This is a genomic window from Deltaproteobacteria bacterium HGW-Deltaproteobacteria-4, assembly GCA_002841765.1.
Lineage (GTDB): Bacteria > Desulfobacterota > Desulfuromonadia > Desulfuromonadales > UBA2197 > UBA2197.
Window position 1 is genome coordinate 115,344 of sequence record PHAV01000009.1, and the last position, 57,671, is coordinate 173,014.

The following is a 57,671-nucleotide window of genomic DNA, read 5'->3' on the forward strand; positions in this document are numbered from 1 at the left end:
GACGCCGCCCCTTTCAAGGTCACGATGCCGTCTTTGACGTCAACCTCGGTCCTGGCGCTGACGCTGCGATGGAAAAGGAGCGTCGATTTCACTTTGGCGACGAGCCATGCATCGGAGCCTTTAGCGGGATCGCTTTTGATCTTCAGCTGATTATCCACACTCTTGACGTTGGGAATTCCCGCAACGGTCTCCTGGGCTAACATTTTGTGCGATTCATTGAGAACCACCCCGGTCACGGTGACGGCGCCGTCTTTGGACTTGATTTTAATATCATCCTCTTGCAGGTAGGTTTTAAAGGTGTACGACTGCTTGGCCGTTGCTTCAATGTTGCTGTCCATTTTCGACGCCTGCACCGGGACACTGAACGCGACAAGTGTCGCCGCAGCCAGCATCATGCTTTTAGAAAATTTTACTTTCATGCCATCTTCTCCATTTATGTATTAGTTGTTTATGGAACTTACATTCTCACTATTTTTCAAATACCTTCTTGATCTGGCCGATCTTTCCCTGAACTTTGCCAGCGATCTTTTCATCGCTCCCCTCAGCAGCCAACGCCGGATTATCGGATAATTTTCCGGCAAGCTCCTTTGCTGTCCCCTTCAGTTCGTGAATCGCGCCTTCGACCTGGTCCTTGCTGCTTGCTTTCATGATCTTTCTCCTGATGACAAGGTGAATGGCTCTTTTCCGCCGAATTTCCCGGTTTTTTGAAAATTATCCCTATCGGATCGGACCGTGTCGATCGTCGATAAAGCGTTGCGGGTTTGCCAGATGCCGTCCTTGACAGCGGCCTTGTAAAGGGATTCGAGTTCCCTCCGGGTGTGTTCAATGATCTTTCCCGGCATTCCCGGCAGATAGCTGCCGGCATAAAGTAAATTTGCCCGGCTGAATTTTTTGCGGGCACCGCCAAGATCGTCAAGAGACACCAGGTTGAGACCATCGACAACAGTGCGGTAAAACTCAAAGACATCCAGATGGATCCCTTGTGGATCGATCCTGATTCCTTCCGGTCCGATAATGAGCGGATTGAAGCCCACTTCTTTGATCAAAAAATGGTGGAGTGGCCGGATAAAAAGCTCTTCCAACTGCCGCCGGCTGCTGCGGGTCTCCGGCACCCCGAAGAGCGAGCGGCAGATCCGGTCCCAGGTGAAGTAGAGATCCAGCGGCGAAATGAGGGAACAAAAGAGGACTTTTAAGCGTTCATCCTGCCAGTTTGCCGCCACCGTCTTGCCTTCGACGGAAATACGGAAACGACCCAGAGTCTGGATGTCCAACGCGTAAACAGGTTTATTCATGGGCCTCCCTGAAAATTGAGATCAACTCGGGTACAGCAAAAAGAACGCCGCTATTCATCTCTTGCCAAAAAGACAAAGTGCGACGAACGTGCCAGAGAAGAACCGCGAATCAGGGAAGTGCAACAGTCTGATTTTACAGGAGAAAAAGAGAAGTGAACCGAAATGAGAGAGGGAAGCCGTTGAAGCGAATCCGTCAGGTCTAACGTAACTGCCATATATGAAGGATGAAAGTAGAGGAAACTAACTCCTCCAAGCCTCGGGGAAGTCTTGAAGCTCCCCCTCCTTATTCAAGGAGGGGGCTGGGGGGTGGTCGACGTTTACTGCCGCACAATCCCGTATTTTCGCATCCGGGCGCGTAGCGTGCTGGCATTGAGGCCAAGAATCAGCGCGGCCCCGTTCTTCCCTTCGATCCGCCAGCCGGTCTTCTGGAGGACCTGGAGGATGTGGTCATGTTCCAAATCGATGAGAGCCTTGATCTCCTGACCACCCGGTTCTTCGCTCTTACCGAAGGTGTCGAAGCGGTCGAGGACCTGGAGGGAGCTCCCCTGGCTGATGATCACCGCGCGTTCGATAACACTTTCCAGCTCGCGCACGTTGCCGGGCCAGTGGTATTCCTCCAGGGTCCTCAGGGTCTCCTTGGAGACGGTCTCGATCTTCTTACCGATTTTAGCGTTAAATTTACTGACAAAATGGTTGACGAGGAGCGGGATGTCGTCCTTGCGCTGCCGCAACGGCGGCATGGTGATGGGGAAGACATTGAGACGGTAATAGAGGTCTTCCCGGAACCTGCCGTTCTTGACTTCTTCGGCGAGATTGCGGTTGGTAGCAGCGATAATCCGCACATCGGTCTTCAGGGTGCGGGGGCTGCCAAGGCGCTCAAACTCGCCATCCTGAATCACCCGCAGCAGTTTGGATTGCAGCTCCAGAGGCATCTCGCCGATTTCATCGAGAAAGATGGTGCCGCCATCGGCCAGTTCAAAACGTCCGATCTGCCGGGCATCCGAGCCGGTAAACGCTCCTCGTTCCCGGCCGAAGAGCTCGCTTTCGACGAGCGCCGCCGGCAGGGTCGTGCAGTTGACCGTGATCAGGGGCCGGGATTTGCGCGTGCTTCTGCTGTGGATGGCGCGGGCGACCACGCCCTTGCCGGTGCCGGTCTCGCCGAGGAGAAGTACGGTCGCATTCATCGGTGCGACCTGCTCGACCTGGGTAAAGACCCGCGCCAGAATGTTACTTTGGCCGATGATCTCGCCAAAGTTGTATTGCCTGGCCACCTCCTGCTCCAGATAAATATTCTCCGCTTCAAGCTGGTCCTTCAAGCGCTTGATCTCCGCGTAGGTCTCCAGAAGTGATCCTTCGGCCTTCTTGCGCTCGGCGATTTCCTGTGAGAGCTGTGCATTCGTCTGGCGGAGATCGCCGGTCCGTTCCTGCACCGTCTCTTCGAGCATCTTGTTGTAATCATCAAGCTTTTTGTGCAGGAGCCGCACTTCCAGCATGTTGTGGATACGCATCCTGACCTCCACCAGATCAAAGGGCTTACTGATGAAATCACGGGCCCCGGCTTGCAGGGCCCGGGTCTTGTGGCCGGGTTGCGCCGTGATCACCAGCACCGGCAGGTAGCTGTCCGTTTCGATACTTTTCAGTTCTTCCATCACCGCAAAGCCATCCATAACCGGCATCTGCAGGTCGAGCAGGATCAGGTCGTAGTGATTTTCCCGGTGCAGCGCGCAGACCTCCCGGGGTTGCGTCGTTGCGGTCACAGCGGTGTAGCCGGCGTCACGCAGTAATTCCGCCAGCAGTGTGACATTGTCCTCGCGATCGTCAACGATGAGAATGTTGGCGCTGAGAATATTGGCGCTGAGAATATTGGCGCTGAGAATATTGGCGCTGAGAATATTGGCGCTGAGAATATTGGCGCTGAGAATATTGGATTCCGGAATCTTCATATTTCTTCCTTTTTCGCTGCCAGGGCCGCTTTTGTCTTCGCGTACTTCAGGACCATATCGAGCGTCTCCATAAACTGGTTGACCTTGATCGGCTTAGTAAGATAGCGAAAAAAACCGGCCTCCAGACCTTTCTCGATATCGCTGGGGATAGCATTGGCACTGAGGGCCACGACCGGGATGTGCGCGGTGGAGGGATTGTCCTTCAGGATTAGCAGCGCTTCAATGCCGCTGATGCCAGGGAGATTGATGTCCATGAGGACAACATCCGGCAGAGAAGAGAGCGCCATCGCAATGCCGGTAACGCCGTCCTTGGCACTGAGCAGACGGATATCGCTGCGGCGCGCCAGGATGTCCTCGACCAGCATCAGATTCGCCGGGTTATCCTCGACATAAAGCACCGTGTAAAACTGCGTGTTCCCTTGAATTTGCGCCTGGGCGACTTTCGCTAATTCTGCCGCGCGGGCGGCGACCTGCGGTTCCGTCGTCTGTTTCAATTCGAGCCAGAAGACACTCCCTTCGCCGACGCTACTCTCGACGCCGATGATGCCATCCATCAATTCGACCAGCCGTTTGCAGACCACCAGGCCGATGCCGGTCCCTTGCTCACCGTGCGCTTCCTGGCCAAGACGATTAAAGGGCTGGAAGAGCTGGGAAATCTGTTCCGGCGCCAGCCCGGCGCCGGTGTCGCGGACGCTGATCCGAATCGCGTCCGGGGGGCTCAGGGTACAGGTCACAGTCACCGTTCCCCCCTCGGTGTTGTACTTGATGGCATTGGAAAGGAGATTGATGAGCAACTGCTTCACCCGGGTGCGGTCGGCACTGACAAAGTAAGGGGTGGCGAGACGGCCAAAGGTCACTTTGATACCGCACTGTTGCGCCTGCGATTCGACCATGACGGCGCATTCCTGCATGACTTCCTGCAGTGCGACCGGTTCCAGCGACAGCGACAGCTTGCCGGATTCGATGAGGGCGAGGTCGAGGATTTCGTTAATCAGCTCTAGCAGGTACCAGCCGGCCTTGAGGATCTGATCGACGCTTCGCTTCTGACTGGTGGTCGGCGGCGGCGTGCCGGACTCGAGGAGTTGGGCAAAACCGAGAATCGCGCCGAGGGGGGTGCGCAGCTCATGGCTCATGCTCGACAGGAAATCCGATTTTGCCAGATTGGCTTTTTCCGCTACCGATCGGGCGTTCTCCAGCTCGATGTTCTTTTCCTGCAGCACCTGGTCGAGGCGTTTGCGCTCGGTCACATCGCGGGCGGCGGCGAATACGCCGAGTACGTTGCCTTGCACATCCTTGTAGACCGAGGCGTTGTAGAGAACGTCGGTGAGATGACCGTCCTTATGTCGGATGGTGAGCGGGTAGTCGGTAACCGCGCCTTTGGAGAAGGCCTCCCGGTATCCCTCGCGCGCCTTTTCGGGCTCGGTGAAGTAGTCGGAAAAGTCGGTGCCGACAAGCTTCTGCCGTGGCACACCCGTTACCTTGATGGAGCCTTCGTTGATATCTGTGATCTTGCCTTCGGCGCTGATCGTGACGAGCGGGTCGAGCGAAGCCTCGATGAGGCTGCGCGCGTACTGTGAGGCCTGCTTGCGCACGGTGTTGTCGGTACCGATGAGGAGATAACCGATGATGGCCCCATGATCATCACGCAGGGCGGTGACCGAGACGACGGCCGGGAAGCGGCTGCCGTCCTTGCGGATATAGGTCAGCTCATAGATATCTTCGATGCCGCGCCAGGCCTTGAAGATCAGCGCCTCGAACCCCGGGGTGATCTCGGTGTCGAGCTCAAGGCTCAAGGCGACAGCGCGGGCGATCAATTCCTCGGGATCGGAAATGTCGGCCGGCGTGATCTTGTTCATCACCTCTTCGGCGCTATAGCCGAGCATCCGTTCGGCGCCGACATTGAAGATCTGGATGACCCCCTTGGAGTCGGTGGCGATGCTCGAAAAGTTGGCGCTGTTAAAAATCGCCCGCTGCAGAGCTCCTGCCGTTTTCGCCTGCAATTGCTCCTGTGTATAGCTGCGTAATTCTGCGGCGGCTCTTAACTGCTTGGTCTCTTTATCGTTGGCCATCGTCCCTCTATTCGCCCCGTAGTTTCGCTCTTCCCGCAATGACGGCATCTCCTCGCACGGGGTGACTGCAGTTCCCGGCGCGCCGCCTTCTTTTTCCGGAACAACAAGGGAATGTTCATGATCGCCCTGCGCCGGATTCTGTCGTTTTTTCATAAAGATAGATATACCAGCTTTTACCCTTAATGTACTAAGGGTATTCTGGCATCCCTCCAAAATACCCCGCAACATGTTGAGGTTCCACCGCATATTGCGGCCACGCAAACCACTCCCACCCCTTTTCCTCTCCCTCCTGCCAAGCCAACCCATCGTTCTTAAAGACTTAATTTTGCCTCAAATCTTCTTCACCGTGTTGGCAGGCTCCTTGCCTTATAGCTAGTCGAGATCATGATCATCTCATCCAGCCGCGAACAGAAAAGAAGGATTGAAGACAACGAAGGAGCAGGAAGGTTTTCCATAGCAAGGTTATGACAAAGGAGAGGGCCACGCAGTGCCGGGTCAGGAACTAACTAAACGTAATTTCACTGAGTTTTGAAGGAGGTCGTATGAAAAGATTTAAGATGAAGGCTTATTTACTATTAACGTTGATTTTGGGTGTCTTTATTCTGCCCGGATGCGGCGACGGTGGCAACGGCCATTGGGATAAACCGGCAGATTCAATCGGATTAGTTTCTATCGTAGTCTCGCCGGCAACGGCCACAATTCCAATGGATTTTTCTCTACCATTCACGGCGACCGCAACCTATGAAGATGGGTCATCACTCGACGTGACAGCGGCCTCGGTCTGGACTTCAGGCAACCCCGCCGTTGCGACCATCTCGCCGACCACCGGCGTTGCCCAGAGTATTTCCGCCGGCGCCGGAGTCGTCATTACTGCCACATTCGGCGGAATGACCGCACCCACATCCCTGCTGACCGTGACCAACGCAACTTTGACGTCGATTACAGTGACGCCTGACTTGGCTACAATAGCGTTGTCTGGCTCTCGGCAATTGACAGCGACGGCAAATTACAATGACATGTCAACCTACAACGTGACTGCCGCTCCCGGCACTGTCTGGACGGCCGCGAATTCCCCCATCGGCGGCGCTGCTGTTGCCACCCTCTCGGAGAACGGCGTCCGTGGTGCCGGCCGCGCTACCGGCGTGCTCGCAGGCACAGCGGAGATCACAGCCATTTATCTCACCCAGACTGACACCGCCATCCTGGAAGTCTCCGACTTGGTGCTGATAATCACCCCCGGCGATGTCTGCTCATTTGACTCGGGACCCACCATCCCCACGGCGACATTGTCCAACCCCACCAGTGGCAACCAGTTTGTGACGACCAGCACAAGCGGTGTTGTTAACAACGGGAAATCGATCACTGCCACCTTCAACCTGGAGATGGACCCCACGACGATCAATTCATCCTTGCCCGGTGCCTTGACTACGTTCACGGTCATGGAGACGGCAACCGCAACCAACTTGCGCGGGACCGTCACCATGGATAACACCAACAAGATTGCGACGTTTACAAGCTCCGCCGCACTCTTACCTAATGCTAATTATACCGCGTCGATTACGACTGACGCCATGAGTGCAGGCAGCCCGGGCACCGCCATCGCCTGCCCCTATCAATGGAATTTCAAGACCGCCGCCTCTGCCGCAGCAGGTATTGCACCGGTCAACCTTGGCCGGGCCGCGACCTTCGTAATAGCTTCGACAGCCGGAGTCGATAACGTCGGTGCGACCACGGTGAACGGTGATGTCGTGTTGGATCCGAATGCTGTCTGTAATGGTGTGACGGTCGGGAGTGCCGGACTTATCGGCGACTGCAACGGTATTGTTCCCGTCATCAACGGGACCGTTATCAGCCCCTTATATCCGGATGCCGGCGTCACTTCCGGTCAGATCATTGCCGATATGCGGGCAGCGTATATCTCCCTTTCTCCTGCCCAGATGTCGATCGGCGTCACCACTATACCGGATGGCACTGTGATGGGGGCCGGGGAAGGGACCGCGCTGGTACTGAACGACAACCTGTTCTTCCCGGGTATCTATAAAACCACCGCTGGCGGGATGCTGATAACGGGTGATCTCACCCTCGACGCTCAGGGCAACCCGGACGCGGTCTTCGTCTTCCAGTCTGATAGCTCAATTACGACGGCAGCCACTGGTCCCGCCGATCCCCACACCCGTATCCTTCTGGTCAATGGCGCCAAGGCATCCAACGTCTTTTGGTGGGTCGGTACTAATCAGGCGACAATGGGAACCTATACGATATTCCGCGGCAATATCCTCTCCTACAGCAGTATCACCATGGAAACCGGCGCAAGCTCCTGCGGCAGATTGTTTGCCGGGGCGTCTACAGATGGCGCCTTTACCTTTGGTGAGAATATCGTTTCCGTACCGGGACATCCTTCTGCCCCCGCTGGTTGCGAATAAGACATGAAGCAATAAAAAAAAGGGGGGGCAGACAGCTTGCCATCTCAGTCTGCCTCCTCTTTTACCCCCGACCAAAAGAGATTTTACAGCGAACCAGGTCATTTTAACGATATCAGGAGGTTTAGATGAAAAAGAAATTTTCCATGGCACCGCTCACCAAAAAGATGCTGTCGGTGTTGTTATCCGCGGTTTTTCTCCTGCCCCTGGCGGCGCAAGCCGAGATCAAGGCCGGCAGTGTTGAACTGAGTCCCTTTGTCGGTTACAACTTCTACGACAACCAACACAACATCAAAGACCGCCAGGTCTTTGGCGGCCGGATTGGCTACAACTTTACCAACCATTTCGGCCTCGAAGGGACCGGGGAATTCGCCAAAACACGGGTTGATGACAAAAACAAGCCATGGACCGAGCAGGGGCAGTTCACTGGTTCCGATGATGTGAAGATTATCTCTTACCATCTCGACCTCCTTTACCACTTTATGCCGGAAGAGAAATTCAACCCCTTCGTCACCGCCGGTTACGGGGCCTCCCACTATAATCCCGAGATCAACAGCAAGAACATGCGCCTGATGAATGTCGGCGTCGGTGCCAAATACTGGGTGGCGGAGAATATCGCCCTGCGGGTCGATCTCAGCGACAAGATGACCTTCGACGAACAGCTGCACAACCTTTCCGCTGCCGCCGGGGTGGTCTTTGCCTTTGGCGGAGAATCAGCCGTTGCTCCGGTGGAACGGCCGGCGGACAGCGATAATGATGGCGTCGCCGATAGCCGTGACAAATGCCCCAATACCCCGACCGACGTGGCCGTTGACACGGATGGCTGTCCCCTTGATGCCGATAAAGACGGCGTCCCTGATTATCTCGATAAATGCCCCGGTACCCCGGCGGGCGTTGCCGTTGACCAGAATGGCTGCCCCCTCGATAGCGACAAGGACGGCGTCGCCAATTCCCTGGATAAATGCCCGGACACCCCGGCTGGCGTTGTCGTCGACAAAGACGGCTGCCCGAAGAAGGTCGTGATCCTGGCCTCGGAGCCGAAAGTCGAAGAGAAGGTCAAAGTCGCCGCCGCCGAACCGGCAGAAGTCGTTGTTCTGGCTTTTGAGGACATCCACTTTGACTACAACCAGTCGACCCTGACCCCGGAAGCGAAGGTCATCCTGAAAAGAAATATTCAGATTTTGAGCGAAAACCCCAAGGCTCACATCCGCATTGCCGGCTATACCTCGGCGTCCGGCACGGAAAAGTACAACCAGACACTGAGTGAAAAAAGAGCGAATTCGATCAAAGAGTACCTGGTCAGTGAAGGCGTCATCAAAAAAGCTCGGCTGACCACGGTCGGCTATGGCGAAACCCAGCCGGCCGTTTATGAAGCGGCCCCCAAAGATCTTTACTCGAACGCCGCCAAAGCCAACATGCGCGTCCTCTTTGAAGTTGTCATCGAGGAGTAACCGTTAAGCCGCAACGTTTTCTATCGAGTTGCGTGACCGTAGAAAAAAGAGGACGCCCACAGCCGGTTATGGTTGCGGGCGTCCTCTTTTTGTCCTCAACAAAACTACCACATGTGACAGACTCTTTGCCCCAGGTGCGGATCTGTGACGGATTTGATACGGTCCTCTTGCACCCACTTTGATTTTTCTATAAAAATATCAGTTACTTATCTTTGGTTAGTCAAAAAAATACCCTTTGGCACGATAGATGTATTAATACTTAAGTGACAAACTAACCGGTTTGCCACTTATTCGGAAAAAAGGAGACACCATGCTTAAAAAATTAATTCTTCCTGTCCTGCTCATGACCGCTTCCACACTCACCTTCAGCGCCAATGAGGCTAACGCCGGTATTTCCGCGCAGATCAGTACGCCGAATGTCAGTGTCAACATCAACGGCTATCTGCCGGCCCCACCGGGAGTGGTGGTTCTGCTCGATTCCGGTCGGCCTTACTATGTTGAAAGAGAGCAGCGCATCTACATTAAAGAAAGACCAAAACACAATCATGGCAAAAAGAAACACCACAAGAAACACGACCATGGGCACGATCACGATTAGTAAAAGAGTGACTGGCAAAATTCAAGCGCACAACCTTACTTTTGGAGGATTAAACATGCAAAAAATACGTTATGGACTGATCGGGCTGTTGCTGCTGTTGGGGCTGGCGACTTCCGCCGTCGCCAGTGTCAGCATCGGCATCAACCTCCCGAGTGTGCGCATCGGCGTCAACCTGCCGGTCTTCCCGCAACTTGTCCCGGTTCCGGGCTATCCGGTCTACTACGCTCCCGAAATGAATGCCAACTACTTCTTTTATGATGGCCTGTACTGGGTCTATCAAAACGATGACTGGTATGCGAGCTCCTGGTACAACGGCCCCTGGGATTACGTCGAGCCGGTGTATGTGCCGCTCTTCGTCCTGCGCATCCCCGTTGCCTACTACCGGGATCGCCCGGCCTCCTTTCGCGGCTGGCAGTCGAATGCACCGCCCCGCTGGAATCAGCGCTGGGGGCATGAATGGGAACAGAAACGCCACGGCTGGGATCGCTGGGAGCGCCGTTCTGTTCCGGCGCGCGCCCCGCGGCCTGAGTATCAGCGGAAGTATTCCGGAGATCACTATCCCCGGATAGAACAACAACAAAAGCTCCGCAGCCAGCATTATCGCTACCAGCCGCGTGACACGCACGTGCGCGAGCATTACAAGCAAAAGGGAGAGTATCGAGATCAAGGACGGCGGCAGGAAGACCAGAAACATAAATCCCGTGACGATAGAAAATCGCAGGGGAAAAAAGAAGACAAGCGGCAAGACCGCAGGGATGATGACCGCGGGCGGGGAGATCGAGATTAATCGATCAGCACGGTTTTGACGTTATCCTGCAACAGTTGGCAAAGTAGCCTGATAACCGACCAAAGACTAAAAAATGCCTGACAGGGAGCCACTCCTGCCAGGCATTTTTTCTGGAAATGACTATTAATCTTCAAAAAAGATTTGATTTATTTCAAATTTCCATAATGATGCATAATCTCTTACTACACCCCGGATAAACATGGAGTGGCAACATGACCCTTGAAATCGCCCTGGTACTGGGACTGGCCGTCTCTGCGATCATCCTCTTTGCCACCGAGCGTTTGCCGGTGGACCTGACGGCGATGATCCTGATGGGGGCGATGCTCCTCTCCGGGATCATCACCCCCGAGGATGCCATCAGCGGCTTCAGCAACCCGGCGACTGTTACCGTCGGCGCCATGTTCGTCCTGTCGGCGGGGCTCTTCAAGACCGGCGCCGTCAACCTGCTCGGGGGGACCCTGGGACGGGTGAGCAAAGTCAGCTCGTGGCTGATGCTGGCCGTCATGATGCTGATGGTCGGGACACTCTCGGCCGTGATCAACAACACCGCGGCCGTGGCGATCTTCCTCCCCATCGTCCTCGGCATCGCCAAGGAGATGGGAGTTTCGCCGGGTCGCCTGCTCATGCCCCTCTCCTTCGCCTCCATGTTCGGCGGTGTCTGCACCCTGCTTGGCTCCTCGACGAATATCCTCGTCTCCTCCATTGCCGAACGGCATGGTCTTCCAGCCTTTGGCATGTTTGAGATGACCGGCCTCGGCCTCATCTTCTTTGCGGGCGGAAGTCTGTACATGCTGCTGATCGGGGTGCGACTGATCCCCAACCGGGTCAATCCTGCCGACCGCGCGGCCATCTTCGGCAGCGGCGACTACCAGATTGAGATTGTCCTGGAGGACGAAGCCCTCGCGGTCGGCACGGTCTTAAGTGAATCTCCGTTGCTGGAAGATATTGACATCCGCAAGGTCGAGGTCTTTCGGAACGGTAAACTTTTGAAAGACGCAGAGGATCAACTCCTGCTCCAGGCCGGCGATCACCTGAAAGTTCGATGTGATCTCAAAAACTTCCTCAAACTGCGGGAGCGGCGCGGGATAGGCATGCGCCACCAGCACGAAAAGGGGGAGGCCTTGAGTGAAGAAGCGGTGCTGGTGGAGGCCGTCCTTGCCCCCGGCTCCACCCTGGACGGCCGAAGTCTGAAACAGGCACGCTTTCGTTCTCGCTACGGCCTGACAGCACTAGCGGTGCGCCACCGCGGAGTGGTAATGCGGGAAAACCTTGAGACCTTGCGGCTGCGAGCCGGCGATGTCCTGTTGTTCGAAGTGGAAACAACGCATCTGGAGCAGTTGCGGGAGAATCGCACCTTTGTGCTCGTCTCACAGGTGGAGATGCCCTTCTTCCGCAAAAGCCGGATGCTGAGCGCCATCGCCATTGTCACCGGGGTGGTGATAGCGGCCGCGACCGGCACGGTGCCGATTGTTGCCGGCGCTATTGTCGGCTGCATTCTCATGGTCCTGACCCGCTGTATCAATCTTGAAGAGGCTTACCACTCGATCAACTGGCAGGTCATCTTCCTCCTCGCCGGGGTCCTGACCCTGGGGACCGCTCTGGAAAAGACCGGGGCGGCGCGCCTGCTCGGCAATTTTCTGGTGGAAAATGTCGGGGCCTGGGGACCAATCGCCCTGGTTTCGGCCTTTTATCTCGCCACCTCCCTCCTCACCGAGATGATGTCGAATAATGCCACCGCCGCGCTGCTGGCACCGATTGCCATTGCTGCTGCCGAGGGGCTGGGGATCGATTCCCGGCCGCTGCTGATGGCGATCACCTTTGCGGCTTCTGCCAGCTTTATGACCCCGGTCGGCTACCAGACCAACACCCTGATCTACGGGCCGGGGCAGTTTCGTTATGCCGATTTTCTGCGGGTAGGTACCCCCCTCAATATCTTGTTCTGGATCCTGGCCACCATCTTTATCCCGCAATTCTGGCCCTTCTGACCGGAGAATATATGGAAACATTCCGTGACATCCTCGCCGCCATCCGCGACGCCCTGGAAACTCCCCTTCTCACCCTGGGGAACTCGCCGGTGACGGTCTGGGCCATCTTTCAGCTGCTGGTGCTGATCATCCTCCTTTTCTACCTCTCCGCCAAACTACGGACCTGGTTGGTTGAGAATTTCCTCCCCCGCACAAATATGGAGATCGGAGCGCGCCAGGCCACCGGCTCGATCATCCGCTATGCGATCATTGCCATCGGCCTGGCGGTTATCTTCCAGACCGCCGGCATCGATCTCACCGCTCTCAACGTGTTAGCCGGCGCCATCGGCCTGGGACTCGGCTTCGGCCTGCAGAACATTGTCAACAATTTCATCTGCGGCATCGTCATCCTCTTCGAACGCCCGATCAAGGTCGGTGACCGGATCGTCGTCGGCGAGGTGGAAGGGGATGTGGTGCACATCGGCACTCGCAGCACCACGGTGGTGAGTAACGACAACATCAGTATCATCGTCCCCAACTCCAGCTTCATCACCGAAAACGTGGTGAACTGGAGCCACAACGACCGCAAGGTCCGTTTTCGCATTCCGGTCAGCGTCGCCTACGGCACCGACGTGGCTCTGGTCGAACGGGTCCTGCTGGAGGTGGCGGCCGCCAACCCCGATGTGCTGGAAAACCCGCCCCCGGTCGTACGGCTGATGGAGTTTGGCGACAGCGGTCTCGGCTTCGAACTGCGCGTCTGGAGCACCACCCTCATCCACAAGCGCGGTCTTTTGACCAGTTCCCTCAACATCGCCATCTATCGTATCTTTAAAGAACACAATATCGAGATCCCGTACCCGCGGCGCAATGTGCAGATTTTGTCGGATCCCCCCGCAAAGAGCCGGGAAGAGGGTGAGGGGAGCCAACATGACTAACAACGAGATGGTTCTCGGCATCGACATCGGCGGCACAACCACCGCTTTTGGCTTTGTCGATCGCAGCGGCAAGCGTCTCGCCGGCGGCGTCATCCTCACCGAAGCACAGCAGCCGGCAGAAATTCTTGTCGCGCGTTTGCAGGCGGAGATCTCCGCCCTGCAGGCAACGCTCCCCCCCCGCCTCCAGCTCAAGGGGATCGGCATCGGTGCCCCCAACGCCAACTATCGTCAGGGGACGGTCGAGAACCCGCCGAACCTGAACTGGGGACCATCGGTCAATCTTGTCGAACTTTTCCTCCGCCATTATGATCTGCCGGTAGCCATCACCAACGACGCCAATGCCGCCGCCCTCGGCGAGCTGTACTTTGGCGGCGCCCGCTACATGAAGGACTTCATCGTTATCACCCTTGGGACCGGTCTCGGCAGCGGCATCGTCGTGAATGGCGAACTTCTTTACGGCGCAGGCGGCTTTGCCGGCGAACTCGGTCACACCATCGTTGACCCGCAGGGCCGCCAGTGCGCCTGTGGCAAAACCGGTTGTTTGGAGACCTATGTCTCGGCGACCGGCCTTTGCCGCACCACCCTTGCTTTGCTGGCGGAGCGGCTTGATCCGAGTCCTCTGCGCGACTTGAGCTCCCGGCAAATATCGGCAAAAGATGTCTTTCTCGCTGCTCGTGCCGGCGACGCCATTGGCTTGGTTGCCTTTGAGACAACGGCGCGGATCCTTGGGATGAAACTCGCCGATGCCGTCGCCCATACCGGTCCGGAAGCAATTTTCCTGTCCGGCGGCCTGGCGAACGCCGGGGAGTTGCTGCTGACGCCTACCCGGCGCTATCTGGAGGAATATCTTTTTATTGCCTACCAGGGAAGAGTCCGCTTGCTCCTTTCAGAGATAACGGAAGGAGGCAGTGCGGTCATCGGCGCCGCAGCGCTGATCTGGAATGAACTCGAAAGGGTCGAATGAGCAGACAAAGAGCATGACACCCCCTTCCCTCTCAGTCATCATCCCCACTCTCAATGAAGCGGAGCATCTCCCGGCGCTGTTAGCCGATCTCCGCCAGCAGCAGGGGGTCTCTCTGGAGATCATCGTCGCTGATGGCGGCTCAAGCGATGCCACCCGCAGCGTCGCTGAAGGATGCGGCGTCAGCTTTATCGCCGCCAAACGAGGGCGCGGCGCGCAGATGAATGCTGCCGCCCAAAGAGCGACAAGCGACACCCTCCTCTTCCTCCACGCCGACTGCCGCCTCGAACCTCCCGATCTGCTCCACCGGGCACTGCAGGCCCTGGCTTCAGCTCGCCAAGAGGGAGAGCGGATTGCCGGTCACTTCTCGCTGCGCTTCCTGCGCACCACCTCGCGCAACAATCTGGTTTATCGCTATCTGGAAGAAAAGAGCTCCCTCAATCGCATCAACACCACCAATGGCGATCAGGGTTTTTTGCTGAGCAGGGATTTTTTTCACCAGCTCGGCGGCTTTGATGAAGATCTCCCCTTTTTAGAGGATCAAGGTTTGGCGGAAAAGATCCGGGCGCAGGGGCGCTGGATCACCCTGCCGGGAGAACTGAAAACATCGGCGCGGCGCTTTGAGAGCGAAGGCTTCCATCGCCGCTATATATTGATGGGTATGATGATGGGATTGTACAGTATCGGCGAGAAGGACTTTTTTCTGCGGGCGCCGGGGGTTTACAAGCTGCAAAAGGAGACCGGAACACTCTTCCTCTCTCCCTTTTTCCGGCTTGGCCGCACCCTGATTTCCGAATGGGGGGTCGCGGGAACCATTCGGATCTTTTATCGGCTCGGGCGCTATATCCGGCCGAATTCCTGGCAACTCTTCTTCTTTATCGATGTCTGCTTAAGGCCGCTGCAGGGCAGGGGACGCACCCCTTTTTTGAACTTTCATGACCGGATCTTCGCACCCCTGACCAGCTTCAAACTCCTTGATGCCGTGACCGGCCTCCTCTGTTTTGTCTGGTTTATCGGCATCCTCCCTCCTTTTTTCTGGTTGATCGAACAATTCCCGCGCCGCCCTGATCACGCTACATAGGTCAACACCGCCGCAAGCTTCTTCTCACAGCTGGTTAACTGCTCCCGCAACTCCTTCTCCTTCTGCCAGTGCTCCGTCACATCCCGCAGGATCGAAGCACACCCCTGCATCGCCCCAGCGTCATTGTGCAGCAGCACCATGCTGAACTCCAGCGACATCCGGCTGCCATCTTTGCGCAGCCCCGGCGAAGCGAGGAGACCGGTTTTGTACTTAGTCTCGCCCGAGGCCATGACCTGGCGATAGCCTTCCCAATGTCGCGCCCGCAGATTCTCCGGAATGATCAGATCGAGGGATTGCCCGACAGCTTCGCTGGCGGTATGGCCAAAGAGCAGTTCGGCGCCGCGATTCCAGAAACGGATCATCCCTTCCTTGTCCGAAATCAGAATGGCGTCCGGGGCATTGTCGAGCAGCTGTTGCAAAAGTTTGTCCATAGTTCCTCCGATGGTGAAAGCTTTTAGCTCCCCTCCTTCCTTAAGGAGGACCCCAAAATCGGGCCTAAAGGGCTGGGGGTGGTAAGGTTTTTTTAGGTCACCACCCCCCGACCCCCTCCTTGACAAAGGAGGGGGAGAAAATCTCAGCTTACAGCATGGCATTCATGCTGCCGCTGCGAAAACCCTGTAAATCCAGCGTGACATAAGTAAAGCCGGCTTGCAGAAAAAACTCAATCAAGGGGCGCCGCACCTCGGGATCCAGCATCCGCGCCAGATCATCCTCCGCCACCTCGATCCGCGCCACCTCGTGATGATAACGGACGCGGAAGGTGGTGAAGCCAAGATCGCGCAGATAGGTTTCGCACGCCTCGACCTGCTGCAACCGCGCGCGTGTGATTTCGACGCCGTACGGGAAACGGCTGGCGAGACAGGCGAGCGCCTGTTTATTCCAGGTCGGCAAGCCGAGCGCACGACTCGCGGCGCGAATCTCCTCCTTCCCCAGCCCGGCTTCACAGAGCGGGCTGCGGATCCCCAGCTCGCTCAACGCCTGGCGCCCCGGCCGATAATCGTGAAGATCGTCAGCGGTGCTGCCATCCACGACCTGGCGCAACCCGAGCTCCACAGCGCGGGTTTGGCAGTCCCCATACAGAACCCGCTTACAAAGGTAGCAGCGATTCGGGGGGTTGGCAACAAACTCGGCCATCGCCAGTTCATCGGCGGTGACGATGATATGCCGGACATCAAGCTGTGCAGCCAGGCTCTTCGCTTCGACCATCTCCCAGGCCTGATGCAGCGGCGAGTCTTCGGTAAAGGCTACGACCTTCTTTTTTCCGAGGGTGTCAACGGCCACCTTGAGGAGCAGGGTGGAATCGACCCCGCCGGAGAAGGCGACCAGCACTGAACCCATCTCTGTCAGGATGGCTGTCAGGCGGGCGAGTTTTTTATCCAGTGTCGTTGCCATAATCCTGTCTCCTCATAACAAAAAGGACGGGCTTCCTTGTTAAAAAGGGGCCGGTCCTTTTGTGATTGTTTTGCTTATCTTTAAAGGTTTTCTATTTCAGCGCGACGATAATCTCGCTTCTGGAGTTGACCGCCATCTTCTGCATGATCTTCTTTATATGACCTTTAACCGTATCCTCACAGACGAACAGGTTTGTTGCAATTTCCCTGTTTGTATTCCCTTGACAGATCAATCTCAAAACATCTGTCTCCCGCCTCGATAGATAAAAGTCCTTTTCCGCTTTGTTGAAATCCACCTCATGCTTTTCGATGATCCTTTCCAGGAGGACCATGACATGGGTCGGGATTCGTCCTTTGTCATGATTTCCCATCACAAGTGCCCTGAGAGAGAAAGCCGGCCCCGCTTCACTGACCAGAACTGCATGCGGCAATTGGCCGCTGTTGTTGCACTCCGGCGTTGTGATTTCTCGGATTGCCTCTTGGCACAGGATGGTTATTTCGGCAGGCAAAACGAACTCGCTGCCGGCTTCCGCCAGATCGTTTTCTCTAAAAGCCGCGATCATCTCCAAGGCATCCTGGTTCGAGTAGAGGAGGCGCCCCCCCATGTCGAAAACCAGAACCCCCGGAGAGGTGCGGCGTTTGACGATTTCGGCCAAAGTGTTCATGAGTAAAAATATATATTACAAACCATGAAAAAGTAACATTTTTTTCAAAACACCACTTTTGGGTAATTGGCAACTACAGAATAGTTTCTATAATGAATAACAAATGAACAAACTTTAAGGTATTTTTTTTCAGGTAATAGATTTCACGTTCAGTTCAAACCTATCGCTACAGAGTCGGCAACAAAAGGAGAAGAACCGTGATGGATAATCTGGCCGCGACGACCCCGACCCGGTGCAACCTGCGCAACGCCATAAATCAGCCGGTTTGCCTGGAGTTGGTTGGGCCAAAGCAGGGGCAGATCCGCTCAGTCAATATCTACGGCACATGCGTGGATATCAGCTCCGGGGGAATGGGCATAACCACAGATAGCACGGCCCTGTGCGAAGGTGATGTGCTGAAACTGCATCTTTCCGTCAACGACATGAAAGTGACTCTTCCTATCCTCAGCGAGGTGAAGTGGATACGACAGGTTGCTGATCAATTCAAGGTAGGGTTGCAATTTCTGGCGTAGACAAAATTGTCAAACTTAACTTAAATTTTTCAAACATTTTCCATATAAATTCAAACTAAAGTTTCATTGTCGTTTGAAATTTTCTGTATAGAATTTTTGTTACCTTAGAGACATTTTTGAGTCACTCCCAAGTAACCCTGATTTTTCTATGAGTGTTTAGATTATGTGCAACCTCGTTTCAGGCGAAAATCGCAGAAGGACAAAGCTCGCATCCTTCTCTTCCGTGAAGAATCAACAGGGCTCTGCGGCGGTTGACTACGCCGTGATATTGGTCTTCGTGGTTCTGGGAGTGATTGCGGTGATCGTTGCCTTGCAGGGTCACAGTGATCTGATTTTTGGGGCGACTGCAGACGTCATCGGAAATTTTGGCAGCATCAAGGAATAATGAAACCCTAAACTTTACTTCTACTCACTACGGGAATTCAATGTGTTTTCCCGAATATCGATGGAGGGACTCCATCCAACAACCCAGAAGGAGGCAGATCATGAAAACCACAGCATGGAAACAAATCAAGAATTTCCTCAAGGATGAGGAAGGGGCAACCGCGGTTGAGTATGGGTTAATGGTTGCGGCGATCGCCGCGGTCATTATTCTCGCTGTATTCACCCTGGGGGACAAGGTCAAGACAACGTTTGAGGGTGTGAATACGAAAATTGACAGTAAAGGACAATAAGAGTTCCAACATCCTGTTTAACAGGAAAACTAAATATTTGATGGAGGCGAAGAAAGGCATGTCGGGATATGGTGGAATGACAACAACCGCGTACAAGCGTGCGATCGATGTCCGGTATCTGACCGGATTGACCGCTATGGCGCTAGCGCTTGGTCAACTCCGCCCCGGGGCAACCCTCCCGCTCCTCTTCGCCTCCGCTTTTTTATTCCTGTGCTGTGCCACCGATACCTTTCTCGGTGAAATTCCCAATCCCCTCAATCTCTCCCTGATCTTGAGCGCGCTCCTTTACCACGGTTTGAACGGCGGCGCGGGCGCAATCGGTATGTCTCTGTTCGGCCTCCTCCTCGGCGGTGCCCTGCTGCTGATCCCCTACCTCCTCGGCGGAATGGGAGGGGGAGACGTCAAAGCGCTGGCGGCCCTCGGAGCCCTGCTCGGTCCATCGGCAATCTTCCAGATGTTCCTTTACACCGGCCTGATAGGCGGCGGACTGGCGCTGCTGCATTATTTCACTTCTCAGGCTGCGATGGCATCGCACTCCAACCCCCTGCGCACTTTTCTCGGGACCGGCAACTGGAGTGCACTCAGACCACAAGGCGCCGCTGCGAAAGAACGCTTCCCCTATGCCGCGGCATTATGCTTCGGCTTTTTTGTCTACCACTTCTGGGGAGGGGTGTTATGAAATCGCTGCGACACAATGAGAAGGGTGCGGCTGTCATCGAATTTGCCATTCTCCTCTTTCTGCTGATGCCCCTCCTTTTCGGTATCATCGACTTTGGCTTTATCTGGGCACAATCGCACTACCTCAGCCAGGCGACCCGCGAAGGGGCAAGGGCCGGGGCGCGCATTGCCACCTATGACAGCGGCGCTATTACCAACCCGGTCGAAGTGAAGGCCGCCGTCGATGCCTCGATCAATTCTTCTCTGACCCAGTTTTACCCCAAGCCCGACCAAGTCGCTGAAATTATCAACAAGATTGACACCCCGCAACTGGTCACTGTCGGGACGCAACAGGCGCTCAAGGTCAGCGTGACCATCAATTCCGACAAGATCTGGACCCCGGTGTTGTGGCAATTTTTGTCCCTGCTCCCCACATCTGACAAAGAATACAGCAAATTCGAGCAGTTGACCGATAGCGCGGTCTTCCCCATTTCCAATAACTAGCAGCAACCTCGCGGTGAGAGCTCTTATGTCCAGACGGCTGCTTCACCATAACCTTCACTTGAACCAGCGCGGCGCCGTGGTGATTGAATTCGCCGTGGTCGTCCTTTTGCTGCTGCTCATCCTCTTTGGCATTATGGAATTCAGCTTCACCTTTTTACAAAATCACTTTGTTGCCAATGCCGCCCGCGAAGGGGTGCGCATCGGTGTGCGAGCGCAAAATTACAACTGTTTTGCTAAATACGGGACCACATCATGCCCCACCTCTAATCGGGTTGACCGAGGGGTTACAGTGTTCAATCAACTGACCGAATGTGACAACGGGGGTTACCTCTGCACTCTCTACAAAAATGACATTGCTACAGAGACTGTCACTGTCACCCCTGAACGCATCATTAATTCTGACGGCACCAAGACCCTGACTGTGACAGTGATGGTTCCTAACTTCTTTCCGCCCCTTTTATCCGGCCTGGTACCTGGCTATCAGTACCCTACTACTATTACTTATTCGGCTTCCGGCAATTACGAGAATGCGGACGAGCCTTGATCCGGCTGCAGCGCATTCCCTTCCCATATTCATGCATCAGCAGACATAAAGCAGCAAAGGAGGTTGGCAATGAAAAAATACAGCACTTTTATCGCCCTCGGACTGGCGGTGGTGTGCGGCGCCCTGGCGGTCTGGCTCACCAGCCAATGGTTACAGGCCCAGGCAGCGGATGGTCAAGCAGTCAAGGATACTGTTCCGATGACCCGGATTGTTATCGCCGCCCAGGACCTTGAAATCGGTACCCTTTTGGGCGCGGACAATCTCACCCTGGCCGACTGGCCGCAGAGCAATGTCCCCAAGGGCGCCTTCGACAACATCGAAGCCGTGGCCGGCCGAATCGCCGTGACCAGACTGCCGGCCGGGGGACCGCTGCAAGCGGCAGAACTGGCCGAGCCGGGCTCCGGAGCCGGTCTGGTGGCGTTGATCCCGCCGGGACGACGGGCCATGTCAATCAAAGTCGACGAGGTCAGCGGTGTGGCCGGCTTTATCCTCCCCAACACCTATGTCGACGTCATCTCGGTCAACAACAAGTCGAACCGGGAGACGCGTGAAGCCAAGACCATCCTCAAAAAGATCAAGGTGCTGGCCATCGCGCAAGAGACGACCACGGATAAGGGCAAGGCCAAGATCGTCAAGTCGGTTACCCTTGAACTGTTGCCCAAAGAGGCTGAAACTCTGGCACTCCATTCCATTCTCGGCAGTATCCACCTGATCTTGCGTAATCCGCTGGAAAAATTAGGTGATGAGCCGCCTGAAGCCGCTCCCGTGGTCGCCAACCGCCCGAGAGTTGCGAAAGCAAAACCGCAGCCCAAAGTCGTTGAGTCAGCCCCGGTCGCCCCGAAACCATCAGGGCCGGCGAGCTATTCCGTTGAGGTGATCAAGGGATCGAAAGATCCTGAAAAAATCAAGTTCAAGAGTGTCAATTCGGATGAACGACTTTAGTTGAGGGAGGCTCCAATGAAATTGAATGGTTGGTTCATAGTGCTGATCATGGTTGTGGCGCTGGTCGATTTCACCAGCGACAACGCCGCTGCCGCTGCCGCTAATCGCCAAATCGTCCTTAAGGCCGGGGGGTCGGAGCTCAAGGATACCTCCGACTACTGGCCGGAGATCAGGGAGCCCCGGCTAAAACGGATCTCCGCCATCGACGACAAGATTGTCGACGTGCAAATCGTCTCGCCGAAGACCTTTTATGTTCTCGGCAAGGACTTTGGCTCGACCAGTCTGATGATCTGGGAAAAGGATCTGGAAGATCCGATCAAGATCGATGTCGTCGTTCTCCTCGATCTGACGACGCTGAAGCAAAAACTTTACGAGCTTTATCCGAATCAGCAGGTCGACGTTTATGCCTCTGAAACCGGAGTTGTTCTTTCCGGCACGGTCTCGGGACCGGAAGTCGTCGAAGAGATCATCCGCCTGACGCAAAACTTTCTGCCCAAAAAAGCCGAAGGCGGCGAAAAGGGCGTAAAAGGCGGAGCTGCACTCTCCGGCGCGGGAATTACCAATCTCCTCAGAGTCGGCGCTGTGCAGCAGGTCATGCTCGAGGTCAAGTTTGCCGAAGTTGACCGCACCTCCAGCCGGGACTGGCAGGCAGCCCTCGGTCTGATTAATCAGAGTAAAAACCTGAATATCAGCGCCGGGGTCAATCCCATGAGCGGAAAATTCATTAAAGGGTTCAATACGGATGGCTCGCCGCAATACGATATCGGCAACCTCGGACAGAACGGCGGCGGCATCCCGAATCCGGTTGGTAATCTGACCGGCAGCGTGTTGCTCAACTTTGCCGGTAATGCCGCCAATATTTTTCTCAACATCAAGAACCTGACGGCATCCCTGAACCTGCTTGAGGGAGAAGGTCTGGCCAGGGTTCTCGCTGAGCCCCGCCTTATTACCCTCAGTGGCCAGGAAGCAAGCTTTTTGGCCGGCGGTGAATTTCCGATTCCGGTGCCCCAGGGCAATGGCGAAACCACCATTGAGTTCAAAGAGTTCGGCGTCGGCTTGCGTTTTACCCCGATCGTCCTCAGCAATGGCAAGATAACCCTGCATGTTGCGCCCAGTGTTAGCGAGATCACCTCCAACAACTTCATCACTACCGGCATCGCTGGGGGCTTTATTGTTCCCAACCTCTCCACCCGCAAGCTTGAAACCACCGTGCAGTTACAGGATGGCCAAACTCTCGCACTGGCGGGGCTGTTGCAAGATTCGCTGCGCGAGAATGTTAGTAAAATTCCAGGATTGGGGGATATTCCCATTCTTGGGGCTCTCTTCCGAAGCAGCGGTTTTCAGCACCACAAAACCGATCTGCTGATCGCGGTGACCCCGCACCTGGTCAAACCGGTTCAGGAGGGCGAGCTGTCGTTCCCCGGTGAGTATCTCCGTCCACCCAATGCCCTCGAATTCTATCTGATGGGCAAACTGGAAAACAACTGGTCGCACGACGATCCTTCTCTGCTCAGTCGTCATGCGTTCACCCCGAGTGCGGCGACACCGCAACCCGGGGGGATGGAAGGGTCCTTCGGTCAGGAAGCGCCGGCGGTACAGTAACAACCTCTATGCTCGGGAGAATCTCATGAAATCATCTATCGTTATCATCGCTGCGGCCATGCTCCTCTCCGGTTGCGCTCTCTTTTACGATGCACCCCGTATCGACGCTGATTTCGGCCAGGCGCAGGCAAAGACCTGGGAAAGCCAGATCGCCTTTCCGGATTATCGTTATGCCGGAACAACTCCGGCAGGTCTTGGCGGGATTCCCGCCGAACAGATAATGAAAGTCTATAACCAGTCCTTCGGTGAAAAATCAGAAAAACAAGAGGTCTTCAATCTCGATCTCACCGGCATGTAACGCGATGGTAGGGGCGACCCTTGTGGTCGCCCGCTTTTGAATTTTGCGACCAAATCGGGCGGGCACAAGACCCGCCCCTACCAACTTTTATTTAAGTACGTCTGACGAGGTACGGCTATGAGTCTATCCAATGAGCGCGGGTCCGTCGTAGTTCTGGTCGCGGTCATGCTCTTTTTGATCTTCTTCTGTGTGGCGCTGGTGGTCGATATCGGTCATATCCACAACGTCAAGATCGAATTGCAGCGCGCCGTTGACGCCGCCGCCCTGGCTGGAGCTCAGGAACTCCCTGGCGGGACCGTCGAAGCAACTGCTTTGGCTATGGTACTTGCCAATGGGATCGACAAACAGGTCAACAATGCCGATGTAAAGACTGAAGTGGTGACCGGCTGGTGGAATCCTGAGATTATCCAAGGACAACGCTGGTTCCCCGGGGGGACGCCGGTCAACGCCGTCTATGTCAAAGCTACCCTCAACGTGCCTCATTTCTTTTTCTTTCCGATAGACGACTCAGTCGTCATCGCCGATGCTATCGCCGTCGCTCAAACGATTAATCCGGCAATTCCATTGGCAGTGGTCAGTTGCATCCCGACCGACCCAACCGAAGTACCGCCAGGGACCCTGCGCGATATGACGATTTGTGGTATCCGCAATTTCGATTTCAATAGCGACGGGAATGATGACGGCGCCTGGACTTCGTTGACTTTCAATGCCAGTGCCACCGAAATCAATTCTTATATGAATTCGACTGAAGGGCGCGACAAATTTAACCGCGTCATTTACGGCCGGGATCTTGATAATTCGGGCATAGAAAATACCGATGTCGCCACCCCCGGCAGCGGCTGCAATCCAGTGGGTTATTCTATTGGCTGCGGTCTGGGGCGCATTGCCGGCAAGGATATCGCCCGTCCCGACGAATTCCCGAAGCCGCTAGATTGGGAGAGTCCGCTATCGATAGGCTCAACCCCTGCCGTTATTCCGGCTTTCGATCCTTTGACCGCTTATGCCGCGAACGGTGCTCTGCCGCGTTGGTATAATCTGAATAATGACGGTGATTTTAAAACAGACGATCATTTTGTTCGCATCTGGAGTCAGGATGGAATCCTATTGCAGGGGATCGCGGAGAGTCCCGCGGACTATAAAGATCGGTTGATAAAATTATATGACGGTATTGACCGACCCTTTGGCGACGACCGCTTCGCCAATGCGGGCGGAAAGATGGTCGTCAAACAAGGAAATACCTACAAACCGGATTATATGAAAATTCTCAAGCAGGCCGGCTATCCGCAAGTCCAGGTCAATAATGGCGTTATCGGAAATGTCATCCCTACTTTTATCGACAATGAAAGTGTATCGGATGGCACCGATCTAAATTGTCACGAAGATGACGCCCTTCCTGCTGGTCAGCAAGCCGTGATTTTGAAGACGCCAGTGATCTTTATTGGTGCATGTGATGACTGGAAAGCGATCGGAACGGCCTCGTATGTTGGTATGGCAAAATTCCTGTTAACGCGGGCGTGGGCAACTTCAAACAAATACGACTGTGGGAGCAAATTTGTTAATGTCGGCGCCGAAGGTTGTAATCTGTCGAATTTCGACCCTGCTGCTCCCGGCGGGCTGCTGGAAGCGCTCACAGCCAACCCGCCGGCAAGTATCGAAGGTCTAGCTCTGCTTCCCACTGCTGATGGTGAAGAGACCAATGCCAGCCTGATCCGTATCTACCTGGTCGAATAACTCGTCTCAAAGAGGTATTTTTTTCTTATGACAAACAAGATCATTGTTGCTATCGAAATCGCTGATGCCGGGTGCGTCAAGACTCTGGTTGAAGCGCTTAAAAATTTATCCGGCGTCGAAACCGTCCAGTGGTTTGCCGGCACTGGAGAAAAAGGGTCCCTGGCGGTCAAAGGAACACCAGCCGTCATCATCATCGATGACCAAAGGGAGACGACCGAACGGATCAGCAAATTGCACCAGGCCTTTCCTTTGGCGGCAATCTTTGTCGTCTCAACAGATACCAGGCCGGAACATATCGTCGCGATGATGCGAGCCGGGGCTTCCCAGTTTTTGGTTAGTCCGGTCAATTCTCAAACCCTGACCAATGCCATCGAAGAGGTTCGAGTCCGTCTTGCCATTTCCGAAAATGCCGCCAAGGGCACAGTTTACAGTTTTATCAGCAGCAAAGGGGGATTGGGGACGACGGTTATTACCGTTAATACAGCCGTCACTCTCGCACGCAACCGCGCAGCGAAGGTGGCGCTGTGCGACATGAGCCTGCAATCGGGGGATGCATCGGTACTTCTCGACCTTATTCCTGCAACGACGATTACCGATTTGAGCCGCAATTTTCACCGGCTCGATGCTTCTTTTTTGCGGGGCGCAATGAGCCAGCACCGTAGCGGTCTTGCTTTTCTTCCTGCCCCCGGCGACCCGGAAGACAGCGCTGAAGTGAGCCCCGAACAGATTGCCCGCATCCTCGAACTTTCCCGGCAGTTATTCGATGTGGTCCTGGTCGACTGCGCCTCAATGTGGGTCGCTGACCGGACCATGGAGGTCTTCCATCTCTCGGACAAGATCTTTGTCGTGACCGACCTCTCCGTCCCCGCTGTGCGCAACGCTGCCCGTCTCTGTAAACTGATCGCCAAGCTGGGGATTGAACAGAAAAGGATCGAAGTGGTGGTGAACCGTTACCACAAAAGCGGCGCTCTTTCGATCGAAGAAGTGGAAAAGACTTTGAGAAAAACCATTTACTGGCTCTTCCCTAATGATTTCGTAGACATTGTTTCATCTATTAATCAGGGCGAACCGATCGTTGAAAAACAACCGGGGGCGCCATTTGCAAAAAACATCATCGAATTCGCCGAAAAACTCGGCAACCCCCGAGCCGATGCCAGCTATCGCGGTATTCGGGGGGCCTTCGGCAAAGCGATTTAGGAGGCTACCGTGTCACTGAAAGATCTGCTAAAAAATGCCAGTTTTCTCGATAGCAGCAGAGGTCTCTCCGAGGTCGCATCTCTTCCTCCTGCCGACCCCTCCACCGCCGGAGGATTGCGGGATGATTCGTTTTATCAAATTAAACAAAAGATTCACAACCGGTTGATCGAGGAAGCCAACCTCGCCGCTCTCGACACGATGTCAACGGCCGAGATACAGGCATCCGTCGCCAGCGTCGTCAATGCTTACCTTTACGAAGAAAAAATCCTCTTCAACGCCGACGAAACCCGGGCTCTGGTTGAAGAAATTCGCGACGAACTGATCGGCCTCGGCCCGCTGGAGCCCTTCTTCAAAGATCCGACGGTCTCCGACGTGCTGGTCAATACCTACAAAAATATCTATGTCGAGCGGCGCGGCCTGCTCTACAAGACCAAAGGGCGCTTTGCCGACAATGCCCATCTCCGCAACATTATCGATCGCATCATCTCGCGGGTCGGCCGCCGTATCGATGAGTCGATGCCGATGGTCGACGCCCGACTGCCGGACGGCTCTCGCGTCAACGCCATTATTCCGCCGCTGGCGCTGGACGGTCCGATCCTCTCCATTCGCCGCTTTGCGGTTATCCCCCTCAAAATCGAGGATCTGGTCAGCGGCAAAACGATCACCCCGGAGATTGCCACCTTCCTGGCCGGATGCGTCAAGGCCAAACTCAACATCATGATCTCCGGCGGTACCGGATCGGGCAAGACGACGCTGCTCAATGTTTTGTCGGCCTTTATCCCCAACAACGAACGAATCATCACCATTGAGGATTCGGCTGAGCTGCAACTCCAGCAGGAGCATGTCGTCCGCCTGGAAACCCGAACGGCCAGTATCGAAGGGACCGGAACCGTCACCCAACGCGACCTGGTGCGCAACAGTCTGCGCATGCGGCCCGATCGCATTATCATCGGCGAAGTTCGCGGCCCGGAAGCATTCGACATGCTCCAGGCGATGAACACCGGCCACGAAGGGTCTCTCACCACCATCCACGCCAATGCCCCGCGTGATTCGCTGACCCGCCTGGAGTCGATGATCTTGATGACCGGCGCCAACCTGCCGGAGAAGGCGATGCGCTTCATGATCTCTTCGGCCCTCGACCTGATTATTCAGGTCTCCCGCTTCACTGACGGCAGCCGCAAAGTGGTCTCACTCTGCGAAGTGGTCGGCACCGAGGGGGACGTCGTCACTCTCCAGGATATCTTTGTCTACGAAAAACGCGGCATCAACAAGGAGGGCAAAGTCCTCGGTGGTTTTCGGGCCACAGGGATCAGGCCAAAATTTGCCGATAAACTTGAAATGGCCGGCATTGAAGTCCCCGAGGACCTCTTTATCAACACCAAGTCCTCCGAATAGCGAAGGTGACTCCCATGAACTCTCTGACTATTCTCATTCTGTGTTCGGTTTTCCTCTTTGTCTTCTTACTGGTTGTCGTTGTTTACGGCATCTTGAATGAAAGCAGATTCGCCGAAAAACGGACGGTCAAGAAGCGTCTCCTCTTCATGTCTGCCGGCGGCAAGCACGGCCAGGAGAAACTGGCGCAGTATCGCAATGCAGCGTTAAAGGATGTCGGCGCTTTTGAACAGATGTTGCTCAAGCTGCCGCGGATTTCGGCACTGGACCGCATGCTGGTTAAAGCGAAAGTGTCGGTCAATGCCAGCGTCTTTATTCTCGCCAGCCTCTCTCTAACTCTCCTTGGTTTTCTCCTCGGCTATACTTTACTGCACCGGATCTCCAGCGGCATTCTGTTCGGATTGCTCCTGGGCCTGGCGCCGCTCTTCATGTTGCGGATGGCGGTACGCTCCTATTACGACAAATTTCAGGAACAACTCCCCGAAGCCCTTGATTTACTCGGACGGGCGCTGCGTTCAGGACATGCACTCACTTCGGGTCTCAACATGGTCGCCGAAGAGAGTGTCGATCCGATCAAGGGGGAATTCGCCATTACCGTCGATGAACTCAAACTCGGGCTGACCGTGAAGGAGGCCTTTGACAACCTCTGTCAGCGTGTTCCCAGCCCCGATCTGCGTTTCTTTGTTGTCGCCGTCACTATTCAGCGGGAGACCGGGGGAAATCTTGCAGAGATCCTCGACAGCATCAGCCGCCTGATTCGCGAACGGGTCCAGTTCGGCCGTCATGTCCAGACCCTGACCGCCGAGGGCCGGTTGTCGGCGTGGGTTCTCATCTCCCTGCCGTTTGTCATGTTTCTCTACATCTATTTCGCCAACTACGACTACATTTCGATGCTGTGGACAGAACGGGTCGGCCTGATCCTCCTTATCGGCGGGATTGTCAGTCAAATCATCGGCGCATATGTCATGAAGCGGATCGTCGCCATCGAAATCTAGGCAGGAGGCCGGTATGGATATCATTTTACGCAATTACTACAAACTACTGGGCAATATCGACGTTGTCCTTATCCTCGCCCTGATTTTTATCACAACGGCCGCCATCGTTCTGGGCGTGGCGGTTTTCTTCACCCGTCAGGGTCGTATTCAGAAGAGACTGGAACGACTTCTACCGGATCAGCCGCTACCGCCGCAACCCAGCACCAATGCGGAGGGGTTGCTGAGGACAGAAAAAACGGGTTCTATTGCCAAGTTGACCCGACCGCTGCACAACATTATTGCCCCGAAAGAGGGGAGCACCCGTAAAAAAATGCGGCTCAAATTGATTCGGGCGGGGTTTCGCTCGGAGCTGGCGTTCTACAATTTTGTTGCCGCGAAGATTATTCTTGTTTTGGCATTGCCGACGTTCTACGTCGTGACGCGTTTTTTTTACAAACTGACCCCGGACGTCATATTGTCATGCGTTTTGTTGGCAGTGTTGGGATATTTCATTCCGGATTTTATCGTTTGGGCCAATATTCGGGCCCGGCAGGAACGCATCACCAAGGCTCTCCCGGATGCTCTCGACCTGATGGTTGTTTGTGTCGAATCGGGCTACGGCCTTGACATGACCTTCAAACGGGTCGGAGAAGAGATGCGCGCCATCAGTCCCGACGTCAGCGACGAGTTTGCCTTGACCAATATGGAGATCCGGGCAGGGCGATCCCGGGACGAAAGCTTCAAAGAGATGGCGCTACGCACCGACGTTGCCGAAGTTCACAGCTTGATGACCATGCTGACCCAGACAAGTCGCTTCGGGACCAGCCTGGCCAAGGCGTTGCGGATTCACGCTGATGCAATGCGGATCAAACGTCGTCAACTGGCGGAAGAACAGGCGGCGAAAACAGCCGTCAAACTGGTCTTCCCCCTGATCCTCTTCATCTTTCCATCCCTTTTGATCGTTCTGGCCGGACCGGCCTTCATCCGGATCTACCAGGCGTTGTTACCGGCGCTGGCAAAATAAGCGCAAGGAGAACCGGACATGTCGATATTCTGCAGCAACCGTTTCCTTACCATCGCCGCCCTGTCGATCATTGCGGTCTGCACATTCGGCCTCAGCGGCTGTGCGAAGAATCAGTTGACGCCGATTCGAGCCAATATTCCCTTGTCGAGCGGAGCGCAACTTTCTCCTGATGAAAGCCGGCGTATGGAAAATCTGCCGGTAGAAGAACTTCTGCAGCGGGGCAAGCTGGCTCTCGCCAATGGCGACTTCCAACTGGCAGCGGTCTATTTCAGCACGGCGCTTACTAAAGAACCTCAGTCCATACCGGCACGTCTTGGACTTGGCCAGGCCGCCCTGGCAGCCGGGAATTATAGCAGTGCGCGAACGCTAATCGAGGAAGTCCTCAGTGTCGAGCCCGACTCAGTGCCAGCCCTTACGGCGCGTGGACGCATCCTGAGCGCTTCTGGCCAACTCGAAGGCGCCATTGCCGACTTTACACAGGCTCTGCAAAAAGCACCGAATAACACCACGACGCTGACCGAGCTGGCGATGACCTACGATCGCATGCCGGAAAGGGTGGTTGAAGCCGAACCGCTTTATCGTAAGGTTCTCGAACTCAGCCCCGACTTGGCGGCGGCCCGTAATAATCTGGGATTTAATTATCTTCTGCAGGGACGAGCAGAAGAGGCGGTGACGATCTTGTCGGGGGCATTGGCTCTTGACACGAAAAATTCACGGATACTCGCCAACCTCGCTACGGCCTATCTCCTCAAGGGGGATAAGGACAAGGCGCTGAAGATATTCCGGCAAACAGTGGGGGAAGCCGAAGCGCATAACAACATCGGTTATCTCTACATGACGCAAAGCCGCTGGGACGAGGCGGAAAAAGCTTTTCGCAAGGCGCTGGAACTGAGCCCCCGCTACTACGTCCGTGCCGGCGCCAATCTGGAGCGCCTGCAAGAACTGCGGGTTGCTGCCACCGAAAAACGTTCGGCGCCGGGGTTAGAACCCCTACGGTGACGATGAAATTTGGTCCATATCGAATATTAATCTAACTCACGGAGGCTGTAATGAAAAAATTTCTATGGGGTTTTTGGAGTTTGTTAGTTTTAGTGATTTTGGTCGTCGGAGGGTGCGGGAAAAGTGAGTCGGTGGATGATGACTTCGTGACGAATCCTGCTCTGACCAACAGCAGCAACACCCCGTCACAAATCGAGGCCTTTACACTCTCCTCCACAGCAAACACAGTTGTTGCTGCTCCCGGTGATGTCAACAAGATCTATTTAATTGCAACCTTGAAGGATGAGCAAGGCAATGGGGTCCAGAACCGGACGGTAAACTTTACGGCTTCGCAAGGGAAGTTAGGCTCTACCTCGGTCAAAACAGATGCAAGTGGCGTAGCCAAGGTCTTTCTTTTCTCCACAGAGCGTCCGGCGGTCTCTTATGTCACTGCCACCGATGCAACATCTCTCGCTTTCTCTGAAAAGTTTATCAGTTTTACCCCCGGACCCGCAGCTGTAGCGAAGAGCAGTATTGTCGCGGCGCCGTCAACCATCCCCGCTGACGGTACAACGACCAGCACAATTACCGTCACACTACTCGATGCGAACAGCACACCGGTGGCAGACGGAACCCCGGTCACCTTGATTGCACCAGCCGGAACACTGACAAAACCCACCGCAACGACGACCTCGGGTCGAGCTGTCTTTACCATTACCTCGGCGACCACACCGCAGACTGTCACCCTCTCGACTAATAATCTAAGCGGTTTGACCGGATCTCTGGTCATGGGCTCGGGCACCGTTGGCGAGCCTGCCAATATCACCCTCTCGGCCAGCGCTACCCATATTTTTGTTGCCGGGGTTGGAAAGACTGAAAATACCAATATCTCTGTGAGTGTCCTCGACGCTGCAGGCAACTCGATTAATGATTACAATCTGACCGCGAACAATCTGAAAATCACCTGGATATCTCATCCCTGGGGTGGGGAGTATCTCACCGGCATCGACCTGGACGGCACGACAATTAACAGGATCGACGACGCTTCAACAACGATGTTCGTAAAAACCGTTGGCGGCGAAGCCATCCTGAATCTGCAGTCAGGCCACTTGCCCGGTAGCATCGAGGTCGAAGTCGAAGCCCTTGATGCCGGCGGCGCATCTTTTGATCCTCCAGTCAAGGCCCGGCTTCCCCAAATCGTTATTGCATCCGGCCCGCCCCACACCATCGTCATCACTCATCCGATCACCAATGCCATTGTAAATAGTGGGAGTGGCGTTTATCAAATGAAAGGCTCGGCCATCGTCACCGATCGCTTCGGCAATGCTGTGCCGGATGGGACCGCAATTCACTTTGGGTTGATTGATAGTGTCATAGCCCACGGGTTTGATGGTGCCACGACCGCAGCCAACTCCGGCCTGACCTCGGCAACAAACTTCTCAACGGCCAGCATCGTGCGCAACGCCCTTGCCCGCAATATTCAGACAAACGATCGAGTATTGATAAGTAATACCGGCATCAGTGATCGGAGTCACTATGTGGAATCGGCAAGAAACGGCACACTCACTACGACAAAACTTTACCAGGAAACCCGGACATCTCTCGAATATTGGGTCGGGGCATCCTTACTCGGCGCACATATTAACGGTTGTCGAGTTTGGAGTGATGGCCCGGTTTCTAATCTTCATGATGACTGCGAAGAGTACGGCACTGGTGTGGGATTCACTAAGCTGGGATTAGTTCCCTTCTGGATGGTTTATCCGGCCAACCTCCAAACGATTATGACAGGTAGTAAGCCTGCTTTTGATGATCCTGCTCTTGATACCAGAATTACGCCGTTGGGATCAGCCAAAGTCATTCTCGTAACGAGTTCGTCAGATAACAGTACAACGTCACTGGATATGCGGTACTATTTTGCCCCGGTCTCCCCCTTTACCATCGAGGCCGTTCCTGATCAGATCAGTTCTAGCCAGGATATCGTTTTGACCGTTCGCGACGGAGGGGATACCATCCCCGTCCCGTTCATTCCGGTCACCTGGACTTTCGTGCCGCCAACCGGGGCTGCTGCTGGCGAGATCGATGTCGATGTCACTCTCCCTTCCCCACTAACAAATCTAAATGGGCAAATTGTCGCAACGGTCGTTATCAGCGGGACCGGATTTTCTGAACCCGGTACACTGACTTTCTATGCTGAAAAAGGGAAAGTGGAAGTAAAGGTTTACCACCCCTGACAACGAGTGCCCTGACCGCATCAGGAAGCAAGTTGATTATCAAATGTGCAGGCGCCCCGGACCAAAATCCGGGGCGCCACCAAAGAGACGCCATCAACAACTTAACCAGTCGGCATTTTCAAAAATTCGTCATGAAAGGGGACCTTTATGAATCTGAAATCGTCATCCATACTCTGTTTTTTCCGTGATGAATCGGGGGCCACGTCAGTAGAATACGCCATCCTCGCATCGTTAATTGCCGCTGTCTGTGTAGCTGCCATCTTCGGCCTTGGCGAAACGACGAAAGGGCTGTTCACCAGTTTTTCTGATTCCTATCCCGATGGTAAGCCTTGATTGCGTTGCCCGCAACTGACCAGAAATTCCCGGCCAGCCTCTCGCTCAACGCTTAATCCGCTTTCGCGCCCTTCTGCGCACCACGTCAGAATTATTGACTTCTGTTGTTAGCCAGTACAAAATCCACAAAATTCACGTTGTCGCTGCGGCGATATTATCTGTCCAGGAGGTTCCAATGATCCGATTCGTCCGTTCTCTCCTTCCCGCTCTGGCCGGCCTCGCTCTCTGCGCCGTCCCCGTCGCCGCCTACGATCTGCCGGCGGTCAACCTCGGCTTCACCAGTTTTCTTGATGGCGGCCCGCCCGCCGGTCCCGGCCATTACCTGAGCGAGTATGTGCAGTATTATACTTCCGACGACTTCAAGGGCAACGCTCCCCCCGGATCTGAAGTCAACGTTACCGTCGCCATGACCCAGTACATCTACCAATCCAATCAACCGCTCCTGCTGGGTGGCAAGTGGGGGGTCAATGTCATGCTGCCGCTGGTTGCCTTTGATTCTGATGATACTTTTGGTTTCCTCAGTGACAATGGCGCCGGTCTCGGCGACCTGCTCATCGGCCCCTACCTGCAGTGGGATCCGATCATGGGTGCCAACGGGCCGCGCTTCATGCACCGCATCGAACTGCAGACGGTTTTACCGACCGGCAAATACGACCGCAACAAGGCCCTCAACCAGGGAAGCAATCATTGGTCCTTCAATCCTTACTGGTCGGCCACCGCCTTTTTCGGTCCGAAAGTCACCGCCTCCTGGCGTCTGCACTACCTGTTGAACGGAAAGAATGACGATCTCGCAAGTGGCGCCACCGATTCGTTAAAGCCGGGACAAGCTTTCCACGCAAACTTTGCTGCTGCTTACGAAGTGCTGCCGAAACAACTCCGTCTCGGCGTCAACGGTTACTATCTCGACCAGTTCACCAGCAGTGAAGTTAACGGCCTGAAAGATTCTACGCGCGATGAGCGCGTCCTCGCTATCGGTCCAGGCCTGGTCTGGCACTTTTCACAGGATGCCCATCTCTTCGCCAACGGCTACATTGAAACCGAGGCGCGCAATCGCCCGCAGGGCGAGCGTTACAACCTGCGCTTCGTTTATCACTTCTAGTCCATCTTCCCGCCTGCAAAAAAAGAAGGGCAGGCAACCGCGTGGTTGCCTGCCCTTCTTTTTCAAAACCTTCTCAAAAATTCTCTTTATTTCGTTCAATACTCAAAATCGACGGCAACAACACTGCTGCAGATCTGTTTGACGTGCGCCACCACCAGCTGATGATCGGGGTGGATTGCATAAGCATCAAGTCCGGCGCGGTCATCGAAGGATGAAACCAGTCCGAAGTCGTAGGAACGCTCCGAACGGACAACGTCCCGACCGAAGACAAATTCGCGAATCTCGCTGATGGTTTCAGGGAGGGCGCCAAGGCCGGTCGCGAGTTTTTCGATATCGGCTTCGCTTGTTTCGGGTTTGAACTTAAAGAAAATGACATGTTTAAGCATTGATTGTCTCCTTGGTAACGAAAGTAGAAATAGCGGGGAAACCCTAGCACAGTGTTCTTTGGCTGTAAACGACCTGACACCTTACCACCCCCTAACCCCCTCCTTAACAAAGGAGGGGGGATTAAAAGCTTTAAGGTCCCGGGACTTTTAGCTCCCCTCCTTATTCAAGGAGGGGCTGGGGGTGGTCGCTTTACTGGCCCCGCCCCCTAAAACCTTATAAAGAGTAACAAGATTGGATAGCCGCGCTAAACGGGCAGTGATGAGATTCTGCTCGGCGACAAAGAGGGCGCGCTGGGCATCCTGGACGCTTAGAAAGCTGTCAGCCCCTTTCTCGTAGCGCACCGTCGAAAGGCGGGCACTCTCCGCCGTCGCCGCGGTCAGGGACTGGAGCGCCGCCAACTGTTCGTCGATGGTGCCGCGTTCAGCCAGGGCATCGGCGACCTCGCGAAAAGCGGTGAGGATCGCTTTTTCATATTGCGCAACAGCAATCTCCTGTTCCACCTTGCTCACCTTGAGATTGGCGCGATTACGGCCGGCATCGAAGATCGGCAGGATGATTTGCGGAGCGAAACTCCAGGATTCGGATCCTGACTTAAAGAGCCCGGAAAGCTCGGCGCTGCTGAAGCCGGCCGCACCGGTCAGGGTGATGCGCGGAAAGAATGCCGCTCGCGCCGCCCCGATGTTGGCGTTGGTCCCTTTAAGTTTATGCTCCGCTTGGATGATATCGGGACGCAGCAGCAGGCTCTCGGAAGGGACACCGGGCGCGATATCCTGCAGCAGGACGGCTTCGCCCAACTCCGCGGGGAGAAGTTCTGCCGGCAGCGGGGCGCCGACCAGCAGGTTCAGAAAATTCGCTTCCTGAGCAACCAGCCGGGTCGCCTGAATGTTTTGTACCCGCGCGCCGTCGACCAGGGTCTGTGCCTGATGGAGGTCGAGGGCCGAGATCACACCGGCGTTGAAACGCTTTTGTATCAACCCAAAAGATGTTTGCCGACTTTCCAACGTCTGACGGGAAAGGGCCAGCACTTCCTGATCCGCCGCCAAAGTCAGGTAGCTCTGGGCGACGGCGGCAATCAGGCTGATCTGCGCAGCGCGCTGTGCTTCTTCGGTGGCGAAATACTCTTCCAACGCTTGGTCCTTGAGGTTTCTTACCCGGCCAAAGAGGTCAAGCTCGTAAACACTGACGCCGACGCCGGCGCTGTACTGGCGGCGGATTTCCGACGAACCGGTCCCGGAAAGATCGGCCGGCTGCCGCTGCACGCTGCCGCTGGCACTGGCATTGAGCTGCGGCAGGAGGGCGGCGCGCTCAATCTGGTAAAAAGCTCGGTATCTATCGACATTCAGGGTGGCGATCCTGAGATCGCGATTATTGGCCAGAGCGAGTTCGATCGTCTGTTGCAGACGGGGATCAAGAAAGAATTCCCGCCAGGGGATCTCGGCCACAACTTGTCCGGCCGGCGCAGCGCTCGTTGCCTGATAAGCCGGTCCCGTCGGCCATTCGGCCGGAGTCGGTGCCTCTGGACGAGTGTAGTCCGGTGCCAGTGAGCAGCCGGAGCCAGCCAGTAAAACCAGGATTACCGCAAAAAAAGTTGCTCTTTTCATCTCACAATCCCTCCCCGTTTTTGCCAAGAGCAAGTCCATCTGCTTGCAGTTTATACTTTGCTCGGCCAAAGAGCCGCGACACCATGACAAAATAGAAAGGAATAAAGATCAGATCAATAAAGGTGGCCGTGAGCAAACCACCGGTGACCGCCGTGCCGATGGCATTTTGGGCGGCGGCACCGGCGCCGGTGGTCAATGCCAGGGGCAGAGTACCGAAGAAGAAAGCGAGGGAGGTCATGATCACCGGTCGCAGCCGGATTCTCACCGCCGCCAGGGTGGCATCGACGAGTTCGTGCCCCTGATGCATCTGTTCCTTGATGAACTGAATGATCAGGATGGCGTTTTTGGTCGACAGACCGACGGTGGTGAGGAGGCCGATCTGTAGATAGATATCGTTGGGCAGGCCCCGCAGCGTCACCGCGGCAACCGCCCCGACCAGACCAAGGGGGAGCATCAGCAGATTGACAAAGGGGATCGTCCAGCTCTCATACAGGGCCGCCACGGCGAGAAAGACTACAAGCAGTGAGATGGCATATAGGGCCGGGGCCTGGGCACCCGCTTTTTTCTCTTCATAGGAGAGGCCGGTCCACTCGTAACCGATGCCGGGGGGCAATTGTGCCACCATCTTCTCCATCTCATCCATCGCTTCGCCGGTACTGATCCCCGGTGCCGCCTGGCCCATGATCTCCACCGAGGGGATGCCGTTATAGCGCTCCAGGCGTGGGGAGCCGTACTGCCAGCGGGCGGTCGAAAAGGCCGAGAAGGGGACCATCTCGCCCTCCTTGTTACGGACATGCCATTTGTCGATATCTTCCGGCAGCATCCGGTACTCGGCAGCGGACTGGAGATAGACCCTCTTTACCCGGCCGTTCTGAATAAAGTCATTAACATACGAGCCGCCCCAAGCAGTGGCGAGGACGCTGTTGATATCGGCTAGCGGTAAACCCAGAGCACCGGCGCGGACATCGTCGATATCGAGTTTGAATTGGGGGGAATCTTCCTGGCCGTTGGGGCGCACCGCCACCAGTTTCGGATTTTGCATCGCCATGCCGAGGAGCTGGTTGCGCGCTTCCATCAGCTTGCCGTGGCCGAGTCCACCCCGATCCTGGAGCTGCAGATCGAAACCGTTGGCCTGCCCGAGCTCCACCACCGCCGGCGGTGAGAAGGCAAAGGCCATCCCGTCACGAATTTGTGAAAAGGCGCGCATGGCGCGACCGGCCACGGCCGGAGCCTTCAAATCCGGGGTCGAGCGCTCTTTCCAGTCCTTGAGCCTGACAAAGGCCAGGCCCATATTCTGGCCGCGACCGGCAAAGCTGAAACCGGCGACAGTAATAAGGGAGTCGATGGTTTTACTTTCATTTTCGAGAAAATGCTTCTCCACCTGCTCAATAACCTTGAGGGTTCTTTCCTGGCTGGCACCAGCTGGCAACTGCACCTGACAGACGATGAAGCCTTGATCCTCATCCGGCAAAAAGGCAGTAGGGAGGCGCAAAAAGAAGAAGACCATCGCCGCGACGATGACGCCGTAGACCACCAGGTAGCGGACCGGTTGGCTGAAAGAGCGGCCAACGATCCTTTCGTACAGCCCGCGGCTGCGCTCGAAGAGACGATTAAACCGGCGAAAGAAACCCTTGAACCAGCCGTGCTCACCGGGGTGATGCCCCTTTTCCACCGGTTTCAGCAGGGTGGCGCAAAGGGCCGGAGTCAGGATCATCGCCACCAGCACCGAAAGGATCATGGCGGCGATAATTGTGATGGAGAACTGACGATAGATAACGCCGGTGGAACCGCCGAAGAAGGCCATCGGCAAAAAGACCGCCACCAGGACCGTGGCGATCCCCCAGAGGGCGCTGGTAATCTGCCCCATCGACTTGATCGTCGCCTCTTTCGGGGGTAATCCCTCTTCGGTCATGATCCGCTCGACGTTTTCGACGACGACGATGGCGTCGTCGACGAGGAGGCCGATGACGATGACCAAAGCGAACATGGTCAGAGTGTTGATCGAAAAGCCGCTGACTGCCAGCACTCCGAGGGTGCCGAGGAGGACAACCGGCACGGCGATCGTCGGGATCAGGGTGGCGCGGATATTCTGTAAAAAGAGGAACATGACGAGAAAGACGAGGAGGACCGCTTCAAAGAGGGTGCGCACGACTTCCTGGATGGAGATCTTGACGAAGGGGGTGGTGTCGTAAGGGTAGACCGGCTTTACGCCGGGGGGGAGATAGTTCGACAATTCCACCATCTTCGCCTTGATACGGTTGCCGGTGTCGAGGGCGTTGGCCCCGGCAGCGAGACGAATCGCCATGCCGGCCACCGGTTTCCCTTTGTAACGGGCGATGACGTCATAGTTCTCCGTGCCGATCTTGCATTCGGCCACATCCCGCAAGCGGACGGTCGAGCCGTCACTGTTGGTACGCAACAGGATGGCACCGAACTGCTCCGGCGTTTCCAGCAGGGTACGGGCATTAATTGTAGCGTTAAGCTGCTGCCCCTGAACGGCCGGGGTTCCGCCGAACTGCCCGGCCGAAACCTGGGCGTTCTGGGCTTGCAGCGCGGCAATAATATCGTTGCTGGTCAGGCGATAGTCGCGCAGCTTGGCTGGATTCAGCCAGATGCGCATGGCGTTCTGCGAGCCGAAGATCGTCACCTCACCGACCCCTTCGACCCGGCTGACGATATCCTGGATATTGGCCACCAGATAGTCAGTCAGACTGAAACGGTCGATGCTGCCGTCTTCCGACACCAGTCCGACGATCATCAGGAAGTTGCGGGTCGATTTGACCACCGAAATTCCCTGGCGCTGCACCACCTGCGGCAGCAGCGGCGTCGCCAGCTGGAGTTTGTTCTGGACCTGCACCTGGGCGATATTGGGGTCGGTGCCGGCCTTGAAGGTCAAATTGATCGCCACCGCTCCGGCCGAGTCGCTGGTCGAGGACATGTAGATCAGGTTGTCGATACCGTTGAGCTTTTGCTCAATGACCTGGGTGACGGTATCCTGCACAGTCTGAGCGGAGGCACCGGGATAGACAGCGTTGATGGTGATCTGCGGCGGTGCAATCGGCGGATACTGGGAGACCGGCAGGTTCTTGATCGCCAACAGACCGGCGAGCATCACCAGAATAGCGATGACCCAGGCAAAGATCGGACGATTGATAAAAAAACGGGGCATGGAGTGAACTCCTTAAAGTCATTTTACAAGTCCCCTCTCCTTTAGGCCCTGTGGGTCCTGAGGGAGAAGGGCAGCCTATTTCTTTTCCTCTGCTGCCGCCGGCGCACCAAAAGGCACTGTCTTGACCACCGTGCCGGGCCGCGCCCGCTGGATACCTTCGAGGATCACCCGGTCACCGGGGTTGAGCCCCTCTTCGACCAGCCAGTTATCATCGACCGTGCGCAGGACCTTGATGGTGCGCGCCTCGACCTTCTCCTCGGCCCCGACAACAAAGACCATCGGCTTACCAACCGGGCTGCGGGTGACTGCGCGTTGCGGCACCAACAGGGCCTGGGCGTTGTTCCCTTCTTCGAGAACAGCGCGCACGAACATCCCCGGCAGCAGGAGTTGCTCGGGATTCGGGAAGAGGGTGCGCAGGGTTACGGAACCGGTCCCCGGATCGACACTGACCTCGGAGAATTTCAATGTCCCGGCTAAAGGATAAGGAGTGCCGTCTTCCAGAACCAGCTTGACCCGGGCGGCACCGGCCGCATCGGTCTGCAAGGTTTTGGCGGCGAGTTGACGCTTGAGTTGCAGGATCTCGCTGCTGGAGCGGCTAACATCGACAAAGATCGGATCGAGTTGCTGAATCGTCGCCAGCGCCGCGTCCTGATTGGCGGTGACCAAAGCGCCGGCGGTCACACTGGAGCGGCCGATGCGGCCGGAAATCGGTGCGGCGATGCTGGTGTATTGCATATTGATCCGAGCATTCTCCACCGCAGCCCGGGCCGCGGCGACTTCGGCCTCCGCCTGCTTGACTGCAGCCTGGGCATCGTCATGGTCCTGCTGACTGATCGCCCTGCTCTCCAGCAGTTCCTGATAGCGTCCGGCCCGAAGTTGCGCCGGCAGCAGATTTGCTTCGGCCCGCGCCAACATCGCCCGGGCGCTGGCCAGTGCCGCCTGGTAACTCGCCGGATCGATCTGGAAAAGGACTTGACCGGCCTTGACCTCAGCGCCTTCGGTAAAGAGTCGTTTCTGAATAATCCCGGCAACCTGCGGCCGCACTTCGGCCACCTGCCATGGGGAGGTCCGACCGGAAAGTTCGGTTGTCAACGTTACCGACTGGGGTTGCACGGTCAGCACCGCCACTTCCGGCGGCCCGGCCGGCGGAGTCGGCGCTTTTTTCTTGTCGCAGCCACCCAGCAGCAAGCTGAGGGCGAGAATTCCAACCGAGACAAAGATTGTAGCTCTGGACATGCTTTGCATAGTCACCTCTATTTTTTGAGTAGAATGAATGTTCATTCTTTAGTAATTGAATCCAGAAAGGACCCTTTAACGCTTTACGCCATCCCAGCAAGCCTCAATCGTCCGCAGGATGAGGTCATCATCGAGGACGATAAAATTCAGAATGTGGTCGCGGGCGACAGCGAGGAGGGGACCGAAGGTCAAGGCAAAGAGAATAGCGAGGGGGAAGTCCTTGACCACTTGTTGCGCCACTCCTTCCTCGAAAAGTTCGCGGTACATATCCCGGTCTTCCTTTTTACCCAGCATCCGGTCGCGACGGTAGATCACTCCGTAGGGGGAATTATGGAACTGTTCGAGATAACGGAAATCGAGGGGATTGGCGATGCAGTAACCAAGAACGGCGGCGCCGAGATAAAGAAAGCGCTCACGGATCGGTTTCTCCGGATCATAGCCCACCAGCAGCGCCGCGTAGATCCTTTCTTCCAGTTCTCGGTAGAGTTCGGCAATGAGCACATCTTTGTTCTCGAAATAGCGGTAGATTGTCCCCGCCCCGACCCCGGCTTTTTCGGCAATCATCGCCATCGGCGCATCGTGAAAACCTTGTTCGGCGATAATCTCCAAGGCAGCACGAACGATCTCGTCACGCTTCTCCGCTTTTGACATCTTGCTCCTCTTTTTCGCCAACAGAATGAATGTTCATTCCGCTATATACTCCCCAGTAAAATTCTTGTCCAGAGTTTTTTTCAAGCCCCCTTTCGGGTGAGGGGGAATTTTACTCCTGCCGCAACGCCTCGACAATCGTCATCCGCGCCGCCCGTACCGCCGGCAGGATACCGCCGAGCAGGCCCATGACCAGGGCAAAGAGCAATGATTGCAAGGCGATCGCCGGGGTGAGGATAAAGCCGAAGGAGAATTCGGAGAAGGTCTGCCAGTTGAGGGTGTTGATGGTGAGAAACTGCAGCAGGCTGGCGCCGCCGACCCCGCCCAGGCCGCCGACGCCACCGAGGAGGAGGGCTTCGGCCATAAAGGCGATGAGGATCTCCGGACGGGTGAAGCCGAGGGCGCGCAGGGTGCCGATCTCGCTGGTGCGGTTGGCCACCGCCGCGTACATGGTGATCATTGCGCCGATGATCGCCCCGAGGGAAAAGACCACCGTCAGGGTCAGGCCGAGGATGCGGAGAAATTTGGCCATCGCCTCGGATTGATCGGCGTAGTAGCGGGTTTCGCGCCGCGCTTCCAGGGTCAAGCGCGGATCGCTCTCCAGTTCCGTCTTCAAATTGGGAAAGTGTCCGGCCTCGCGCAGGCGGAAGGTCAGCGACGAATAGACCGGCCGGCGGAAGGCGGCCATCAACTGATCGGCATCACCCCAGAGCTCGGAGTTGAAGGCGGTGGTGCCGGCATCGAAGACCCCCACCACCTGCCAGTCACGCAGCGCGAAGCGCACGGTTTCACCGAGGCCGCCGCCCTGAAAGCGTCGGGCGATACTGGCCCCGGCCACAACCTCGCTCGAGCCGGGCTGCGGCAGGCGACCGGCGATCAACCGGACCTGCGGTCGCAACTGGAGAGCAACGTCATTGGTGCCGCGCACCACGATGTTGGCCGGCTGACCGCTGTCACGACGCAGCAGGTTGATGATCACCACCAGCTCCTTGACCAACAACGGCGCGCCATCCGCCCCGATCGCCACCTCCGGCCGGCTTTCGACAATCGCCGCCTGCCCCCGTTCCACCGCGCTCTGCACCTCGGAATTGGCACTGGTACGGGTGATGATGACATTGTCATAAGAACCGGTTGCAACCAGGGTGCGGTTCAACCCTTCGCCGAGCATCAGAGTGGCAGCAAAGACAAAGACGACCAGCGCCATCCCGGCGGCAGTGAGGATCGTGGTCAGGCGCCGCGTCCAGAGATTGCGCAACGAATAGGCAAAGGGTACAGGCATCAGCCGACCCTCCGCAAGCCCTCGGCGATGCGGACCGTCGCCCCGCGCCAGGTCGGGAGGATCGCCGCGGCCACGCCAATACCGAGGCTGGCAAGGGCTTCATAGATCAGGGTTTTCGGGGTGACCGAGAAGAAGGGGAAGTAATCACTGAGCGCGGTCTCGATCATCTGTGCCGCCGGAAAAGTCAGGACGATGCCGATGGCGCCGCCCAAAAGGGAGATGGCGACCGATTCGCCGCAGATGATCCCGGCAATGTGACCGGGGCCGAAACCGATGGTCTTGAGGGTGGCATACTCGGCAGTCCGCTCGCGAGCGGTCATCGCCATGGTATTGGCGGCGACGACCATGATAATGGCGATCACCACATAAGAGACGATCTCGATAACGATGAGGATCGCTTCGGTCATGGCGAGGAAGTTGAGATGAAAAGCTTCTTCGGTTTCGGTGATGGTCTCGGCCAGAGAGTTTTTGAAGCTACGGTCAATGGTCTCGGCGACCGTCGCCGCCACCTCGGGACGGCTCACCCCGACCATGAAGAAGCCGGTCTGATCCGCCTGTTCCGGCGCTGTAACCCGTAACTTTTCGTTGAAATAATCCCAGTGAAAGATGAAGCCGCGCTCGTCGACGGTCTTGTCCTTGCCACGATAGATTGCCTGCAGGATGAATTCCCAATCGCCGGGATAGATAGTGCCGCGCAGAACGATAGGATCGCCGAGCTTCCAGCCGAAACGGTTGGCGAGACTGGCGCCGACCATGCACCCTTTGCGATCACGAAAAAAGGCGTCGCGTTGCGGTGGCGGGACGATCATTTCCGGATAAAGGGCAAGGTAGTTGCGCGGCTCCACCGCGTAGCTGGCAAAGAAGTTTTTTTCATCGATATAGATGCCGCCGAACCAGACCCCGTGAGCAACGCGGCTGACATTGGGGAGCTGACGGATCCGTTCGAGGTAGGCGATCGGTAGGGGGAAGATCAGCGAGGTGGCGTTACGGGTCACCAGCCGGGTCGGCGAGGCATGCTTCATCCCCTCTTCCCAAAGTCCGGTGAGGGTCCGCAACATGCCGAAAGCGAGGATGGCAATAGCGACCCCGACAACGGTGAGGAGGGAGCGCAAACGGTGGCGAAAGACGTTGCGCAGGATAAACTTAAGGATGAACATCGGTCCGGCTCACAACAGCACCCCCTTTTCCAGCTGTCGCACCACATGCGCCTTCTCGGCAGCGCGGGGATCGTGGGTGACCATGATCACCGTCTTGCCGAAATCGTGCACCAGCTTCTCCAGCAGCTCCAGCACCTCTTCGGCAGAGTGGCGGTCGAGGTCGCCGGTCGGCTCGTCGGCAACGATAATCGTCGGATCGGCGACGAGAGCCCGGGCAATGGCGACGCGCTGCTGCTGGCCGCCGGAGAGTTGGCCGGGGTAGTGATTGGCGCGATCGGCCAGGCCGACGAGACCAAGGACGAGATCAACATGATCGTGGCGTTGCTGTCGGGGGAGATCGGTGAGGAGGAGAGGGAGCTCGACATTTTCAAAGGCGGTGAGAACAGGGATGAGATTATAGAACTGGAAGATAAAACCGATGTGGCCGGCGCGCCAGCGTGCCAGCTCCCGTTCCGAGAGGGGACGGATATCGATGCCGCCGACTTCAAGGCGGCCGGAATCGGCGGAGTCGATGCCGGCGATGAGATTGAGCAGGGTGCTCTTCCCTGAGCCCGATGGCCCCATCAGGGCGAGGAATTCCCCGGCCGGGATGTCAAGGGAGAGGTTCTCCAGGACGGGGATAATCTGGTCGCCGCGCCGATAGGCCTTGGAGAGGTCGCGAATCAGTACCAAAGGTGGAGTGGGGTTCACGGCTGCACCTGCGTCACCCGCCGGCCGTCGCGCATCTTCCCCAGCGGGCGCAGCACCACCTTCTCGCCGGCAACGATTCCGGATTGGACTTCAAGCTGATCGCCAAGGGTCGGGCCGAGGACGACAGGAACCGCCCGCACCCGCGTGCCGTCGAGGCGATAAACGATCTTGCGCCCGCCGTCGTCCTGTACGGCCGCCGGCGGGAGGACCAGCTTCGGAGTTTCTTCGGCACTTGTCAGCGGCCGGTCAAGGATCGCCACCCGCGCACTCATCTCCGGCAAAACGCGGGGGTCGAGTTCGGCAAAGCGCACCTTGACCATCACCGTCGCCTTGCTGCGATCGGCGGTCGGGACGATCGTCACCAGTTCGCCGCGAAAACGCTGGTCCGGGATGGCATCGAGAATGATTTCACAGGGCTGGCCGGGACGGATACGACTGATATTGGCCTCGGAGACGTCGGCTTCGATCTGCAGGGAGGAAAGGTCGGCGATGGTCACCACCGCCGACTTGGCATTCGCCGCCGCCCCGAGCGGGGTGACGATGTCGCCGATATCAGCGTTTTTGGTCAAAACCACGGCATCGAAGGGGGCACGGATGCGGGTATTGTCGAGGGCGACCTCGGCACCGCGCACCCCGGCGGCAGCGACGGCGATATTCGCCGTCGCTGCCTGCACCGCGGCCCGGCTCCGCTCCAGCCGGGTCAGTGTCGCGTCCGCCTCCGCCTGGGCAACAAAACCCTGCACCAGGAGGTCGCGCATCCGCTGATCACTCCGCTGCGCATCGCGCAGCTCTGCCTCGGCTTCAACCTTCGCCGCCTGCGCCGCTGCAAAGCTGGCCCGGGCCTGTTCCAGAGCGGCAGCGATTTCCCGGTCTTCAAGGCGCGCCAGGATCTGTCCGGTCGTCACTCGGCTCCCTTCTTCGACACCAAGCCAGACGAGACGACCAGTACTCTGCGCCGCCACCGCTGCCTTGCGTTGCGCCACCACATAACCGCTGGCGTTGAGGAGGGTCAAGGTCTGGGAGGGATGGAGGAGGGAGACCGTCGCGGTTTCTGTCTCGATTTTCAATCCACTCAGATCGTTATTCGCCATGGGTCCATTCCTTCCCTAAAGCTAACCCCTCCAAATCTCCTCATCGCCGTTCGCCTCTTCCTGCCCCAGGACTTTGATAAAGGCCTGAACGACATCGGGATCCAACTGACTGCCGGCAACGCGCCGGAGTTCGGCCAGCGCATACTCCTGGCCAAGCAGGGTGCGGTAGGGGCGAGTTGTCGTCATGGCGTCGTAAGCGTCGGCAACACTGAGAATCCTGGCGGCCAAGGGGATAGCCGCATGGTCAAGGTGATGAGAGTAGCCGCTGCCGTTATAATTTTCATGGTGGTAGCGGATCAGCGGGATGACCTCCTTCAGCTGATCAATCGCCAGCAGAGCATCGGCGCCAAAGTCCGGGTGGGTCTTGACCGCTGCGTACTCCTCGGCCGTCAGCAATGTTTCTTTGTCGAGCAACGCATCACAGGTGCCGATTTTGCCGATATCGTGGAGAAGGGCGCCGAGACGAATGATGTTGACCCGGTTTTCATCGAGGCCCATCTCCCGGGCAATCTTGACGGCAATCACCGCCACCCGCTCTGAGTGACCCATGGTCCAGGGACTTTTGGCCTCAAGGAGGTTGACCAGGACCCGGACCATCTGCAGGAACATGTTTTCCAGCTCCCGGACCTTCTCCTCCAGCTTGGCGACAACCACATGGCTGTATTCCCGCAAATACGGTTCTTCCCCTCGCAACGCCTCATCCGGGACGACAGGCTCACCGCCAACGCGCCGCGCCAGCAGGCTCTGCACCTCCTGCCACAGAACATTCGGCTCCAGCGGTTTAACCAGAAACGCTTCCGCCCCCTGAGAGCGGGCCAGCTTCTCTTCATTCTCACCGGTATAGACAGCAGAATAGAAGATAAAGGGGATAGCGCGCAGCGCTGCGTCCGCCTTGAGCGCACGCAGAAAGCCGAAGCCGTCGAGAACCGGCATCATGGCATCGGAAATGATCAGGTCCGGCCTCTCCCTGGCGGCCAGGGTCAGCCCCTCGCGACCGTTCTCCGCCTCGATGGTTGTACAACCGTGCGCTTGAAAGGTATGGCGGAGGATGGAGCGATCCGGGGCGCGGTCGTCGACGATGAGCACTTTCATGGTCTTACCCCCGTGGCGATGAAATCAGAGCACAATCCGGAATTCGGCGCCATGGTCGATATTGCCGGCCGTCAGAGACCCTCCCATATTCTGTTCGATAATCACCTTGGCCATGTAGAGACCGATTCCGGTCCCTCTCTCCGGGCCGCGGGTGGTGAAATAAGGGTCAAAGATCCGCGGCAAAATATCGTCCGGGATGCCGCCGCAATTGTCGCGGATCGACACCACTGAACGCTCGTTCTCCCAAAAGATGCGAATAAAGAGACAGGGAGCAGCCACGCGGCGTTCAATACATGTCTCACGCGCGTTGGAGATGATATTAAGCAGAACCTGTGCGTATTCATTCGGATAGCCGATGGCTGTCACCTCATCGCCATTCTTAATCTCGACTTCGATCTTGTGACATTTCAAGGTTGCGGCGACCATCTCCAGGACGCGTTCGACCGCCTTGTTGATAGAAAATTCGTCTTTCTTCTTGTCCTCGCGGAAAAAGTTGCTGAAGTCATTGATCGTCTGGGACATGTACAGGATGACCTTCATCGCCTTGTCGATATCGTCATGCAGCCCCTTAGGAGTAAGCGTACCGGCGTCAAAATCCATCCGCAGGTTCTGAATGATCAGGGCGATATTATTGAGGGGATTGCGCCACTGGTGGGCAATGTTATTGATCATCTCGCCCAGGGCCGCCAAACGGTTTTGCTGGAGGAGGATCTGATCTTTACGGCGCTGCTCGGCAACCAGCTCCACAACGCGCGCTTCCAGAGTTTGCTGCAGAGTTTCCAGCTCCACCACCTTCTCTTCCAGTCTTGCCGCCACTATCTGACTATATTTTCTCAGGAACTTTTCGTCTTCCTCGAGCAGTTCGTTTCCTGGTCTTTTTTGGGTTCGATCCAGACTTGCCAGGAGGTTGCGCAGTTGGCTCAGAAACTCCTCTGCCTCCAGAGGTTTGACCATAAAAGCATCGGCTCCCAGTGACAGGGCCAGTTCTTGTTCCTTGCTCCCGGTATAGACCGCCGAGTAAAAGATAAAGGGGGTATGGCAGAGTTCCGTTGAGCGTCTGATTTCCCGCAGGAACTCAAAGCCATCGACGTTGGGCATCAGCGCATCGGAGATGATCAGGTCAGGCCGTTCCGAGCCGGCCATCGTCAGCCCCTCCGCACCGTTTACAGCCTCCAGAAGCACGGAAGCAACGTGCGCCAGATAATGACGGAGGATGTTGCGGTCGTCGGCGTTGTCGTCGACGATGAGGATTTTCATGATGGCACCCCGATGACTTTATGAATCTGCGCCACAATCGTCAAGGGGTCGAAGGGCTTTTCAAAGTAACCGTTGCAGCCGGCAGCGAGGATCCTCTCCCGATCCCCCTGCATGGCATAGGAGGTGAGAGCCACGATCGGAATCGTGCCTTCGATCTCCGAGGCGCGAATGCGGCGGGTCGCCTCGATGCCGTCGATCCCCGGCAGATTGATATCCATGAGGATGAAGTCGGGACGGTGGGCGATCGCCTGCGCCACCCCTTCCTCGCCAGTTCCGGCGCTGAGGACCTCATAACCGGCTCGCCGCAGGGAGTAGGTAATGATCTGCAGGTTATCTTCATTGTCTTCGATGACCAGGACCCTCTTCATTGCTTCCCTCCTGTTGCGATTAGCACTTTTGTCCCTTACTGACGAGCATCAATCTTTTGCACAGCAACGTCCCCCTTTGAAAAAGGGGGATTGAGGGGGATTTGCCTTTGACTGCGGCAAGAAAATCCCCCCTGCCCCCCCTTTGCTAAAGGGGGGAGAACCTCTTGTGTGTCCGTCGTGCGAAGGGTCAGGGAACGCCATCGAGCACCTCCCGCACCTTGCGTAACAGATCCACGGGAGTGACCGGCTTGGCAATCAGGTGAACCTCGTCGGTAAATGCCACCTTTTCCCGAATCGTCTCGGGCGCATAACCGCTGGCAAAGATGACCTTTATGTCGGGGCGAATCTTGCAAATCGCCGCAAAAGCCTCGTTGCCGTTCATCTTCGGCATGATCAGATCGAGGAGGAGCAGGTCGATCCTGTCAGCGTTTTCACAGAATTTGCGCACTGCCTCGCTGCCGTCGATCGCCTCGATCACCGCATAACCGTGCATCGTCAGCACACTCATCACCAGATCCCGCACCAGGTCATTATCCTCGGCCAGAAGGATGGTCTCCGTCCCCCGGGCCGGCGCAGCCTCTGGGGACGGAGCGGTCGATTCCACGGCCTTTTGCACCTTCAACGGCAGATAGATACGGAAGGTCGTCCCCAGACCGGGCTCGCTGTAGACGTTAATAAAGCCGTCATGCCCCTTGATAATGCCGTAGACGACCGCCAGTCCGAGCCCCGTCCCTTTACCGACATCCTTGGTTGTGAAGAAAGGGTCGAAGATCTGCTTTTGCGTCTCGGCATCCATCCCCTGGCCGGTGTCCGATGCGGTCAAGAGCGCATATGTGCCCGGCTTGCCGTAGCCATAGGTCGCCACATATTCTGCACCGAGAGTGACCTGCTCTGTCTTCACCGTTAAGGTGCCGCCGTCAGTCATGGCATCGCGCGCATTCGTGGCAAGGTTCATCAGCACCTGCTCAATCTGATGGTCATCGGCGAAGACCGGGGTGGGCTCCTCCTGTGGCAGGATCTTGCACTCGATATCCTCACCAATCACCCGAAGCAGAAAGGGCTCAACCTTCCTGAGAATTTCATTCAAATCGACAATCTCGCGCACAAAGGGCTGTTTTCTGCTGAAGAGGAGGAGATCCCGGGTGAGACGAGCGGCCCGGTTCGCGCCAGAGATCATCTGCTCGATATTCAGCCGCTGCGGATTATCCTCCGTCATCTTCATCAGGGCCATAGTGCCATAGCCGATAATGGCGGTCAGGATATTATTAAAATCATGCGCGATACCACCGGCCAGAGTGCCGATGGACTCCATCTTCTGGCTCTGGCGGAGCTGCGCCTCGATCTTTTTGCGATCGTCAATCGCCTCGATGACAGAGATAAAATAGTCCGGCTCCCCTTGATCATCGTGCACCAGCGAGACCGTAAGGTTGATCCAGACTAGCGACCCGTCTTTACGGTGATAACGCTTCTCCAGAGAATACGTTTTTACCTCATCGGCCAGGAGTTGTTGCATGGAGTCCAGGTTCTTTTCGAGATCGTCGTCATGGGTGATCTCCTGAAAGCTCCTGGTCAGCAGCTCCTCACGGCTATAGCCGATTATCTCGCACAGTTTGTCATTGACCATCAGCCAGCGCCCGTCGATACCGACATGGGCGATGCCGACCGCTGCCTGCTCAAAGGTGGCGCGAAAGCGCGCTTCGCTACTCTTCAAGGTCACCTTGACAGCTTCGAGTTCCTTGACTTTTCCCTCCAGACGGGTTGCCACCATCTGACTGTATTGACCGAGAAAATCTGTTTCCCCTATCAAGCTGATGCTAACCATTCCATCTTTTTTGTGTTCTCGATCTCCCATGATTCTCTGCAATTCCTCCCAAAATTCCTGGGGATCCCTCGGTTTGATGATAAAAGCCTCGGAGCCTGAGGCGGCGGCAAGGTCCGCCTCGACACCGTCGGTATAGACCGAGGAGTAAAAGATGAAGGGGATGGTTCGCAGGGCTTCGTCGGACTTGAGTCTTCGCAGGAGCTGAAAACCGTCCATGACCGGCATGAGCGCATCTGAGACGATCAGATCCGGCTTGACGTCCTTCGCCAGTTGCAGCCCTTCCGCGCCATCTGCCGCCTCGATAACCGTGCAGCCCTGATGCTCGAGGTTGAGCCGCAGCAGATAGCGATCATCGGCGTTATCATCAACGACCAGTACTTTCATCTCAAACCCCCAAAGAATACCGAATGCATAGACTATTCTCCCTCTGATTTCTAAGCCCCACCTGAGCAGAACACAGGCAGCCGCTCTACACGAAAATATTATACGTCATCCCTGCGTTTTCATATCTTTTTCCTGCCGGATCGGAAGGGTGATGCTAAAGCTGCTCCCTGCCCCCGGCTCACTCTTCACGCTAATGGCTCCCTGTAAGATTTCTTCAACAATCTTTTTTGTCAGATAGAGCCCGAGACCGGTGCCAGGGACCGTAGAGGTCAAAGGTGACGAAATTCTGCTGAAGGCCTGAAAGAGCTTGGGCTGATCTTCCGACGCAATGCCGAAGCCGGTGTCAGTCACGACCATCGTCACCGACCCCTGTGACTCATTGGGCCGAACAGTCACGGTCACCCCCCCCTGCGCGGTAAACTTGAGGGCGTTGCTGACTAGGTTGAGCAGGCACTGCAGCAGTCGGCGACGATCCGCATGCATCGGCAGGCTGATCTGCTGCACATTCAATGAGATTTTACGTTTCTGGGCCTCACTGGCAAAGACCTGCTCAACCTCGGTCAACAGTTCGTCCAACTCGAAATCCTCTTGACCGACGTCGATCATCCCTGCTTCGATCTTCGAGACGTCGATGACATCGTTGATCATGGAGAGGAGGTGTTTTCCGGAGCGGAGAATGGCGGTCAGGTTCTTCTTCTGCTCATCGTTCAGCGGGCCGACCCACTCGTTGATCAGGATGCTGGAGAAGCCGATCACCGCGTTGAGCGGAGTGCGCAGTTCATGGCTCATCGAGGCGATGAACATCGACTTGAGTCGGTCAACCTCCAGGAGCCGGGCATTGGCGCTGTTCAGATCCTCCAGCATGAATTGTAGCGCCTGCTGCGTCTTACGCAAATCACTGGTCCGCTCCGCGACCAGCTTCTCCAGATTATCACGATATTTTTCCAGCTCTAACTCCGCCTCTTTCCGATCGCTGATATCGCGCGACAAGGCGATGATCCGCTCGTCCGGGCCGATAGCTGAACGCCGCATGTTCACCTCGACCCAGAAGATGCGGCCGGACCGATCCTTGGCATGCCACTCAAAGAGCTGCGGCACGCCTACCGTCGCCTTGCGTATCCAGTTAGCGGCATCTTTCTGAGTGTAGGGGGGGATGCCGGAACTGAAGCTCCCCACGTCAGAGTGAAGCGCCTCTTCCCGCGAAAGCCCGAACATCTCGCACATCTTCTGGTTCACATCCAGAATGGCACCGGTCTCGATATCGTGGATAAAAAAAGCGTCATTGGCGGCATTGAAGATGTCACGGAAGCGCTCCTCGCTTTCAGCTAGTTCGGCAGTTTTTTCATGCACCTGTCGTTTGAGCGTTCGGTTCCAGAGCATAAAGACCGACGCACCGGCCAGCATGACCACAATGGCCATACCGAGATAGATGAAAACCGTTATACGATCAATGCCGGTCTTGTACTCGATAGCGATCCACTTCTGGCTGATGCGGTTTTTTTCTGCTTCGGAGATTGTCGCCAGCCCCTTGTTGATGATACCGGCCAGCAGCGGCCAGTCCTTGCGCACCGCCATATGGAGCATCCCTTCGGAAACCGGGGCGGCCACCTTCAGGTTGGTGATTTTCAGCTCCCTGATCCAGTAGGCGGCGGAACCGATATTGCAGACAAAAGCCTCGACCGTCCCCCCGGACAAAACTTTCAACCCCTCCTGTGTAGAGGCAACCCGCACCGGCTTTATACTGGTATTTTCCTTCAGGAACCCCTCGTTGGAGGAGTCGGCCTGTACCGCCACCTTCCAGCTGGCAATGGCGCTAATGCCGCCGATAAAGGGGGTGTCTTTTCTGGTGATGATCACCCGCTGGGAATTGGTATAGGAGTCGGAGTAGAGCAGAAACTGTTCGCGCTCGTCGGTTCTGCCAACGCAGGGGAGGAGGTCGATCTCGCGGCTTTGGGCTTTACCTATGACCTGGCTCCAGGAAAGCCCCGGCGCAACTTCAAAGCTCAGGCCGGTGCGTTCCTTGAGAATTTGGAGATAATCGGCGGCGATCCCGGCATAGACACCATCCTTGTCCCACAGTTCAAAAGGGGCAAACTCCGGGTCAATGCCGACCCGGATAACCGGATGCGCCTTGATCCATGCCCGCTCTTCGTCCGTCAGCACAACCCGTTGCGTAAGCGACTCGGCCGGCAGCCATTTTTTCTGCAGAGCCTGCAGTTCCTGGCTTGAGATGGAATCCAGTGCCTTGTCGAAAATGGCGGCCAGCTCCGGCCAGTCCGTACGCACGGCGATACTTTCGTTAAAACGGTCGCGCTCGAAGATGGCGGCGAATTTCAGGGTGCTGATCTGGTATTTGTTCTGGAGAAAATGGGCCGCGCCGATAAAGGTGATGACGGCATCCGCCTTACCGATAGCAACAGTATTGAGGCCGTCGAGCATGGTATCGACGTAATATGGTTTGATGGTGGGATATTTCTCCAGCAGCGGCTTGACATACTGGTAACTCTCGACCAGGGCAACCCGCTTGCCGGCCAGATCTTCCGGTTTGCGGATCGACTCGTTCTGATGGCGGGTCATGATGACCAGCGATTTAAAGATGTAGGGTTGGGTAAAGGCGAACCACTCCAGTCGTTCGGGCCGGTCACCCATGGTGGCGACAACGTCTACCTCGCGCTTCTGGGCGGCCTCGTAGAGCTCGTTCCAGACCACCTTCGGGGAAATTTCGAGGGTGATGCCGATCCGCTCCGCCAGCAGGGGCAGCACATCTAGCGCCAGCCCTTCGAGTTCGCCGTTGTCGTTCAGAAAACTGTAGGGGGGGAAATAGCCGTCAAAAGCGATGCGCACGACTTTATGCTGCTCCAGCCAGGCTTTTTCTTTGGCGGTCAACGGCAGGGGCGGGGTGGCGGTTTTCTTTTCAGTAACGGCCGCGGGGGGGGGTGCGACGGCGTTTACTGCCAGGGCCGGCGCTATTCCGGCAACAAGCAGGAAGAGTGTGCAGGTCAGAAAGCAGAGATAAGTGCGGATCTTTTTTGTCATCATCAGGATGCCCTTAACAACCTCATAGCGTAGCCCCTCACTTCCCCTCCAGCGCCTTCACCCGATCCTTCAACTCCTTGATCCGAAACTCCCGGTCGACAAAGAGCTTGTTGAATCTTTCCAGTTCGGCGTTCTTTCCCCGCAGGTTCTCCTCCATCACGTATCGTTCGGTCACATCCTGCACCAGCTCCAGTACCCGGTCCACCACCCCGGCGGCATTCCGGATCGGTGAGCAGGTGAAATGGTAATAACGGGTGCTGCCGTCGGGGTGGGTAATGGGATGCTCCTGCCGTACCGGCTGGCCGCTGTTGAAGGCGATCAGGGCAGGGCAGTCCTCCGGCGGCTTCGCCATGTTGCAGTAGCTCATATTACACGGCTTGCCGATGATCGTGCCGTTGTTAAACTGCGGCCGTTCCTGCAGCCGCTTGTTCACCCAGAGAACGGTAAGCTCACGGTCCAGAAGCAGCAGGTCGGCATCAAGGGCGGAGATGATATTGTCGAGCTTGTCCCGCTCAACATCCTCCTCCAGTTTTGTCGGCGCCAGCTTGCGCCGTTCTTCTTCGAGCTGGGCCATGACGCCGTTGAGCAGCAGATCGTTGGCGTTGACCACCATCCGGCTCATGGTCATCGGGTCGACGTCTTTGATAAGCGTCTTCAAGGCTGCGCCGTGGATCTCAATCAGCACGTCCGGCCCGGCTCCGGTAAGGACCAGCTCCTTCCCCAGCTCGGAAACGGCAGAGAAGGCCTCTTCTTCCCTGTGATCAAAGAACGTCTCCAGGATGCCGCTGTATTTCTCACTGATCACTTTTTTGTCTATCATTCAGACCACCTTTGCCACCAGCACGGTGGCGTCATCATTGCCCGGCTGGTATCTGGAAAATATCGATTCGGCGATTGTCTGGGGCGATTCGCCGAAGAGACCGGCCGCCACCGCTGCCTTGCGTTGCGCCACCACATAACCGCTGGCGTTGAGGAGGGTCAAGGTCTGGGAGGGATGGAGGAGGGAGACCGTCGCGGTTTCTCGAGCCCCGCCCAGAGCCAGGGCCGCCAACGCCGGGTGGGGGAGGGGGTGAAGCGCGTCTCGATTTTCAATCCACTCAGATCGTTATTCGCCATGGGTCACTCCTTGCGGGAAGTTTACCATATGCAACCGCGATGGCGACTGCCGCCAACGCGGGAGAGCTCAGAGCTTGGGGATACGGATACGACTGATCATCAATGAGCCGGAAAGGGCAAAAATCAGTACGAGGGGATGGAGGGTGAAGCCGGCAAAGAGGACCTTGCCGAACCAGAGTTGGTCGCGTACCGCCCCCTGAGCGGCGGCGACACAAAGGATGATGACCAGCAGCAGCGAGGTCGGAATCGGCGTTCCTTCGAAGTACTTCACCTTGCCCCCGGCATCGGAAAGGGCATCGGCGGTCACATTGTAGCGCGCCAGACGCGAGACGCCGCAGGCGACAAAGTAGGTCAGGACGATACGGTCGTATAAGCCCTGCATGCCGCAGCCATAGGCAATTACCGCCGGTGCGACCCCGAAGGAGATGACATCGGCAAGAGAGTCGAGCTCCCGTCCCATCCCCGAACTCGTCTGCCGCCAGCGGGCAATCCGGCCATCGAGAACATCAAAGACGAAGGCCGCCGCGACCATTCCGCCGGCAAAGTAGATATGGATGACGTCGCCATTTTGCAGATAGGTCAGCATCGAAAAGAGGGCGCCGGTGCCACAGACGGCATTGCCGAGAGTGAACCAGTCGGCAAGATGAAACTCGCGGATCATGGCGAAGGGTTTGGGGCGTTTATGATGTGACATGGGACTCCTTGTTATGCAATGAGCTTATCATGTTTTTTGTTTCCTGCCTTATGAGCACCACCGGCTCGATCCACCACCCCCCGACCCCCTCCTTAACAAAGGAGGGGGTCGGGGGGTGGTGTGGTTTACACCAGCACCGTCCGGTTCCGCCCCTCTTCCTTGGCCCGATACAGGGCCGAATCGGCGCGTTGCAGCAAAGTCTCGGTCGTATCGGTATCATTCAGAACTGCCACGCCGATGCTGATGGTAACATGAATGCCGGTGGCTTTGCCGTGATCATCCAGCTGCTCGATCTTTTCACGAATACGCTCCGCCAGCCTGACCATATCAACAGGAGTCGTTTCGGTCAGCACCACGGCGAATTCCTCGCCGCCGTAGCGTCCGCCGACGTCATATTCGCGCAACATACTCGCCAGAGTCTGAGCGATACTCCTTAAGACTTCATCCCCCGCCGGGTGGCCGTAGGTGTCATTGACGATCTTGAAATGGTCGATATCCATCATCAGCAACCCCATCGCCGTCCCTTTGCGCCGGGCCCGTTCGAACTCCTCATTGAGTCGCGTCATGAGATAGCGGCGGTTGTGCAAGCCCGTCAGTTCATCGCGGATCGACGCTTCCAGCAGCGCCTCCTGCGCCGCGTCGAGCTTTGTGCCGAGATTGTTGAGCATGATGTAAGTCGAACCGAGGAGCAGGGCCAGAGTCAGAAGGGAGAGGCTGATAATCGTGAAACGATTATCAGCCATCACCGCCGCGGTCTGGCTAAAGGGGATGGTCACACTGATGCCGCCGCGGACATCACCGAGATTGTAATTAAACTTGAAATGGCATTGCTCACAGGCGCGCTCAAGGAGGAGCGGTGCCATGTAACGGAAGACCGGTCCGGAATCACGCGACTCCAGCTCCCAGAATTCACCTTCACCATCGACAAACTTTTTTAAGGCCCGCTGCTCGAACTCATCGGGAGCGTTCTCTTTGTTCAGCAGTTGCAGACTGGTGATGTGGAACTGGATCTTGTTGACGTCACTGAGAATGGTCGATATTTCCCGAGTCATCAATGCCGGATTTTTCAGGAGGAGCAGACTGCCGTCCACCGTCTCCTTTTCTGCTTCTATCCCGACTTCCCGCAGAAAAGGATTGGCCTCCATGCCGATTTTCTTTTCGACATAGACGCCGCCATAACCGGCATTCCAGTGGCGCACCCGGACGATCAAATCGTAATAGGAGGCGGCCTGCTGTCGGAGAGCATCGAGAAGGAGCCGGTTATTTCTTTGGTAGATGCCGGCATAGACGGCAAGGATGACCAGCGAGATCACCAGTGAGATCTTCAGATAGAAAAGGGCGAGGGGATTAATTTTCCGTTTGGTTCGGAACTTCATGGAGCATTTTCTCCTGCCAGCAGGGAGCGGAACGCAATCGGTTAATGACCGGCGTAAAGAGCAGCGATCTCGGCGGCATAATAACTGAAAAGTTGCGGGCGGCGCAGCTTCAGGGTGGCGGTCAACAGCCCGTTCGCTACCTCCCAGGGGGTGGTGGTCACCTGCACCCGACGAATCTGCGCGTAGCCGGGGAAATGGCTCATGCGGGTGGCGATCCTGGCCAGCAGCAGCTCTTCAACGGCCCGTTGATTAAGAGCCGAGCCCCCCAGCTTCTCCCATTCCGCAGCATTGAGGACGACGAGCACTCCGAGATAGGGCCGGCCTTCGCCGACGACCAGCACCTGCTCAAAAAGGGGATCGGTGGTGATGGCCAGCTCAATATCGGCCGGAGGGATCTTCTCACCATTAGAAAGGACGATGATCTCTTTGAGGCGCCCGGTAATGGCGATGTGGCCGGTAGGGGTAATGGTAACGAGATCGCCGCTATGCAGCCAGCCCTCCCGGTCGATGATCGCAGCGGTGGCTGCCGGATTCTGCCAATAGCCGGCCATGACGCAGTCGCCCTTGATCAGCAGTTCACCATTAGCGGCGATCTTGATAGCCACTCCCGGCAGCGGCTGACCGACGGTCTCGGGGTGATTGTCGGCTGCACTGTTGACGGCGACCACCGGGCTGGTCTCGGTGAGGCCGTAGCCCTGCAAAATCGGCAGGCCGAGAGCGATAAAGAGACGGGCGACTTCGGGATTCAAAGGAGCGCCGCCACTGATCGCCAGACGCAGCCGGCCGCCCAGGGCAGTGAGGACTTTATCGGCAATCAGGCGTTGCAGCAACGGCCAGAGGAGGAATCGCAGTGACCAGCTCCCCCGCCCCTGTTGATGAAGAAACCGCTGCCAGCCGACTGCGACCGTCAAGGCAAAGAGCTGCTGCTTCCAGGACGGTGCCATCGCTACCTTCGCCATAACGCGCGTATGGATGCGCTCGAAGACCCGCGGCACCGAGATCACCACCGTCGGCCGCAC

At 56.4% G+C, this 57,671-nt stretch carries 52 protein-coding genes (2 of these 52 cut by a window edge); 25 read left to right on the top strand and 27 right to left on the bottom strand.

What is annotated here, in order from left to right; genetic code table 11:
- The 5 genes from CVU69_07785 to CVU69_07805 all read right to left on the bottom strand — a co-directional run.
- Positions 1-419, bottom strand: the 5' portion of a protein-coding gene (locus CVU69_07785) for a transport-associated protein (protein PKN12376.1). It extends 331 nt beyond the left edge of the window; the window shows 419 of its 750 coding nt (coding positions 1-419); its start codon is at positions 417-419; its stop codon lies beyond the left edge, outside the window.
- A gap of 49 nt (positions 420-468) precedes the next feature.
- Positions 469-648: a CsbD family protein gene (locus CVU69_07790; GenBank protein PKN12377.1), complete on the bottom strand. Its 180-nt coding sequence runs from the start codon at positions 646-648 to the stop codon at positions 469-471.
- The gene (locus CVU69_07795) at positions 645-1,292 is read right to left on the bottom strand and encodes a hypothetical protein (GenBank protein ID PKN12378.1); all 648 of its coding nucleotides are present in this window, start codon (positions 1,290-1,292) and stop codon (positions 645-647) included. The genes CVU69_07790 and CVU69_07795 overlap by 4 nt, the downstream gene beginning before the upstream one ends.
- A 317-nt stretch (positions 1,293-1,609) precedes the next feature.
- Complete coding sequence (locus CVU69_07800; GenBank protein PKN12379.1) at positions 1,610-3,235, bottom strand: Fis family transcriptional regulator; 1,626 nt, start codon at positions 3,233-3,235, stop codon at positions 1,610-1,612.
- On the bottom strand, positions 3,232-5,304 hold the full coding sequence (locus CVU69_07805) for a hybrid sensor histidine kinase/response regulator (protein ID PKN12452.1): 2,073 nt from the start codon (positions 5,302-5,304) through the stop codon (positions 3,232-3,234). Before CVU69_07805 ends, CVU69_07800 begins: the two co-directional genes overlap by 4 nt.
- A gap of 542 nt (positions 5,305-5,846) precedes the next feature.
- Between CVU69_07805 and CVU69_07810 the strand changes: the two genes are divergently transcribed.
- From CVU69_07810 to CVU69_07845, 8 genes are all read left to right on the top strand, one after another.
- Positions 5,847-7,727 carry a hypothetical protein gene (locus tag CVU69_07810; GenBank protein PKN12380.1) on the top strand — a complete coding sequence of 627 codons (1,881 nt, stop codon included), beginning with the start codon at positions 5,847-5,849 and terminating at the stop codon, positions 7,725-7,727.
- A gap of 125 nt (positions 7,728-7,852) precedes the next feature.
- On the top strand, positions 7,853-9,175 hold the full coding sequence (locus tag CVU69_07815; GenBank protein PKN12381.1) for an outer membrane beta-barrel domain-containing protein: 1,323 nt from the start codon (positions 7,853-7,855) through the stop codon (positions 9,173-9,175).
- Between the two features lie 310 nt (positions 9,176-9,485).
- Positions 9,486-9,773 (top strand): hypothetical protein, encoded by a 288-nt coding sequence (locus CVU69_07820; protein ID PKN12382.1) that lies wholly within the window; start codon positions 9,486-9,488, stop codon positions 9,771-9,773.
- Between the two features lie 55 nt (positions 9,774-9,828).
- Positions 9,829-10,560 (top strand): hypothetical protein, encoded by a 732-nt coding sequence (locus CVU69_07825; GenBank protein ID PKN12383.1) that lies wholly within the window; start codon positions 9,829-9,831, stop codon positions 10,558-10,560.
- A 212-nt stretch (positions 10,561-10,772) separates the two neighbouring features.
- On the top strand, positions 10,773-12,545 hold the full coding sequence (locus tag CVU69_07830) for an SLC13 family permease (protein PKN12384.1): 1,773 nt from the start codon (positions 10,773-10,775) through the stop codon (positions 12,543-12,545).
- 11 nt (positions 12,546-12,556) lie between these two features.
- The gene (locus tag CVU69_07835) at positions 12,557-13,459 is read left to right on the top strand and encodes a mechanosensitive ion channel protein MscS (GenBank protein ID PKN12385.1); all 903 of its coding nucleotides are present in this window, start codon (positions 12,557-12,559) and stop codon (positions 13,457-13,459) included.
- A complete protein-coding gene (locus CVU69_07840) occupies positions 13,452-14,423 on the top strand; it encodes a glucokinase (GenBank protein PKN12386.1) in 972 nt (323 codons plus the stop codon). Before CVU69_07835 ends, CVU69_07840 begins: the two co-directional genes overlap by 8 nt.
- A 13-nt stretch (positions 14,424-14,436) precedes the next feature.
- Entirely contained in the window at positions 14,437-15,501 is a 1,065-nt protein-coding gene (locus CVU69_07845; GenBank protein PKN12387.1) for a glycosyl transferase family 2, read from the top strand.
- Here the strand turns inward: CVU69_07845 and CVU69_07850 are convergent.
- The 3 genes from CVU69_07850 to CVU69_07860 all read right to left on the bottom strand — a co-directional run bounded on the left by CVU69_07850 (position 15,489) and on the right by CVU69_07860 (position 17,557).
- Positions 15,489-15,932, bottom strand: coding sequence for a histidine kinase (locus tag CVU69_07850; GenBank protein PKN12388.1), 444 nt, complete (start codon positions 15,930-15,932; stop codon positions 15,489-15,491). The genes CVU69_07845 and CVU69_07850 overlap by 13 nt on opposite strands.
- Positions 15,933-16,080: 148 nt before the next feature.
- Complete coding sequence (locus tag CVU69_07855; GenBank protein ID PKN12389.1) at positions 16,081-16,893, bottom strand: TIGR00268 family protein; 813 nt, start codon at positions 16,891-16,893, stop codon at positions 16,081-16,083.
- A 91-nt stretch (positions 16,894-16,984) separates the two neighbouring features.
- Positions 16,985-17,557: a hypothetical protein gene (locus tag CVU69_07860; GenBank protein ID PKN12390.1), complete on the bottom strand. Its 573-nt coding sequence runs from the start codon at positions 17,555-17,557 to the stop codon at positions 16,985-16,987.
- 200 nt (positions 17,558-17,757) lie between these two features.
- On the opposite strand from CVU69_07860, the gene CVU69_07865 reads away from it, so the two are divergent.
- The 17 genes from CVU69_07865 to CVU69_07945 all read left to right on the top strand — a co-directional run bounded on the left by CVU69_07865 (position 17,758) and on the right by CVU69_07945 (position 34,249).
- Complete coding sequence (locus CVU69_07865; GenBank protein ID PKN12391.1) at positions 17,758-18,069, top strand: hypothetical protein; 312 nt, start codon at positions 17,758-17,760, stop codon at positions 18,067-18,069.
- Between the two features lie 485 nt (positions 18,070-18,554).
- Positions 18,555-18,743, top strand: a complete 189-nt coding sequence (locus CVU69_07870) for a Flp family type IVb pilin (protein PKN12392.1) — start codon at positions 18,555-18,557, stop codon at positions 18,741-18,743.
- Between the two features lie 136 nt (positions 18,744-18,879).
- Positions 18,880-19,422 carry a peptidase A24 gene (locus CVU69_07875; GenBank protein ID PKN12453.1) on the top strand — a complete coding sequence of 181 codons (543 nt, stop codon included), beginning with the start codon at positions 18,880-18,882 and terminating at the stop codon, positions 19,420-19,422.
- A complete protein-coding gene (locus CVU69_07880) occupies positions 19,377-19,904 on the top strand; it encodes a hypothetical protein (protein PKN12393.1) in 528 nt (175 codons plus the stop codon). The genes CVU69_07875 and CVU69_07880 overlap by 46 nt, the downstream gene beginning before the upstream one ends.
- 25 nt (positions 19,905-19,929) lie before the next feature.
- Entirely contained in the window at positions 19,930-20,448 is a 519-nt protein-coding gene (locus CVU69_07885; protein ID PKN12394.1) for a hypothetical protein, read from the top strand.
- Between the two features lie 69 nt (positions 20,449-20,517).
- Entirely contained in the window at positions 20,518-21,390 is an 873-nt protein-coding gene (gene cpaB, locus CVU69_07890; GenBank protein PKN12395.1) for a Flp pilus assembly protein CpaB, read from the top strand.
- A gap of 15 nt (positions 21,391-21,405) precedes the next feature.
- Positions 21,406-22,992, top strand: coding sequence for a pilus assembly protein CpaC (locus CVU69_07895; GenBank protein ID PKN12396.1), 1,587 nt, complete (start codon positions 21,406-21,408; stop codon positions 22,990-22,992).
- Positions 22,993-23,017: 25 nt separating this feature from the next.
- The gene (locus tag CVU69_07900) at positions 23,018-23,290 is read left to right on the top strand and encodes a hypothetical protein (protein ID PKN12397.1); all 273 of its coding nucleotides are present in this window, start codon (positions 23,018-23,020) and stop codon (positions 23,288-23,290) included.
- Between the two features lie 117 nt (positions 23,291-23,407).
- Complete coding sequence (locus CVU69_07905) at positions 23,408-25,021, top strand: hypothetical protein (protein PKN12398.1); 1,614 nt, start codon at positions 23,408-23,410, stop codon at positions 25,019-25,021.
- 27 nt (positions 25,022-25,048) lie between these two features.
- On the top strand, positions 25,049-26,218 hold the full coding sequence (locus tag CVU69_07910) for a hypothetical protein (GenBank protein PKN12399.1): 1,170 nt from the start codon (positions 25,049-25,051) through the stop codon (positions 26,216-26,218).
- A 198-nt stretch (positions 26,219-26,416) separates the two neighbouring features.
- Entirely contained in the window at positions 26,417-27,613 is a 1,197-nt protein-coding gene (locus CVU69_07915) for a pilus assembly protein CpaF (GenBank protein ID PKN12454.1), read from the top strand.
- 14 nt (positions 27,614-27,627) lie between these two features.
- Positions 27,628-28,605 (top strand): type II secretion protein F, encoded by a 978-nt coding sequence (locus tag CVU69_07920; GenBank protein PKN12400.1) that lies wholly within the window; start codon positions 27,628-27,630, stop codon positions 28,603-28,605.
- A 13-nt stretch (positions 28,606-28,618) separates the two neighbouring features.
- On the top strand, positions 28,619-29,608 hold the full coding sequence (locus CVU69_07925; GenBank protein ID PKN12401.1) for a type II secretion system protein: 990 nt from the start codon (positions 28,619-28,621) through the stop codon (positions 29,606-29,608).
- A gap of 18 nt (positions 29,609-29,626) precedes the next feature.
- Positions 29,627-30,607 carry a hypothetical protein gene (locus CVU69_07930; GenBank protein PKN12402.1) on the top strand — a complete coding sequence of 327 codons (981 nt, stop codon included), beginning with the start codon at positions 29,627-29,629 and terminating at the stop codon, positions 30,605-30,607.
- A gap of 50 nt (positions 30,608-30,657) precedes the next feature.
- Entirely contained in the window at positions 30,658-32,817 is a 2,160-nt protein-coding gene (locus CVU69_07935) for a hypothetical protein (protein PKN12403.1), read from the top strand.
- 147 nt (positions 32,818-32,964) lie between these two features.
- Positions 32,965-33,150 carry a Flp family type IVb pilin gene (locus CVU69_07940; GenBank protein ID PKN12404.1) on the top strand — a complete coding sequence of 62 codons (186 nt, stop codon included), beginning with the start codon at positions 32,965-32,967 and terminating at the stop codon, positions 33,148-33,150.
- Between the two features lie 175 nt (positions 33,151-33,325).
- Entirely contained in the window at positions 33,326-34,249 is a 924-nt protein-coding gene (locus CVU69_07945) for a phenol degradation protein meta (GenBank protein ID PKN12405.1), read from the top strand.
- Between the two features lie 95 nt (positions 34,250-34,344).
- Here CVU69_07945 and CVU69_07950 read toward each other — a convergent pair whose 3' ends face one another.
- The 19 genes from CVU69_07950 to CVU69_08040 all read right to left on the bottom strand — a co-directional run.
- Positions 34,345-34,635 carry a stress responsive alpha-beta barrel domain-containing protein gene (locus CVU69_07950; GenBank protein PKN12406.1) on the bottom strand — a complete coding sequence of 97 codons (291 nt, stop codon included), beginning with the start codon at positions 34,633-34,635 and terminating at the stop codon, positions 34,345-34,347.
- A gap of 147 nt (positions 34,636-34,782) precedes the next feature.
- On the bottom strand, positions 34,783-36,237 hold the full coding sequence (locus tag CVU69_07955; protein PKN12407.1) for a multidrug transporter: 1,455 nt from the start codon (positions 36,235-36,237) through the stop codon (positions 34,783-34,785).
- A gap of 1 nt (position 36,238) precedes the next feature.
- Complete coding sequence (locus tag CVU69_07960) at positions 36,239-39,406, bottom strand: hydrophobe/amphiphile efflux-1 family RND transporter (GenBank protein ID PKN12408.1); 3,168 nt, start codon at positions 39,404-39,406, stop codon at positions 36,239-36,241.
- A gap of 75 nt (positions 39,407-39,481) precedes the next feature.
- The gene (locus CVU69_07965) at positions 39,482-40,651 is read right to left on the bottom strand and encodes an efflux transporter periplasmic adaptor subunit (protein PKN12409.1); all 1,170 of its coding nucleotides are present in this window, start codon (positions 40,649-40,651) and stop codon (positions 39,482-39,484) included.
- Between the two features lie 66 nt (positions 40,652-40,717).
- Positions 40,718-41,293: a TetR family transcriptional regulator gene (locus CVU69_07970; GenBank protein ID PKN12410.1), complete on the bottom strand. Its 576-nt coding sequence runs from the start codon at positions 41,291-41,293 to the stop codon at positions 40,718-40,720.
- A gap of 109 nt (positions 41,294-41,402) precedes the next feature.
- Positions 41,403-42,569 (bottom strand): multidrug ABC transporter permease, encoded by a 1,167-nt coding sequence (locus CVU69_07975; GenBank protein ID PKN12411.1) that lies wholly within the window; start codon positions 42,567-42,569, stop codon positions 41,403-41,405.
- Positions 42,569-43,726 (bottom strand): ABC transporter ATP-binding protein, encoded by a 1,158-nt coding sequence (locus CVU69_07980; GenBank protein ID PKN12412.1) that lies wholly within the window; start codon positions 43,724-43,726, stop codon positions 42,569-42,571. Before CVU69_07980 ends, CVU69_07975 begins: the two co-directional genes overlap by 1 nt.
- A 9-nt stretch (positions 43,727-43,735) precedes the next feature.
- Positions 43,736-44,416, bottom strand: a complete 681-nt coding sequence (locus CVU69_07985; GenBank protein ID PKN12413.1) for an ABC transporter ATP-binding protein — start codon at positions 44,414-44,416, stop codon at positions 43,736-43,738.
- The gene (locus tag CVU69_07990; protein ID PKN12414.1) at positions 44,413-45,507 is read right to left on the bottom strand and encodes an efflux RND transporter periplasmic adaptor subunit; all 1,095 of its coding nucleotides are present in this window, start codon (positions 45,505-45,507) and stop codon (positions 44,413-44,415) included. The genes CVU69_07985 and CVU69_07990 overlap by 4 nt, the downstream gene beginning before the upstream one ends.
- Positions 45,508-45,528: 21 nt before the next feature.
- A complete protein-coding gene (locus CVU69_07995; GenBank protein ID PKN12415.1) occupies positions 45,529-46,599 on the bottom strand; it encodes a hypothetical protein in 1,071 nt (356 codons plus the stop codon).
- 24 nt (positions 46,600-46,623) lie between these two features.
- A complete protein-coding gene (locus CVU69_08000) occupies positions 46,624-47,856 on the bottom strand; it encodes a hypothetical protein (protein ID PKN12416.1) in 1,233 nt (410 codons plus the stop codon).
- Positions 47,853-48,224 carry a response regulator gene (locus CVU69_08005; protein ID PKN12417.1) on the bottom strand — a complete coding sequence of 124 codons (372 nt, stop codon included), beginning with the start codon at positions 48,222-48,224 and terminating at the stop codon, positions 47,853-47,855. Before CVU69_08005 ends, CVU69_08000 begins: the two co-directional genes overlap by 4 nt.
- A 187-nt stretch (positions 48,225-48,411) precedes the next feature.
- The gene (locus tag CVU69_08010; protein ID PKN12418.1) at positions 48,412-50,430 is read right to left on the bottom strand and encodes a hybrid sensor histidine kinase/response regulator; all 2,019 of its coding nucleotides are present in this window, start codon (positions 50,428-50,430) and stop codon (positions 48,412-48,414) included.
- A gap of 105 nt (positions 50,431-50,535) precedes the next feature.
- Positions 50,536-53,469, bottom strand: coding sequence for a hypothetical protein (locus CVU69_08015; protein ID PKN12419.1), 2,934 nt, complete (start codon positions 53,467-53,469; stop codon positions 50,536-50,538).
- Positions 53,470-53,503: 34 nt separating this feature from the next.
- A complete protein-coding gene (locus tag CVU69_08020; protein PKN12420.1) occupies positions 53,504-54,286 on the bottom strand; it encodes a hypothetical protein in 783 nt (260 codons plus the stop codon).
- Complete coding sequence (locus CVU69_08025; protein ID PKN12421.1) at positions 54,287-54,517, bottom strand: hypothetical protein; 231 nt, start codon at positions 54,515-54,517, stop codon at positions 54,287-54,289.
- A gap of 132 nt (positions 54,518-54,649) precedes the next feature.
- On the bottom strand, positions 54,650-55,276 hold the full coding sequence (locus CVU69_08030) for a CDP-diacylglycerol--serine O-phosphatidyltransferase (GenBank protein ID PKN12422.1): 627 nt from the start codon (positions 55,274-55,276) through the stop codon (positions 54,650-54,652).
- Between the two features lie 125 nt (positions 55,277-55,401).
- Entirely contained in the window at positions 55,402-56,652 is a 1,251-nt protein-coding gene (locus CVU69_08035) for a diguanylate cyclase (protein PKN12423.1), read from the bottom strand.
- A gap of 41 nt (positions 56,653-56,693) precedes the next feature.
- A protein-coding gene (locus tag CVU69_08040; GenBank protein ID PKN12424.1) for a long-chain fatty acid--CoA ligase crosses the window boundary here: on the bottom strand, positions 56,694-57,671 show its 3' portion. It continues 804 nt past the right edge of the window; only the last 978 of its 1,782 coding nucleotides appear in the window; its start codon lies beyond the right edge, outside the window — the gene reads right to left on this strand; it ends in the stop codon at positions 56,694-56,696.

Coding starts and splice junctions, on each gene's coding strand:
- CVU69_07790 (PKN12377.1), bottom strand. CDS start 648: ATGAAAGCAAGCAGCAAGGACCAGGTCGAAGGCGCGATTCACGAACTG.
- CVU69_07795 (PKN12378.1), bottom strand. CDS start 1,292: ATGAATAAACCTGTTTACGCGTTGGACATCCAGACTCTGGGTCGTTTC.
- CVU69_07800 (PKN12379.1), bottom strand. CDS start 3,235: ATGAAGATTCCGGAATCCAATATTCTCAGCGCCAATATTCTCAGCGCC.
- CVU69_07805 (PKN12452.1), bottom strand. CDS start 5,304: ATGGCCAACGATAAAGAGACCAAGCAGTTAAGAGCCGCCGCAGAATTA.
- CVU69_07810 (PKN12380.1), top strand. CDS start 5,847: ATGAAAAGATTTAAGATGAAGGCTTATTTACTATTAACGTTGATTTTG.
- CVU69_07815 (PKN12381.1), top strand. CDS start 7,853: ATGAAAAAGAAATTTTCCATGGCACCGCTCACCAAAAAGATGCTGTCG.
- CVU69_07820 (PKN12382.1), top strand. CDS start 9,486: ATGCTTAAAAAATTAATTCTTCCTGTCCTGCTCATGACCGCTTCCACA.
- CVU69_07825 (PKN12383.1), top strand. CDS start 9,829: ATGCAAAAAATACGTTATGGACTGATCGGGCTGTTGCTGCTGTTGGGG.
- CVU69_07830 (PKN12384.1), top strand. CDS start 10,773: ATGACCCTTGAAATCGCCCTGGTACTGGGACTGGCCGTCTCTGCGATC.
- CVU69_07835 (PKN12385.1), top strand. CDS start 12,557: ATGGAAACATTCCGTGACATCCTCGCCGCCATCCGCGACGCCCTGGAA.
- CVU69_07840 (PKN12386.1), top strand. CDS start 13,452: ATGACTAACAACGAGATGGTTCTCGGCATCGACATCGGCGGCACAACC.
- CVU69_07845 (PKN12387.1), top strand. CDS start 14,437: ATGACACCCCCTTCCCTCTCAGTCATCATCCCCACTCTCAATGAAGCG.
- CVU69_07850 (PKN12388.1), bottom strand. CDS start 15,932: ATGGACAAACTTTTGCAACAGCTGCTCGACAATGCCCCGGACGCCATT.
- CVU69_07855 (PKN12389.1), bottom strand. CDS start 16,893: ATGGCAACGACACTGGATAAAAAACTCGCCCGCCTGACAGCCATCCTG.
- CVU69_07860 (PKN12390.1), bottom strand. CDS start 17,557: ATGAACACTTTGGCCGAAATCGTCAAACGCCGCACCTCTCCGGGGGTT.
- CVU69_07865 (PKN12391.1), top strand. CDS start 17,758: ATGGATAATCTGGCCGCGACGACCCCGACCCGGTGCAACCTGCGCAAC.
- CVU69_07870 (PKN12392.1), top strand. CDS start 18,555: ATGAAAACCACAGCATGGAAACAAATCAAGAATTTCCTCAAGGATGAG.
- CVU69_07875 (PKN12453.1), top strand. CDS start 18,880: ATGGCGCTAGCGCTTGGTCAACTCCGCCCCGGGGCAACCCTCCCGCTC.
- CVU69_07880 (PKN12393.1), top strand. CDS start 19,377: ATGCTTCGGCTTTTTTGTCTACCACTTCTGGGGAGGGGTGTTATGAAA.
- CVU69_07885 (PKN12394.1), top strand. CDS start 19,930: ATGTCCAGACGGCTGCTTCACCATAACCTTCACTTGAACCAGCGCGGC.
- cpaB (PKN12395.1), top strand. CDS start 20,518: ATGAAAAAATACAGCACTTTTATCGCCCTCGGACTGGCGGTGGTGTGC.
- CVU69_07895 (PKN12396.1), top strand. CDS start 21,406: ATGAAATTGAATGGTTGGTTCATAGTGCTGATCATGGTTGTGGCGCTG.
- CVU69_07900 (PKN12397.1), top strand. CDS start 23,018: ATGAAATCATCTATCGTTATCATCGCTGCGGCCATGCTCCTCTCCGGT.
- CVU69_07905 (PKN12398.1), top strand. CDS start 23,408: ATGAGTCTATCCAATGAGCGCGGGTCCGTCGTAGTTCTGGTCGCGGTC.
- CVU69_07910 (PKN12399.1), top strand. CDS start 25,049: ATGACAAACAAGATCATTGTTGCTATCGAAATCGCTGATGCCGGGTGC.
- CVU69_07915 (PKN12454.1), top strand. CDS start 26,417: ATGTCAACGGCCGAGATACAGGCATCCGTCGCCAGCGTCGTCAATGCT.
- CVU69_07920 (PKN12400.1), top strand. CDS start 27,628: ATGAACTCTCTGACTATTCTCATTCTGTGTTCGGTTTTCCTCTTTGTC.
- CVU69_07925 (PKN12401.1), top strand. CDS start 28,619: ATGGATATCATTTTACGCAATTACTACAAACTACTGGGCAATATCGAC.
- CVU69_07930 (PKN12402.1), top strand. CDS start 29,627: ATGTCGATATTCTGCAGCAACCGTTTCCTTACCATCGCCGCCCTGTCG.
- CVU69_07935 (PKN12403.1), top strand. CDS start 30,658: ATGAAAAAATTTCTATGGGGTTTTTGGAGTTTGTTAGTTTTAGTGATT.
- CVU69_07940 (PKN12404.1), top strand. CDS start 32,965: ATGAATCTGAAATCGTCATCCATACTCTGTTTTTTCCGTGATGAATCG.
- CVU69_07945 (PKN12405.1), top strand. CDS start 33,326: ATGATCCGATTCGTCCGTTCTCTCCTTCCCGCTCTGGCCGGCCTCGCT.
- CVU69_07950 (PKN12406.1), bottom strand. CDS start 34,635: ATGCTTAAACATGTCATTTTCTTTAAGTTCAAACCCGAAACAAGCGAA.
- CVU69_07955 (PKN12407.1), bottom strand. CDS start 36,237: ATGAAAAGAGCAACTTTTTTTGCGGTAATCCTGGTTTTACTGGCTGGC.
- CVU69_07960 (PKN12408.1), bottom strand. CDS start 39,406: ATGCCCCGTTTTTTTATCAATCGTCCGATCTTTGCCTGGGTCATCGCT.
- CVU69_07965 (PKN12409.1), bottom strand. CDS start 40,651: ATGCAAAGCATGTCCAGAGCTACAATCTTTGTCTCGGTTGGAATTCTC.
- CVU69_07970 (PKN12410.1), bottom strand. CDS start 41,293: ATGTCAAAAGCGGAGAAGCGTGACGAGATCGTTCGTGCTGCCTTGGAG.
- CVU69_07975 (PKN12411.1), bottom strand. CDS start 42,569: ATGCCTGTACCCTTTGCCTATTCGTTGCGCAATCTCTGGACGCGGCGC.
- CVU69_07980 (PKN12412.1), bottom strand. CDS start 43,726: ATGTTCATCCTTAAGTTTATCCTGCGCAACGTCTTTCGCCACCGTTTG.
- CVU69_07990 (PKN12414.1), bottom strand. CDS start 45,507: ATGGCGAATAACGATCTGAGTGGATTGAAAATCGAGACAGAAACCGCG.
- CVU69_07995 (PKN12415.1), bottom strand. CDS start 46,599: ATGAAAGTGCTCATCGTCGACGACCGCGCCCCGGATCGCTCCATCCTC.
- CVU69_08000 (PKN12416.1), bottom strand. CDS start 47,856: ATGAAAATCCTCATCGTCGACGACAACGCCGACGACCGCAACATCCTC.
- CVU69_08005 (PKN12417.1), bottom strand. CDS start 48,224: ATGAAGAGGGTCCTGGTCATCGAAGACAATGAAGATAACCTGCAGATC.
- CVU69_08010 (PKN12418.1), bottom strand. CDS start 50,430: ATGAAAGTACTGGTCGTTGATGATAACGCCGATGATCGCTATCTGCTG.
- CVU69_08015 (PKN12419.1), bottom strand. CDS start 53,469: ATGATGACAAAAAAGATCCGCACTTATCTCTGCTTTCTGACCTGCACA.
- CVU69_08020 (PKN12420.1), bottom strand. CDS start 54,286: ATGATAGACAAAAAAGTGATCAGTGAGAAATACAGCGGCATCCTGGAG.
- CVU69_08030 (PKN12422.1), bottom strand. CDS start 55,276: ATGTCACATCATAAACGCCCCAAACCCTTCGCCATGATCCGCGAGTTT.
- CVU69_08035 (PKN12423.1), bottom strand. CDS start 56,652: ATGAAGTTCCGAACCAAACGGAAAATTAATCCCCTCGCCCTTTTCTAT.